Annotated in this window: 49 protein-coding genes and 2 pseudogenes; 26 read left to right on the top strand and 25 right to left on the bottom strand. The window is 73.4% G+C overall.

Annotated elements, in window-relative coordinates; all coding sequences use genetic code 11:
• Nucleotides 1-262, top strand: a 262-nt coding sequence (locus tag AB0P35_RS19360; protein WP_363512053.1) for a VCBS repeat-containing protein, incomplete at its 5' end; no start/stop codon positions are given.
• A gap of 313 nt (nucleotides 263-575) precedes the next feature.
• Here AB0P35_RS19360 and AB0P35_RS19355 read toward each other — a convergent pair.
• The 6 genes from AB0P35_RS19355 to AB0P35_RS19330 all read right to left on the bottom strand — a co-directional run bounded on the left by AB0P35_RS19355 (nucleotide 576) and on the right by AB0P35_RS19330 (nucleotide 6417).
• A complete protein-coding gene (locus tag AB0P35_RS19355; RefSeq protein ID WP_363512051.1) occupies nucleotides 576-1316 on the bottom strand; it encodes an alpha/beta hydrolase in 741 nt (246 codons plus the stop codon).
• 233 nt (nucleotides 1317-1549) lie between these two features.
• The gene (locus tag AB0P35_RS19350; RefSeq protein WP_363512049.1) at nucleotides 1550-2512 is read right to left on the bottom strand and encodes a sigma-70 family RNA polymerase sigma factor; all 963 of its coding nucleotides are present in this window, start codon (nucleotides 2510-2512) and stop codon (nucleotides 1550-1552) included.
• Nucleotides 2513-2522: 10 nt separating this feature from the next.
• Nucleotides 2523-3713, bottom strand: coding sequence for an FAD-dependent oxidoreductase (locus tag AB0P35_RS19345; RefSeq protein ID WP_363512047.1), 1191 nt, complete (start codon nucleotides 3711-3713; stop codon nucleotides 2523-2525).
• Nucleotides 3714-3853: 140 nt separating this feature from the next.
• Nucleotides 3854-4957 carry a HAMP domain-containing sensor histidine kinase gene (locus AB0P35_RS19340; protein WP_363512045.1) on the bottom strand — a complete coding sequence of 368 codons (1104 nt, stop codon included), beginning with the start codon at nucleotides 4955-4957 and terminating at the stop codon, nucleotides 3854-3856.
• Complete coding sequence (locus AB0P35_RS19335; RefSeq protein ID WP_363512043.1) at nucleotides 4950-5645, bottom strand: response regulator transcription factor; 696 nt, start codon at nucleotides 5643-5645, stop codon at nucleotides 4950-4952. Before AB0P35_RS19335 ends, AB0P35_RS19340 begins: the two co-directional genes overlap by 8 nt.
• Nucleotides 5646-5712: 67 nt before the next feature.
• On the bottom strand, nucleotides 5713-6417 hold the full coding sequence (locus AB0P35_RS19330; RefSeq protein WP_363512041.1) for a VanZ family protein: 705 nt from the start codon (nucleotides 6415-6417) through the stop codon (nucleotides 5713-5715).
• A 223-nt stretch (nucleotides 6418-6640) separates the two neighbouring features.
• Here AB0P35_RS19330 and AB0P35_RS19325 point away from each other — a divergent pair, with 223 nt between their 5' ends.
• On the top strand, nucleotides 6641-7300 hold the full coding sequence (locus AB0P35_RS19325; protein WP_363512039.1) for a TetR/AcrR family transcriptional regulator: 660 nt from the start codon (nucleotides 6641-6643) through the stop codon (nucleotides 7298-7300).
• Nucleotides 7301-7366: 66 nt separating this feature from the next.
• On the opposite strand, the gene AB0P35_RS19320 is transcribed toward AB0P35_RS19325, so the two are convergent.
• Nucleotides 7367-9757: a discoidin domain-containing protein gene (locus AB0P35_RS19320; RefSeq protein ID WP_363512037.1), complete on the bottom strand. Its 2391-nt coding sequence runs from the start codon at nucleotides 9755-9757 to the stop codon at nucleotides 7367-7369.
• 334 nt (nucleotides 9758-10091) lie between these two features.
• Between AB0P35_RS19320 and AB0P35_RS19315 the strand changes: the two genes are divergently transcribed.
• Nucleotides 10092-10286: a DUF1918 domain-containing protein gene (locus tag AB0P35_RS19315; protein WP_095877200.1), complete on the top strand. Its 195-nt coding sequence runs from the start codon at nucleotides 10092-10094 to the stop codon at nucleotides 10284-10286.
• Between the two features lie 3 nt (nucleotides 10287-10289).
• On the top strand, nucleotides 10290-11189 hold the full coding sequence (locus AB0P35_RS19310; protein WP_363512035.1) for a DedA family protein: 900 nt from the start codon (nucleotides 10290-10292) through the stop codon (nucleotides 11187-11189).
• On the opposite strand, the gene AB0P35_RS19305 is transcribed toward AB0P35_RS19310, so the two are convergent.
• From AB0P35_RS19305 to AB0P35_RS19290, 4 genes are read right to left on the bottom strand one after another with little or no spacing between them, the layout of a single operon-like run.
• Nucleotides 11153-11893 carry a PIG-L deacetylase family protein gene (locus AB0P35_RS19305; RefSeq protein ID WP_363512033.1) on the bottom strand — a complete coding sequence of 247 codons (741 nt, stop codon included), beginning with the start codon at nucleotides 11891-11893 and terminating at the stop codon, nucleotides 11153-11155. The genes AB0P35_RS19310 and AB0P35_RS19305 overlap by 37 nt on opposite strands.
• Before the next feature lie 2 nt (nucleotides 11894-11895).
• Nucleotides 11896-12552, bottom strand: coding sequence for an NAD(P)-binding domain-containing protein (locus tag AB0P35_RS19300; protein ID WP_363512031.1), 657 nt, complete (start codon nucleotides 12550-12552; stop codon nucleotides 11896-11898).
• 28 nt (nucleotides 12553-12580) lie between these two features.
• Nucleotides 12581-12937, bottom strand: a complete 357-nt coding sequence (locus AB0P35_RS19295) for a VOC family protein (RefSeq protein WP_363512029.1) — start codon at nucleotides 12935-12937, stop codon at nucleotides 12581-12583.
• 34 nt (nucleotides 12938-12971) lie between these two features.
• Nucleotides 12972-13910 (bottom strand): LysR substrate-binding domain-containing protein, encoded by a 939-nt coding sequence (locus AB0P35_RS19290; RefSeq protein WP_363512027.1) that lies wholly within the window; start codon nucleotides 13908-13910, stop codon nucleotides 12972-12974.
• A 123-nt stretch (nucleotides 13911-14033) separates the two neighbouring features.
• Between AB0P35_RS19290 and AB0P35_RS19285 the strand changes: the two genes are divergently transcribed.
• Nucleotides 14034-15533 carry an amino acid decarboxylase gene (locus AB0P35_RS19285; protein WP_363512025.1) on the top strand — a complete coding sequence of 500 codons (1500 nt, stop codon included), beginning with the start codon at nucleotides 14034-14036 and terminating at the stop codon, nucleotides 15531-15533.
• 69 nt (nucleotides 15534-15602) lie between these two features.
• Here AB0P35_RS19285 and AB0P35_RS19280 read toward each other — a convergent pair whose 3' ends face one another.
• Entirely contained in the window at nucleotides 15603-16586 is a 984-nt protein-coding gene (locus tag AB0P35_RS19280) for a LysR family transcriptional regulator (protein ID WP_363512023.1), read from the bottom strand.
• 104 nt (nucleotides 16587-16690) lie between these two features.
• Between AB0P35_RS19280 and AB0P35_RS19275 the strand changes: the two are divergent.
• A pseudogene (locus AB0P35_RS19275) lies at nucleotides 16691-17032 on the top strand (NAD(P)H-binding protein); the annotation flags it as partial.
• Nucleotides 17033-17043: 11 nt separating this feature from the next.
• Nucleotides 17044-17325 (top strand): annotated as a pseudogene (locus AB0P35_RS19270) (darcynin family protein); the annotation flags it as partial.
• Between the two features lie 90 nt (nucleotides 17326-17415).
• On the opposite strand, the gene AB0P35_RS19265 reads toward AB0P35_RS19270, so the two are convergent.
• Entirely contained in the window at nucleotides 17416-18690 is a 1275-nt protein-coding gene (locus tag AB0P35_RS19265) for an MFS transporter (protein WP_363512021.1), read from the bottom strand.
• Nucleotides 18691-18796: 106 nt separating this feature from the next.
• Between AB0P35_RS19265 and AB0P35_RS19260 the strand changes: the two genes are divergently transcribed.
• Nucleotides 18797-19783: a DUF5937 family protein gene (locus tag AB0P35_RS19260; RefSeq protein ID WP_363512019.1), complete on the top strand. Its 987-nt coding sequence runs from the start codon at nucleotides 18797-18799 to the stop codon at nucleotides 19781-19783.
• A 58-nt stretch (nucleotides 19784-19841) separates the two neighbouring features.
• On the opposite strand, the gene glmS is transcribed toward AB0P35_RS19260, so the two are convergent.
• Together glmS and AB0P35_RS19250 are read right to left on the bottom strand one after the other, a co-directional pair.
• Nucleotides 19842-21668 carry a glutamine--fructose-6-phosphate transaminase (isomerizing) gene (gene glmS / locus AB0P35_RS19255; RefSeq protein WP_363512017.1) on the bottom strand — a complete coding sequence of 609 codons (1827 nt, stop codon included), beginning with the start codon at nucleotides 21666-21668 and terminating at the stop codon, nucleotides 19842-19844.
• 33 nt (nucleotides 21669-21701) lie between these two features.
• Entirely contained in the window at nucleotides 21702-21977 is a 276-nt protein-coding gene (locus AB0P35_RS19250) for a hypothetical protein (RefSeq protein ID WP_095876273.1), read from the bottom strand.
• Nucleotides 21978-22137: 160 nt separating this feature from the next.
• Here AB0P35_RS19250 and asnB point away from each other — a divergent pair, with 160 nt between their 5' ends.
• The 12 genes from asnB (at nucleotide 22138) to AB0P35_RS19190 (ending at nucleotide 36967) form a co-directional block, all read left to right on the top strand.
• The gene (gene asnB, locus AB0P35_RS19245; RefSeq protein ID WP_363512015.1) at nucleotides 22138-23988 is read left to right on the top strand and encodes an asparagine synthase (glutamine-hydrolyzing); all 1851 of its coding nucleotides are present in this window, start codon (nucleotides 22138-22140) and stop codon (nucleotides 23986-23988) included.
• Between the two features lie 175 nt (nucleotides 23989-24163).
• Entirely contained in the window at nucleotides 24164-25270 is a 1107-nt protein-coding gene (locus AB0P35_RS19240; protein WP_363512013.1) for a hypothetical protein, read from the top strand.
• 96 nt (nucleotides 25271-25366) lie between these two features.
• Nucleotides 25367-26815: an aminotransferase class V-fold PLP-dependent enzyme gene (locus AB0P35_RS19235; RefSeq protein ID WP_363512011.1), complete on the top strand. Its 1449-nt coding sequence runs from the start codon at nucleotides 25367-25369 to the stop codon at nucleotides 26813-26815.
• A gap of 98 nt (nucleotides 26816-26913) precedes the next feature.
• The gene (locus AB0P35_RS19230) at nucleotides 26914-28299 is read left to right on the top strand and encodes a GNAT family N-acetyltransferase (RefSeq protein ID WP_363512009.1); all 1386 of its coding nucleotides are present in this window, start codon (nucleotides 26914-26916) and stop codon (nucleotides 28297-28299) included.
• A gap of 225 nt (nucleotides 28300-28524) precedes the next feature.
• Nucleotides 28525-28752 carry a hypothetical protein gene (locus AB0P35_RS19225; protein ID WP_363512007.1) on the top strand — a complete coding sequence of 76 codons (228 nt, stop codon included), beginning with the start codon at nucleotides 28525-28527 and terminating at the stop codon, nucleotides 28750-28752.
• Between the two features lie 386 nt (nucleotides 28753-29138).
• Nucleotides 29139-30401 carry a MurT ligase domain-containing protein gene (locus tag AB0P35_RS19220; protein ID WP_095876278.1) on the top strand — a complete coding sequence of 421 codons (1263 nt, stop codon included), beginning with the start codon at nucleotides 29139-29141 and terminating at the stop codon, nucleotides 30399-30401.
• A gap of 65 nt (nucleotides 30402-30466) precedes the next feature.
• On the top strand, nucleotides 30467-31195 hold the full coding sequence (locus AB0P35_RS19215; protein ID WP_363512131.1) for a glutamine amidotransferase: 729 nt from the start codon (nucleotides 30467-30469) through the stop codon (nucleotides 31193-31195).
• A 329-nt stretch (nucleotides 31196-31524) separates the two neighbouring features.
• Nucleotides 31525-32550 (top strand): 6-phosphofructokinase, encoded by a 1026-nt coding sequence (locus tag AB0P35_RS19210; protein ID WP_095876280.1) that lies wholly within the window; start codon nucleotides 31525-31527, stop codon nucleotides 32548-32550.
• A 100-nt stretch (nucleotides 32551-32650) separates the two neighbouring features.
• A complete protein-coding gene (locus AB0P35_RS19205) occupies nucleotides 32651-33232 on the top strand; it encodes a TetR family transcriptional regulator (RefSeq protein WP_363512005.1) in 582 nt (193 codons plus the stop codon).
• Between the two features lie 81 nt (nucleotides 33233-33313).
• Entirely contained in the window at nucleotides 33314-34657 is a 1344-nt protein-coding gene (locus tag AB0P35_RS19200) for an MFS transporter (protein WP_363512003.1), read from the top strand.
• Between the two features lie 162 nt (nucleotides 34658-34819).
• Nucleotides 34820-35827 (top strand): 2-hydroxyacid dehydrogenase, encoded by a 1008-nt coding sequence (locus tag AB0P35_RS19195; RefSeq protein WP_363512001.1) that lies wholly within the window; start codon nucleotides 34820-34822, stop codon nucleotides 35825-35827.
• A 177-nt stretch (nucleotides 35828-36004) separates the two neighbouring features.
• Complete coding sequence (locus AB0P35_RS19190; protein ID WP_363512129.1) at nucleotides 36005-36967, top strand: cytochrome c oxidase assembly protein; 963 nt, start codon at nucleotides 36005-36007, stop codon at nucleotides 36965-36967.
• Nucleotides 36968-37058: 91 nt separating this feature from the next.
• Here AB0P35_RS19190 and sigJ read toward each other — a convergent pair whose 3' ends face one another.
• The 8 genes from sigJ to AB0P35_RS19150 all read right to left on the bottom strand — a co-directional run bounded on the left by sigJ (nucleotide 37059) and on the right by AB0P35_RS19150 (nucleotide 43607).
• Nucleotides 37059-37937: an RNA polymerase sigma factor SigJ gene (gene sigJ / locus AB0P35_RS19185; protein ID WP_363511998.1), complete on the bottom strand. Its 879-nt coding sequence runs from the start codon at nucleotides 37935-37937 to the stop codon at nucleotides 37059-37061.
• Between the two features lie 15 nt (nucleotides 37938-37952).
• Nucleotides 37953-38801, bottom strand: coding sequence for an urease accessory protein UreD (locus AB0P35_RS19180; protein ID WP_363511996.1), 849 nt, complete (start codon nucleotides 38799-38801; stop codon nucleotides 37953-37955).
• Complete coding sequence (gene ureG / locus AB0P35_RS19175) at nucleotides 38798-39475, bottom strand: urease accessory protein UreG (protein WP_095876286.1); 678 nt, start codon at nucleotides 39473-39475, stop codon at nucleotides 38798-38800. Before ureG ends, AB0P35_RS19180 begins: the two co-directional genes overlap by 4 nt.
• Nucleotides 39465-40121 (bottom strand): urease accessory UreF family protein, encoded by a 657-nt coding sequence (locus AB0P35_RS19170; protein WP_363511993.1) that lies wholly within the window; start codon nucleotides 40119-40121, stop codon nucleotides 39465-39467. The genes ureG and AB0P35_RS19170 overlap by 11 nt, the downstream gene beginning before the upstream one ends.
• 10 nt (nucleotides 40122-40131) lie before the next feature.
• Nucleotides 40132-41886, bottom strand: a complete 1755-nt coding sequence (locus AB0P35_RS19165) for an urease subunit alpha (protein ID WP_363511991.1) — start codon at nucleotides 41884-41886, stop codon at nucleotides 40132-40134.
• The gene (locus AB0P35_RS19160; protein ID WP_363511989.1) at nucleotides 41879-42232 is read right to left on the bottom strand and encodes an urease subunit beta; all 354 of its coding nucleotides are present in this window, start codon (nucleotides 42230-42232) and stop codon (nucleotides 41879-41881) included. The genes AB0P35_RS19165 and AB0P35_RS19160 overlap by 8 nt, the downstream gene beginning before the upstream one ends.
• Nucleotides 42229-42531: an urease subunit gamma gene (locus AB0P35_RS19155; protein ID WP_095876290.1), complete on the bottom strand. Its 303-nt coding sequence runs from the start codon at nucleotides 42529-42531 to the stop codon at nucleotides 42229-42231. Before AB0P35_RS19155 ends, AB0P35_RS19160 begins: the two co-directional genes overlap by 4 nt.
• Before the next feature lie 167 nt (nucleotides 42532-42698).
• Nucleotides 42699-43607: an endonuclease/exonuclease/phosphatase family protein gene (locus tag AB0P35_RS19150; RefSeq protein WP_363511987.1), complete on the bottom strand. Its 909-nt coding sequence runs from the start codon at nucleotides 43605-43607 to the stop codon at nucleotides 42699-42701.
• A gap of 199 nt (nucleotides 43608-43806) precedes the next feature.
• On the opposite strand from AB0P35_RS19150, the gene AB0P35_RS19145 reads away from it, so the two are divergent.
• The 4 genes from AB0P35_RS19145 (at nucleotide 43807) to AB0P35_RS19130 (ending at nucleotide 48036) form a co-directional block, all read left to right on the top strand.
• Nucleotides 43807-43995 carry a hypothetical protein gene (locus AB0P35_RS19145; protein WP_363511985.1) on the top strand — a complete coding sequence of 63 codons (189 nt, stop codon included), beginning with the start codon at nucleotides 43807-43809 and terminating at the stop codon, nucleotides 43993-43995.
• A gap of 40 nt (nucleotides 43996-44035) precedes the next feature.
• Nucleotides 44036-45268, top strand: a complete 1233-nt coding sequence (locus AB0P35_RS19140; RefSeq protein WP_363511983.1) for a glycerophosphodiester phosphodiesterase — start codon at nucleotides 44036-44038, stop codon at nucleotides 45266-45268.
• A 212-nt stretch (nucleotides 45269-45480) separates the two neighbouring features.
• The gene (gene sph / locus AB0P35_RS19135) at nucleotides 45481-46488 is read left to right on the top strand and encodes a sphingomyelin phosphodiesterase (protein ID WP_363511981.1); all 1008 of its coding nucleotides are present in this window, start codon (nucleotides 45481-45483) and stop codon (nucleotides 46486-46488) included.
• Nucleotides 46489-46632: 144 nt separating this feature from the next.
• Nucleotides 46633-48036 (top strand): NADP-dependent succinic semialdehyde dehydrogenase, encoded by a 1404-nt coding sequence (locus tag AB0P35_RS19130; protein WP_363511979.1) that lies wholly within the window; start codon nucleotides 46633-46635, stop codon nucleotides 48034-48036.
• Between the two features lie 83 nt (nucleotides 48037-48119).
• Here AB0P35_RS19130 and AB0P35_RS19125 read toward each other — a convergent pair whose 3' ends face one another.
• The gene (locus AB0P35_RS19125; RefSeq protein WP_095876296.1) at nucleotides 48120-48464 is read right to left on the bottom strand and encodes a hypothetical protein; all 345 of its coding nucleotides are present in this window, start codon (nucleotides 48462-48464) and stop codon (nucleotides 48120-48122) included.
• A 116-nt stretch (nucleotides 48465-48580) separates the two neighbouring features.
• Between AB0P35_RS19125 and ligD the strand changes: the two genes are divergently transcribed.
• Both ligD and AB0P35_RS19115 read left to right on the top strand, forming a co-directional pair.
• On the top strand, nucleotides 48581-49543 hold the full coding sequence (ligD, locus tag AB0P35_RS19120; RefSeq protein ID WP_363511976.1) for a non-homologous end-joining DNA ligase: 963 nt from the start codon (nucleotides 48581-48583) through the stop codon (nucleotides 49541-49543).
• 237 nt (nucleotides 49544-49780) lie between these two features.
• Nucleotides 49781-51952 (top strand): M4 family metallopeptidase, encoded by a 2172-nt coding sequence (locus AB0P35_RS19115; RefSeq protein WP_363511974.1) that lies wholly within the window; start codon nucleotides 49781-49783, stop codon nucleotides 51950-51952.
• Nucleotides 51953-52097: 145 nt separating this feature from the next.
• Here the strand turns inward: AB0P35_RS19115 and AB0P35_RS19110 are convergent.
• A partial coding sequence (locus AB0P35_RS19110) for a hemopexin repeat-containing protein (RefSeq protein WP_363511972.1) occupies nucleotides 52098-52500 on the bottom strand: 403 nt, incomplete at its 5' end.

The following is a 52500-nucleotide window of genomic DNA, read 5'->3' as shown; positions in this document are numbered from 1 at the left end:
AATGGTCCGCCGCAAGTCCGACGGCCACGCCCTCATCTACTGGGGCAAGGGCGACGGCACCTACACCAACCCCACCGACGCCGGCGGCGGCTGGGACGCCTACGACGCGATCACCGGCATCGGCGACATCAACAACAACGGCGTCGCCGACCTCATGGTCCGCCGCAAGTCCGACGGCCACGCCCTCATCTACTGGGGCAAGGGCGACGGCACCTACACCAACCCCACCGACGCCGGCGGCGGCTGGGACATCTACGCCTGACCTCGATTCCTCATGACGGCCCGTCGGTTCCTTCGGCGGGCCGTTCGGGCTGGTCCAGGCAAGTGGTGGGCGGGCTGGCGCCCCGGCTGTCGCGTCGGGTGGCCGACACTCCCACCGCACATCGACGAACGCCCGTCATCGCTCGGCGGGCGCCGCCCCGACCGGCCGGTACCGCCGATGGCCGGTACCGCCGCGACCGGGGCGGTTGTGCATCTGCCGGCCGCCGCCATCGAGGAGGGCTGCGACCTCTCTTCGATGAGCGGCATCCCGGCCCGCACCGCTTACCGTCCGCTGCCGGCCTGACGGCCCGGCCTCACTTCAGGTGCCGGGCGAAGAACCGGGCCGCGTCGTCCCCCGCGAACTGCGGGACGCCGGTGTGCCCGCCCATGTTGGCGTGCAGCGTCTTCTCCCTGGAGCCGAAGGCGTCGAACAGATCAAGGGCCGCCTGCCGGTCGTTCCCTTCGTCGTCCCACTGCAGCAGGACGTGCAGCGGAATGGTGACCTGGCGGGCCTCCTCGAACATGGCGCGAGGGACGAAACTCCCGGCGAACAGAACGGCGGCCGAGATGCGCGGCTCGACCACCGCCAGCCGGGTCCCGATGGAGATCACTCCCCCCGAGTACCCGACCGGGCCGCCGATCTCGGGCAGCGAGAGGAGGGCGTCCAGGGCGGTCTGCCATTCCGGGACGGCCCTTTCGACCAGCGGGAGGACGAGGGCGTCGACGATCTCGTCGCCGACCGGCTCGCCGGCCTCCATGGCCCGGCGCAGGTCTGCGCGGGCCTGCTCGGCGGCGGCCCAGCGGGGCCGGTCACCGCTCCCGGGGAGCTCGATGGTGGCCGCGGCGAAGCCGTCCGCCGCGGCGTGCCGGGCCCGCCCCGCCAGCCGGGGGTACATCTTGTGCAGTCCGAGCGGGGGGTGGCCGAGCAGGATCAGCGGCGCCGGTGCGGACGCGGATGCCGATCCGGGCGTCCACAGGATGCCGGGGATCTCACCGAGGGTGAATTCGCGTTCGAGGACGCCGTCGTCGAGGCGCTGTTCAGACGTGAATCGCATGGTCGTGCCTTTCGGGAGTGCTCGTGAACGGCGCTCCCGGACGACCTACCGCCCGACCGTGACCCCGGAGAGGAGCACCCATGTCGATACTGCGTTCACGGGTACCACCTCCTCGTTCTCTCGCACGGCCTCCGGAAAGCTAGCAGTGGTCGCCGTGGTTCGCCAACGGGTTTGTGCGTGGCTCCGTGGCGCGACGAGTGGCCAGGGGCGCCCGGATCCCGCTCCGACCCAGGTCACCGGATTCCGGTGGCTCCGGCCACCCATGCGGCGATGACCGGCGCGTCGGGCTCGTGCTGCCGCCAGGCCTCGTTGAGGCGCACGAGCCGGTCCGCGGCGGCGATGCCGCGCAGCGAGGCGACCTTGCCGTCGCTGACTTCGAACGCCACGACGCCCACGACCCGGTCGTCGACCACGGCGAGGACGGCCGGGGAGCCGTTGACCGGCGCGATGTGGAACGCGGGGGTGCCGCCGGCCAGCCGAAGCTTCGCCGGAGTGGGCTTGAAGCCGGCCCGCACGAAGGAGGCGACGCGCTCGCGCGTCCGGTACCGCAGCAGCCGCCTGGCCAGTCCGGCGCCGTCCGAGACCGCGGTCGCGTCGGCGGTGAGCAGCTCTACCAGCCGTTCGGTGCGCCCCGACGTGGCGGCGGCGAGGAACTCCTCGACGATCCGGCGCGCGGAGGCGGGGTCGACCTCGTCGCCGCTGCGGCGCTCGGCGGCGACCCGGCGTCGGGCCCGGTGGACGTGCTGCTGGCTGGCGGACTCGGTGATGTCGAGGATTCCGGCGATTTCGGCGTGGGGGTAGGAGAAGGCCTCGCGCAGGACGTACGCGGCGCGCTCGACCGGTGAGAGGCGCTCCATGAGGGTCAGGACGGCCAAGGACACCGATTCGCGCTGCTCGAAGGTGTCGGCAGGGCCGAGCATCGGGTCGCCTTCGAGGAGTGGCTCGGGCATCCGGTCTCCGACGGCGCGCTCATGGCGCGCCTGCGCCGAGCGGAGCCGGTCGAGGCAGAGGTTGGTGACGACCTTGGTCAGCCACGCCTCGGGCACCTCGATGCGTTCCCGGTCGGCGGCCTGCCAGCGCAGGAACGCGTCCTGTACGGCGTCCTCGGCGTCGGCCGCCGATCCGAGCAGACGGTACGCGAGCGAGGCCAGCCGGCCCCGGCCGGCCTCGAACCGATCGATGGCTGCGCTGTCCATGCGGAGCAGCCTATGCGGCGACCCTCGCACCGGCCCGGTCGGGCGCGGTGGCCAGGCGGCGCTTGCGCTTCGGCATGCCGAAGGTCGGGTGGGCGATGCCCCACCCGGCCCCCTTGAGCACGCCCGACTTGAGCCGCGCGGCGGTCCGGCCGCCCAGGTACCAGGACTTCGACCGGACGTCCCCGTCCACCATCTGGAAGATCGCGTCCCGCCGCCCGAGGCTGATGTGGTTGCCGTGGTACTTCAGCCCGGTGGTCGGGACCTTGCTGTCCGTCAGGCGCGCGATGATCGCGGCGGTCGCCTGCAGGGTGGTGGATCCGGCCGAGGCGCAGGACATCGGCAGCGGCCGCCCGTTCTCGCCGATCGCGTAGGCGCAGTCGCCGGCGGCGTAGACGTCCGGGTGCGAGACCGAGCGCATGGTGCGGTCGACGACGATCTGGCCGGTCTCGGCGACCTCCAGGCCGCCGGCGGCCGCGATGGGGTGCACGGCGAACCCGGCCGACCACACCGTCACGTCGGCCGGGATGGACGTACCGTCGGCGGCGATCGCCCGTGTCGGCTCGACGGCTTCGATGCCGGTGTGCTCGTGGACGGTGATGCCGAGCCGGTCGAAGGCCTGGCGCAGGTGACGGCGGGCCTTCGGGGAGAGCCAGGCGCCCGGCTCGCCGCGGGCGGCGAGCGCGACCGAGAGGTCGGGCCGGGACTCCGCGAACTCGGTGGCGGCCTCGATGCCGGTCAGCCCCTCACCGACGACCAGCACGGTGCCGCCCTCGCCCAGGCCGGCCAGGCGCTCGCGCAGACGCAGCGCCGAGGACAGGCCGGTCACGTCGAAGGCGTGCTCGGCCACGCCGGGGACGCCATGGTGGGCCACGGAGCTGCCGAGCGTGTAGAGAAGCGTGTCGTACGCGATCTCGCCGTCGCCGTCCTTGCCGGTCACGGCGACGGTCCTGCGCTCGGGGTCGACGCCGGTGACGCGCGCCAGGCGCAGCCGCACCCCGGTGCCCGCGAACACGTCGGCGAGCTTGCGGAACGCGAGGTCCCGGCCGGTCGCGAGCTGGTGGAGCCGCATGCGCTCGACGAAGTCGGGTACGGCGTTGACGACGGTGATCTCCGCGTCGGCGGGCGAGAGCCGACGGGCCAGGTTCCCGGCGGCGAAGGCCCCGGCGTATCCGGCGCCGAGTACGACGATGCGGTGCTTCATGGCGTTGCTCCTGTCTCGTTCGCGTGCCCCTTGAACGAGACGGCGCCCCGATTGCTGACAGGAGCCGGGTGTGACGCGGGTCACTGATTCACAGGTCCGACCGTTCGCTCCGCATGGCCTCTCGGGGGTGGGAACGATGCCTACGGCGTGCCGGGAAGACGGACCGTCACAAGGAGACCGCCGGCGGGGCGGGGGACGAGGTCGAGGGTGCCGTCGTGGGCGCGGACGATGCTGTGCACGATGGCCAGGCCGAGGCCGACGCCGGCGTGCTCGTCGGTGCGCACGCGTTCCGTTCCGCGGTGGAAGGGTTCGGTGAGGGTCGGTACCAGGTCCGGTGGGAGCCGACGGCCCGTGTTCTCGACCCGCAGCACGCTCGTGTCGCCGTCCGCCTCGGTGTGGACCGTCACGGTGCCGCCGGCGGGGAGGTTGTGGACGATGGCGTTCTGGACGAGGTTCGTCACCATCCGCAGCATGAGCTCCGCGGAGCCGCTGGTCCGGGCCGCCCCGCCGGTGACGTCGAGCGTGATCCGGCGCCGTTCGGCGAGGGGAAGCAGCGTTTCGGCGGCTTCTTCGGCGATGAGGGAGAGGTCGACGCTCTCGCGGGTGAGGTTTCCGCGGTCGCCGCGGCTGAGCAGCAGGAGGGCCTCGGTGAGGTCGATCGCCCGCGTGTTGACGGCGTGCAGGCGTTCGATGAGTTCATCCCGGTCCCGCGTGGGGTCCTTGCGGGCGACGTCGAGGAGCGTCCGCGAGATCGCCAGCGGGGTGCGCAGTTCGTGGGAGGCGTTCGCTGCGAACCTCTGCTGCTCGGCGACGTGGGACTCGAGTTGCTCGAGCATCGAGTCGAACGCGTCGGAGAGTTCGCGGAACTCGTCCTGGCGGCCCTTCATGCGGATCCGGTGGGACAGCGACCCGGTCCCGGCCGTCCGTGCCGCATCCGTGATCCGGGTGAGTGGTGCGAGCATCCGGCCGGCGAGGACCCACCCTCCCACGAGGCCGAGCACCAGCAGGAACACCAGCACTGCGGCCGCCCTCGGAGCGAAGACGTGCAGGAGGTTGGACCGGATGGGAAAGACGCCGGGGGTGAGGGTGCCGGTGGAGCCGGGGACGATGAGCGCACGATCGGGGACGTACCGCAGGAGGAACACCCACACCGCCGCGAGCAGCACGACGCCGGCGAGCATGAGGAAGCCGGCGTAGCTGAGAGTGAGCTTGAGGCGAACGCTCAACCCGGGCGCTCTATCCACGGTCTCCTCCCTCGGGTCCGGCCTCCGGTTGCGTGTCGATGCGGTAGCCGACGCCGGGCACCGTGGCGATGATCCATGGTTCGCCGAGCCGTTTGCGCAGGGCGGAGACGGTGATGCGCACGGCGTTGGTGAGGGGGTCGGCGTTCTCGTCCCAGGCCCGTTCCAGCAGCTCCTCGGCGCTGACGACACCGCCCTCGGCGGCGACGAGGACGTCCAGCACGGCGAACTGTTTGCGGGTGAGCGCGACGTAGCGTCCGTCGCGGAAGACCTCCCGGCGGAAGGGGTCGAGCCGCAGGCCCGCGATCTCGCGGACCGGGGGCCGGGCGTACGCGCGTCTGCGGTCGAGCGCCCTCAGCCGCAGGACGAGCTCGCGCAGGTCGAACGGTTTGGTGAGGTAGTCGTCGGCGCCGAGTTCGAACCCGGAGGCCTTGTCGTCGATCCGGTCGGCAGCGGTGAGCATGAGGATCGGGATGCCGCTGCCGGAGGCGACGATGCGCCGGGCGATCTCGTCGCCGGAGGGGCCGGGGATGTCGCGGTCGAGGACCGCGAGGTCGTAGGAGTGGACGCTGAGCAGTTCCAGGGCGGAGTCGCCGTCGCCGGCGATGTCGGCGGCGATCGCCTCCAGCCGCAGCCCGTCACGGACGGCTTCGGCCAGGTAGGGCTCGTCCTCCACGATCAGTACGCGCATGTCGGAAGCCTAAGCAGCAGGCCGTATCGCCGACGTATGCAGGGACGTGTGCACCACCGGACGCGACTCAGCCTGCCGGTGCCGGCACGGGGCGAGACTCGTCCGACGGCGCTTGCGCCGTGGTGCACCACCAGCGGCGCGACGCCAGCGCGGCCAGCACGGCGCCGGCGGCGTTGACCAGGACGTCGTCCACGGAGGACACCCGGTCCAGCCGCAGGACGTACTGCGCGGTTTCGACCAGGATGGAGCAGCCCGCCCCGAGTGCCAGGATCCGCGGCACGGACGCCAGCGCCGCGAAACGCATCGGGGCGAAGAACCCCAGCGCCGCGAAGACGAGCAGGTTGCCGGCGATCCCGAGCGGCCCCATCGTGACCAGGTCCCGCAGCGGTACCAGGCTCACCCGGGCGGGGGCGGTCCCGGCCCCGGCGCCCGGCATCATGGTCAGCCACAGGAACGGCACCGTCCCGTGGACCATGCCCACCTCGGCCAGCGACGTCCGCCAGGCGGATGCGAGGCCGGCGGCACGCCGACGGCGCGCCAGCGCCCACACCACCAGCGCGGCCAACGGCACCGTGACCAGCGTCATGAGCACCACGCCGTTGAACGTGTCGAAGCAGCCGTGCCACCGCCCGGCCATGCACCTCGGAGCGGACATCATGAGCGGCCGCCGCACGACGAACGCGGCGCTCGCCATGGCGAGGACCGCCAGGCCGAGGAGCACGATCCTGCGCGCGCGGCGGGGCGGTGCCGACAGGGCTGCGTTCTGAGTCATGCCCCCATGGGAGCCGAAGGGCCGTTGTGGTGGCGTATGCGATTTTCGATACGCGCGCGATACACGGAGTCCCCGGCATCAAGGAACGGGCGCAAGCCGGCAGTCGACCGGGTTCGGTCCGGCGAGCCTCCGCACGGTAGGCGTGGTGCGGCGGGAACGCCCGGTCGTTGTGCGGCGAATTCGTGATTCGCGCCTGGAACACCCGATGCGGCACAGTGATCCCATGAAGGCGCAGACGGGGACAGACCATCGCCCGCCGTCCGGGGCGGTCCGCCGGCGGCCCGTCCAGCAGCGCAGCCAGGAACGGTACGAGCGACTCTTGGACGCCTGCGCGGGCCTGCTGGACGAGGTCGGCCCGACCGCGCTGACGACCAAGGAGGTCGCCCACCGGGCGCAGGTGCCGATCGGCACGCTGTACCAGTTCTTCTCGGGCAAGGAGAGCCTGTTGGGCGCGCTCGCCGAGCGGAACCTGGAGAGCTTCCTCGCCCGGCTGGCCGTCCGGATCGAGGCGGCGGAACCGGTCGGCATCCCCGGTTTCGTCGACCTGGCGGTGGACGAGTTCGTCGCCATGAAGCGCAGCGTGGCCGGGTTCGGGCACCTGGATTTCGGGCTGGTCGGCTCCGTGCCCGGCGATCTGCGGGACGACCAGCACCTGCTCGACCGCGACCTGGACAACAACGCGGCGGTGGCGGAGCGGATCGGTGCCCTCGGTGGCGAGTTGTTCGCCTACCCGGGCTTCGCGCTGGCCCTGCGGGTGGCGCTGGAGTGCGCGGACGCCGTCCTCAAGTTGGCGTTCCGGCTGGACCCGCAGGGCGATCCGGCGCTGATCGCCGAGTGCAAGCGGTTGCTGCGCGGCTACCTGGCGGAGCGCCCGGCGGCCTGAAGTCCCGGACGGAAAGGCGGATGCCCACCTCCGGTGAGGTGGGCATCCGCTGCCAGGTCTTCGCCGTCAGGAGGCGAAGGCCTGGAGTTCGGAGACCTGGCCGGCGGGCCAGGCGGTGTTGCCGGTGACGGTGATCCGCAGGTAGCGGGTCGAGTTGGCCGGCAGGTTGATGGTCACCGTGTTGCCGGTGGCCGGGTCGAAGGTGTAGCCGGCCGAGCCCACCAGGGTGGTGAACGAGGAGCCGTCGGTGGACCCGGAGGCCGACAGCGTCTGCGTCCGGGCGTTCCACGCCGAGGCCGGCGGCAGCTTCAGCACCGCCTTGCCGAGGCTCACCGCACAGCCCAGGTCGACCTGCACCCACTGCGGGAAGGCGTTGTTGGCACTCTCCCAGTACGAGTTCGCGTCGCCGTCCACCGCGTTGCCCGCACCGTAGGACTGGTTGGTGCCGGAGGCGGTGGCCGGGCGGCCCTGGGCGATGTTGCCCGTGCCGGTCGGGCAGGTCGGCGACGGCGAGGAGGAGGGGCTGGGCGACGGCGAGGAGGAGGACTGCGACGGGCTGGGCGAGGGGCTGGAGGTGCCCGGGTCGGAGGGCACGCCGTTGTACGTCCAGACCGGGTTCGGCCAGGTGCCGGTGCAGGTGGAGCCGGTGAGGCCGGAGTTGCCGCCGCCGTCGGTGATGACGAAGCCGGTGCCCACGCAGTTGTGGATCGGTGTGGCGGACTGCGCGATGTTGGTGGCCTTCACGTTGGTGAACGTCAGGGTGGCGTTGGCCTGCGCCTGGACGGCGTAGGTGCCGGCGCCGTTGATGTTCACATTGGTGAAGTTGATGCCGTTGGCCGCGCCCTCGATGGTCTGGATGGCCTCGTACGAGCTGTCCAGGATGTCGGTGTCGGTGATGTTGATCGTCGCGCCGCTGATCGGCTCGTTGAGTCCGCTGAACCAGACCGCGCCGACGCCGAAGTTCCAGTTGTAGTCGCTGTTGCCGGTGCGGATCAGGGTGTTGCGCGCTGCGGTGATGGTGCCCGCGACGGCGGTGCCGCTGCCGGAGTTCACGCCCGGGTAGCGGTTGGCGATGTGCAGGCCGCCGCCGTTGGTGATGGTGTCCGACATGACGTTGTCGGAGATGGTGAAGTCGCGGCCGCCGTAGGTGACGATGTTGTTGGCCAGGATCGGCAGCACCACGGTGTTGTGGGTGAAGCTGTCGTTGGTGTTCGGCTTGTCCTGCGGCCAGGACGCGAGGCCGTCGTCGCCGGTGTTGCGGACGAAGGTGTTGGTGACGGTCGAGTTGGTGACGCCGGTGTGGAAGTTCACGCCGTCGGCGGTCTGGTCGAGGATGCGGCTGTTCTTGATGGTGAGGCGGTCCATCGGACCGTCCATCCAGGCGCCCACCTTGGCGTGCTGCAGCCACAGGTTGTCGACGGTGGAGTTGGACATCGCGCCGCCGAGGGCGTTGACCTGGTCCTCGTCGACCCGCTCGCGGATGTCGCCGATGATCGCGAAGTCCTTGAGGGTGACGTCGGAGCTGCCGCCCTGGTTGGCCCACTTGCCGTAGATGCCCGCCGCGTTGGCACGGTTGATCGGGTCGCGTCCGCCGAGCACCGAGTACCACGGCCCGGCGCCGACCAGGGTCACCTTGTCGACGATCACGTGGCTGTACAGGGTGAAGGTGCCCTGCGGGATGTAGACGGTCCTGCCCTGCGCCGCGCCCGCGTTGACCGCGGCCTGGAACTTGGCGGTGGAGTCGGTGGCGCCGGTCGGGTCGGCCCCGAAGTCGGCGACCACGTCGAGGGCGCCGGCCGGCCTGGCGATCGGCGCGGCGACGTTCTCGAAGTCCGCCAGATCGATGGTGAAGGTGGGCGACTGCGCGGTGGAGGCGACCTGCAGACGGATCTTGGTGCCGGCCGGGTAGCTCTGGCCGAGCAGGGTGCGGGTCTCGTCGTAGAAGTGGTGCGGGTTGGTGTCGCCCGGGTTGTTGTTGAACGGGTAACCACCGTAGTACCAGCTGTACCTCGAGGTGACGGGGACGCTCTTCAGCTTCGCGCCGTCGACCAGCAGGTCGATCGAGGCGTCGCGGCCCTTGCCGTCCGGGGAGTCCGGCAGGCTGTACCGGAAGTCGATCGAGTTGGCCGCCTGCGGCAGCGTGAACTCGACGTACTGGCCGGTCCCACTGAGGGTGACGGCCTGGCGGCCGGACGCCTCGGACGGCAGCGCGCCGTACTTGCGGTCCGGGCCGATCACGGTGCCGTTGGTGGCGGCGTACTCCGCCTCCTGCTCGACGAACGGCACGGTCGCTCCGCGGCCCGGGACGTTCAGCGGGGAGAGGGCGGGCACGCCCGCGGCGTGCGCGGCGCCCGCGTTCGCCAGGACGGCGGTCAGCAGGCCGACGGTGCCGAGGGCGGTCGCTGTCAGGGCGGCGACGGTGCGCTTTCCGTGCCGGGTGGGGAGTGGTTGCTGCATCTGCGGCTGCACATCCTTGCCGATGGTGGGGGTGCTCCGGATGGAGGGCAAGTGCCCGACTGCCGCACCGCACTGACGCCGCGTCGAACCCGCGCCGGGGCGGCCCGCGACTTCCGCCGGGCGTGGCGAGACTACGAGCAGCGGATGCACGAAGTCCATACCAGTGCGCAAAAACCCGATCGAAGTCTGCAATTTAAATGCTGTAGATCGGCAAGGATGCGATCAGTGCCCGGACGTGGGGAGTTGGGACCGGGCCGCCCCCATTGCGGGCGGTGAAACCGCGCCGCAGAGTGGAAGCACAGTTCAGTGCCGAGAGTCACCGAGGAGCATGATCATGCAAGCCACCGTAGGCGACCAGCTCCACATCCACAGCCGGTCCGTCGGCATGGTGGACCGCAAGGGCGAGATCATCGAGGTCCGCGGCACCGACGGCGAGCCCCCGTACCTGGTCCGCTTCGAGGACGGCCACGACGGGCTGGTGTACCCCGGGCCCGACTGCGTCATCGAGCACCAGCAGGAACGCCGCTGACGGTTGCCCGCGCCGCCGCTGCCGGGCCCGCTGGCCCACCTGGCCCCACTGCTGGACGACTACGGCTATCTGGCAGTGGGCCTGCTCGTGCTGCTCGACAACTGCGGCATCCCGGTGCCCGGCCAGACCGTCCTGGTGCTGGCCGCCGTCTACGCGGGCACCGGCCGGATGTCCATCGCGGTCGTGGTCGCGGTGGCGTTCACCGCCGCTGTGGTCGGCAACTCCCTCGGCTACCTGATCGGCCGCACCGGCGGCCACGCCTTCGTCCACCGCTGGGGCCGGTACGTCGCGCTCACCCCGGCCCGGATGGCCAAAGCCGACGGCTTCTTCCGGCGCAACGGCGTCAAGGTCGTCGTCGTCGCCCGGTTCATCGACGTACTGCGCCAGACCAACGGCATCATCGCCGGCACCACCGACATGGCCTGGCGGCGCTTCCTGCCCGCCAACATCGTCGGCGCCGCGCTCTGGGTCGGCGTCTGGGCCGCCCTCGGCTACGCCCTCGGCACCGACATCGGCGCCCTCTACGAACGGGCGGTGCGCTACCAGGTCTACCTGCTGGTCGCGGCCGGCCTGCTGGCGGCCGGATTCGGCCTGCGGGCCTACCTGCGGCGGCGTCGGAAGCGCCGGACCGATGGCGGCGGTGACACCGGGGCACCCACGGAGAACGGCCCGGCGAGGAGCGGACCGGCGGGCAACGGCCCCGCGATGGACGGCCCGGCGAAGAGCGGCCTTGCGGTGGACGGCCCGGCGAAGAGCGGCGCGGCCGAGGAGGCGCCCGGTGAGGAGGCTCCCGCGGAGGACCGGGACCCGCCCCCGCGCGACACGCGAGGGGGCGGGTCCGGCGCGGGCGGGCCGGGGCCGGACGGTCAGCCGAGCAGGATGACCTCGAACGGCGAGGCGTAGCGGGTGCCGAGCCGCTCGCCGGCCATCGCCCCGAAGGTTTCGAGGGTGCCGCGGGCGTCGGCCATGTCGCCGCCCAGCCCGTCCAGGTAGGCCCGGTGGGCCTCCAGCGAGGCCACGCCGCGTTCGAAGTGGTCGGTGGTGTCGACGGCGTGGCCGGAGTCCGGGGAGGCCGCGGCCCACAGCTGCCGGACGCCGTTCCACGGCTCGTGGCCCTCGTCCAGCAGGTCGCGGAAGACCCAGCGGTTACCGGCGTCCCGGACGGCGTCCAGGGTGGCCCGGCCGACCGCGATGTGGTCCGCCTGGTTGGGCCACGTCCCGCCGTACGTCTCGCGGAAGTTGGTGGTGATCACGATGTCCGGGCGGTGCCGGCGGATCGTCCGGGCGATGTCCTTGCGCAGCGGCAGCCCGTACTCGACGACGCCGTCGGGGTGGCCGAGGAACTCCACCACGTCGACGCCGACGAGTTCGGCGGAGGCGATCTGCTCCTCCTCGCGGACACGGCGGCAGGTCTCCGGGTCCATCGAGTCGATGCCGGCCTCGCCGCTGGTGGCCATCACGTAGACGACCTTCTTGCCCTGGGAGGTCCAGCGGGCGACGGCCGCGGCCGCGCCGTACTCCATGTCGTCGGGGTGCGCGACGACGGCGAGGGCGGTGCGCCAGTCCTCGGTGACCGGCCGGTACGGGGGTGGTGCCTGGTCCGTCATGGTCAGTCGGCGCTCCTGATCGAGTAGTTGAAGTCGGTGTGACCGAAGTGGCCCATCAGCCTGAGCCAGAACGGCATCAGCATCTCGGTGCCACGGGCCGCACTGATCCCGCCGAGGTCGATGATCTGCTCCCCGGGCCAGCCGAACTGCTCCAACACGCCGCGGACCAGGGTCTTCGCCTCCGAGTCCTCGCCGGCGATGAAGAGCTGGTGCGGCCCGGGCACCCGGCCCGGGTCCACCATCAGCGGGGCGGACAGCGTGTTCAGCGCCTTCACCACCCGCGTCTCGGGGAACTCGCGCTGGATCTGCTCGCCGACGCTGTCGGTGTTGACCGGCTCCAGGCTGACCTCGCCGGTGGCCGAGAACACCAGCGCGTTGGAGACGTCGATCAGCACCTTGCCGGCGAGCCGTTCGGCGCCGGCCAGGCGCAGCGCCCGGAGCGAGACCGTGCCCGCCGTGGCGTTGACCAGTACCTCACCGAATTCGGCGGCGTCGGCGAAGGTGCCGGCGTGGCCGCTCGGGCCGGACTGCTCGGCCCAGGAGACGGCCGCCGGATTGTCCTTGGTGCGCGAGCCGAGGGTGACCTCGTGGCCCAGCGCGACGAGTTTGGCCGCCAGGGTGCGGCCGACAGTGCCCGTGCCGATGATCCCGAATCGCATCGCAAGTCTCCCGTGTGAGGGGTCCCGTTCAGGGGTCGCTTCGTTGGCTGAGGACGCAGAACTCATTGCCTTCCGGGTCTGCGAGGACGACCCAGGACGCCCCGTCCTGGCCGACGTCGGCGCGGCGGGCGCCGTGGGCGATCAGGCGGTCGACCTCGGCCGCCTGGTCGTCCGGCCGGAAGTCCAGGTGGAGGCGGTTCTTGATCTGCTTGCGCTCGGGCACCGGGACGAAGAGCAGACCGGGCAGCCGGTCCGCGGACAGGCGGATCTCGAACTCGTCCGGTGCGTCGTGGACCACCGTCCAGCCGAGGGCGGACGCCCACCAGCGGCCGAGCGCCACCGGGTCGGCGGAGTCGACGACGACCTGCTCCCACTCCAGTGCCATGCCCGCACCATAGTCCACCCGAGCTGACGGGGCATCACCACCCGCCGTCCGCCGGGTGAGGCTGCGACCAGCGGTGACGCAGCCGGTCCGCCTCGTCACGCAGAGCCTCCAACAGGGCCCGGGCGTTGGCCGATCCGCCGGCGCGCAGGACGGCGACGCCGATCCGCCGGACCAGCTGCGGGCCGTCGACGGCCCGCACCGCGAGGTCCTCGCGGTGCGGGCCGAGGCCGAGCCGCGGCAGCAGCGCCACGCCGACGCCGGCCGCGACGAAGCCCTGCAGCACGCCGTAGTCGTCGGTGCGCAGCACCGGGACGGGTTCGAAGCCCTGGTCCGCGCAGGCCCGGAAGAGCACCCGGTCGACCTGGTCGGACTCGCTGAGGCCGAGGATCCAGCCCTCGCCGCGCAGCGCCGCCAGCGGGACGCGCTCGCGGGCCGCCTGCGGGTGGTCGGCGGGCAGCACCAGCAGCAGCGGGTCCTCCAGCAGCGGGTGGACGACGAACTCCTCGCCGAGGTCGAGGCCGCCGTCCGGCCGGGAGTAGACCAGGGCGACCTGCAGCTGCCGGCTGCGCAGCCCGGCCAGCAGGGCGGGCAGCTCGCCCTCGGTCAGCGCGATGTGCACGCCGGCGCGGTGCAGGGTGCGGACCGCCGGGGGCAGCAGCAGGGCGCCCGCGGTCGGGAAGGTGCCGACCCGGAGGGTGGCGGCGCCGTGCTCGACCAGGTCGGCGATCTCCCGATCGGCGACCTTGATCCGGTCGAGCACGGCCTCGGCGTGCGGGAGGAGGGCGAGGCCGGCCTCGGTGAGGACGGCGCCGCGGGCGCCGCGGTGGACCAGCGGGGTGCGGAAGTGCGCCTCCAGGGTGGCCAGGTGGTGGCTGACCGTGGGCTGGCTGTGCCGCAGGGCGCGGCCGGCGGCGGCCAGCGATCCCTCGCGGGCGATGGCGCGGAGCACCTGGAGGTGCCGGAGATCGAGCACGGGTGGGGCCTCGGCTGTCGGTGGTCCGGTCGACGGCCCGGGGCGGCGGCCATCGATGTTTTCTGGAGATGTCCAGAAAAGTACCGGGTTCCTCGATGGGCGGCGCGGTGCGACGGTCGGGGGGTGAGCACCACGACCCTCTCCTCCCCCGTCCCCGCCCTCGCCGACCCGGCCCAGCTGCGCGCCCCGTACGCCGAGGCGGTGCGCGCGAGCGCGGACCGCGACTGGCTGCGGCTCAACGTGCCCGGGCACGCCGCCGACCCGGACCGGTTCGCCGGACTGGCCGGCCATGTCGGCGAGGACGTCCTGCGGCGCGACCTGCCGCCGCTGCTGGAGGGCATCGACCTGGGCCCGGACAGCCCGATGGAGCAGGCCCTGCGGCTCGCGGCCCACGCCTGGGGCGCCCGGCGGACCTGGTTCCTCACCAACGGCGCCTCGCAGGGCAACCGGATCGCCGCCCTGGTCGCGCAGGCCCTCGGGCGGACCCTGGTCGTCCAGCGCAGCGTGCACTCCAGCGTGGTGGACGGCCTGGTGCTGTCCGGCCTGGGCGCGGCCTTCGTCCGGCCCACCGTGGACGGGCGGACGGGCATCGCGCACGGCGTCACGGCCGGCGACCTGGCGGTCGCACTCGCCCGGCACCCGGAGGCCGCGGCCGCGTACGTGGTCACCCCCAGCTACTTCGGCGCGGTCGCCGACGTGGCCGCGCTCGCCCGGGTCGCGCACGCCGCCGGGGTGCCGCTGATCGTCGACGAGGCCTGGGGCTCGCACTTCGGCTTCCACCCGGAGCTGCCCGCGAACGCGCTCGCGCACGGCGCCGACCTGGTGGTCTCCAGCACGCACAAGCTCGGCGGGGCGCTGACCCAGGCCGCCATGCTGCACCTCGGCGAGGGCCCGTTCGCGGACCGGCTGGAGCCGCTCGTCGAGCGGGTCTTCCACCTCACCCAGTCGACCAGTGCCAGCGCCCTGCTGCTCGCCTCGCTGGACGAGGCCCGGCGGACGCTGGTCGGCGGGCAGCGGCAGATCGCGGAGTCGCTGGCGGCGGCGGACGCGGTGCGGGCCGCGGTGCGGGCCGGCGGGCGGTTCGCCGTGGTCAGCGACGGCTTCGCCCGGTTCCGGGACATCGTCGCGGCGGACCCGCTGCGGGTGTCGGTGGACGTCCGGGCGGGTGGCATCACCGGGCACGAGGCCCGGCGGCGGCTGATGCAGGAGCACGGGGTGCTGGTGGAGGTCGCCACCGACGCGGCCGTGGTCGCGGTGGTCGGGGCCGGTGCCGGTCCGGAGGCGGAGCGGTTCGCGGCGGCCCTGCACGCGCTGCCGGTGGTGCCCGGGGTCTCGGCGGACTCCCTCGCGCTGGAGCTCCCCGCGCCGGGGCAGGTCCGGATGACCCCGCGGGAGGCGTTCCTGGCGCCCGGGCGGCTCGTCCCCGCGGCGCGGGCCGTCGGCCGGGTGTCCGCCGACACGCTCTCCGCCTACCCGCCGGGCATACCGAACGTGCTGCCCGGCGAGGAGATCACCGCCGAACTGGTCGACTTCCTCCAGCGGGTCGCCGCCGCCCCGACCGGCCACGTCCGCGGAGCCGCCGACCCGGCCGTCGCAACCCTGCGGGTCGTCGCGGACCGGTAGGACCTGTCCGGCGGATCCCGACGGCCCGCATCGCACGAGCCCGCGTCCGCACGGGCCTGGGCGGTCGTCCTACTCGGGGCCGATGGCGTCCGCCACGGTGGTCTCGGACGCTGCCGTCGGTGTGCGGAGGGTCCGGCGGACGGCGTCGCGGAGCCAGCGGTGGGCGCCGTCGGCCGTGTGTCGGGGGTGCCAGGCCATGCCGATGGTCAGTGGTGGCAGTGCCAGGGGGATGTCGAGGAGGTGGAGTCCGAGGGCGCCGGCGTCGTGGGTGAGGGGCGAGGGGGCGGCGCCGGGGGGTGCGGCGGGTACGAGGCAGACGATGTCGCTGCGGGCGGCGAGGGTCATCGCGGCCAGGTGGCTGGGGAGGACGACGCTGACCCGCCGGTGGAGGTTCTGCTCGGCCAGGGCGGTGTCGAGGGGGCCGCTGAACCGGCCGCGGCGGCTGACCGCGACGTGCGGGGCGGCAGCGAGCCGGGCCGGGGTCAGCGGCCCTTCGGTGAGCGGATGGCCGGGCCGGACGGCCGCGACCATGCGGAGGCTGACCAGTTCTTCGATCTGGGTCTCGGGGTCCGCGTGGTCGATGGATCCGATCTCCAGATCGATCCGGCCGTCGCGCAGCGCCGGTCCGGCCTCCAGTTCTTCGGCCCGGATCCGGAACGAGACCCCCGGCGCCTCCCGCTGGGCCAAGTGCAGCAGGCCGGGGGCCAGTGCCGCGCCGACCAGGTCGGCGGCTTGGAGGGTGAAGGTGCCGCTGAGGCGGGCGGGGTCGACGCTCGCGCCGGGGCTGAGCAGCGCCGAGAGGCTGCGTACCACCGTGGCGGCTTCCTCGCGCAGGGCCTGCGCGCGCGGGGTGGGAACCATGGTCTGTCCGGCCCGGACCAGGAGGGGGTCCTGGAGGATGCGGCGCAGACGAGCGAGGGTGCGGCTCATGGCGGCGGGCGAGGTGTGCAGACGTGCGGCGGCGCGGGTCACGCTGTGCTCGGCCAGCAGCGCGTCCAGCGCGATGGCGAGGTTGGCGTCGACGACCGGATCGGGGCTGTTCACCAGCATCATTCCATTTCGAGCAATGATTCCGTGCTGAGGTTCCCATTGTGGCAGCACGGAGGTCCTCCGCAGGATGAGGGACGTACCGAACCAGTACGACCTGCGAGGTTTTCATGATCGTCCTCACCGCTCCCACCGGGAACATCGGCCGGCACCTGCTCCCCCGGCTCCTGGAGTCCGCTCCCGCCGCGGGCGAGGAGCTGCGCGTGATCGTGCGCGATCCCGCCCGGCTCCCGGACGCGGCGCGCGGCCGCGTCGAGGTGGTCACCGGCTCGCACGCGGAAGCCGAGGTCCTCGACCGGGCCTTCGAGGGTGCGGACGCCGTCTTCTGGCTCGTCCCCCCGGACGCCTCCCTGACCCCGTACGACACGTACAGCGGTTTCACCCTCCCCGCCGTCAGGGCGCTCGCCGCCCACGGCGTCGGCCATGTCGTCGGCGTCTCCGCGCTCGGCCGGACGGCCGCCGGGAACGCGTGGACGCCTTCACGACCCGGGTCCTGCCGGCCATCCAGGCCAGGACCACCGGCGTCCGGTCACGCTTCTACGACACGGAGTTCTACTCCGCGCGCGTCACCGACGTCTGGGTGTGGGAGGCCGACGACCACCACGCCTACCGGCTCCTCATCGACGCACTGCGCGAAACCCCGTTCTGGGACCGCTACTTCGACGTCGTCGACCTCCTCGTCGGCACCGAGAACGGCTACGCGCGAACCTACGGCCTCGACACCGTCGCCACCATCACCACCTGACACACCGCCCACGCGCGCAACCGGGCCGATGCCTTCCGGCCGGTGACGGCCGGAAGGCATCGGCTTCGGCTCCCGTCAGGTCCTGGCGCCTCACGTGCCCGGGAGGTCGCGGGCGGTGCGCAGGGGTGACCGGCAGATCGGCAGCCAGACCAGCGCCAGTCCGGTCGCACCGACCCAGAGGCCGGCCCGTTCGGAGAGGAGGGAGCCCAGCAGGCCCGCCAGGGCGCCGCCGACGGTGAGGGCGCCGGTGAGGATGACCCGCATGGTGGCGTTCATCCGGCCGAGCAGCTCGTCGGGGGTGACGTGCTGGCGGAAGCTGACCTTGATCACGTTGTCGATGCCGACCTTGAGCGTGGTCACCAGCCAGGCCCCGGCCGCCCACCAGAGCGCCGGCCCCCGGTCGACCAGCGCGACGCCGATGCCGACCGGCGCCACCGCGAGCCCCATCAGCCAGAGCAGTCGGCCGGCCCCGAGCCGGCGGGCCAGCGGGCGGGCGAGCAGGGAGCCGAGGAGGACGCCGACGCCGCCGACCGCGAAGAAGAGGCCGGTGGCGGCGTCCGGCAGCCCCAGTGTCCGGGCGAAGACCAGCGGCAGCACGGTCTGGCAGAGCTGGATGGACACGTTGGTGAGGGCGCCGGCGAAGGCGATCGGCCGCAGGACGGGGTGGGCGAGCACGAAGCGCAGTCCGTCCCGGATCTCCCCGGCGAGCCGGCGGCCCCGGGGGCCCGTCCGGGCGGGGGCAGGTTCGGGGCGCGGGATCCGCCGCAGCAGCCAGGCGGATCCGAGGCAGCCGGCCGCGTCCACGAGCAGCGTCACGGGGGCGGTGAGCAGGCCGACCAGGAGGCCGCCGGCGCTCCGTCCGCCGATCTGGGCGACGGCATCGACGGTCACCAGGTGGGCGTTGGCCCGGGTGAGGCCGGCGCGGCCGACCACGGCCGGCAGGTGGCTCTGTGCCGCGATGTCGAAGAACACGGTGGCCGTGCCCGCCAGCAGTGACACCGCGCAGAGCTGGGCGAAGGTCAGGCATCCGAGCGTCCAGGCCGCCGGGACGGAGACGTACAGCAGCGCCCGCGCGACATCCGCGGCGATCATGACGGGCCGCTTGCGGAGCCGGTCCACCCAGGCCCCGGCGGGCAGGCCGACGAACAGGAAGGCGGCCGTCTGCAGTGCGGCCAGCAGTCCGACCTGCCAGGCGGGGCTGTGCAGGGCGAGGACGGCGGTGAGCGGCACGGCCAGGCTGCCGACCGCACTGCCGGCCTTGCCGGCGGCGGCCGCGGCGAGCAGCAACCGGTAGGCGCGGTCGGGCCCTTCGGCGGCATACGGGGCGGGAACGGGCGGCGACGCCGATGTGTGAGTGGTGGTCATGGCGTCAGACCATGGCGGCCGGCGGTCCGTCGCGGCCATGGATTCAGCGTGGGCTAAATTCGGGACGGCCCCGAGCGGCCGCCGGCGGACGACTGCGGAGGGCGAAGTGCCGATACTGGACCTGGAGTTCACCACCCGCGACCTGGCGCGGACCCGGTTCGCGATCTCCCCGCTGTGGGAGGTGGTGGCCGCCGTCCGCGTCCTGAAGCGACCCGAGGGGCATCCGCTGTACCTGCCGTGGAGCGGGCCGGCGCGGGAGCGGCTGACCGCCGCCGGGCTGGACTGGGGGCTGCTCGCCGACCTCGTCCCGGAGCTGCCACGAACCATCCCGGTCTTCGTCGCGCCGCCGCCGACCACCTCGGTGCCCGATCTGCGGGTGGAACTCGACGCGCTGCGGGCCACCGCGCCGGAGTCGGTCCGGGCCGGTCTGAGCGGCCCCCGCGCACCGCATTCCGAGCGGGTCGCCGCCCTGTGGGCGGACCCGGTCCGCGGGCTGGCCGAACTCGCCGACACCGTCGAGGCGTTCTGGGCCGTCGCGCTCGCACCGCTGTGGCCCCGGCTGCGGGCGCTGCTGGAGGGGGACGTGCTGCACCGGGCCCGGACGCTGGCCCGGTCGGGCGCCCAGGCCCTTCTCAACGACCTGGGCTCCCAGGTCGGTTGGGAGGGCGAGACGCTCAGCATCGGGCACCGGTACGCGCGCGGCGGCCGGCGACTGGGCGGGCAGGGGCTGCTGTTGGTGCCCTCGGCGTTCGTCTGGCCCACGGTGTTCTCGGTGACCGGCCCGGGTTGGCAGCCGACGCTGCGGTATCCGCCGCGCGGGGTCGCCACCTTGTGGGAGCGGCGCGAGCGGGAGCCGTCGCGCGCGCTGGCGGCCGTCCTCGGACGGACCCGGGCGCTGCTGCTGGCCGAACTGGACGAGCCGGCCTCGACCGGTGAACTCGCCCGCCGTACGGGGGTCACGCCGGGCGGTGTCTCGCAGCACCTGGGCGCGCTGCGCGAGGCCGGGCTGCTCGACGCGCACCGGGTCGGGCGCCAGGTGCTGTACGTCCGGACGGAGGCCGCCGAGGTCCTCCTCAGGGCGGCGGGCTCGTAAGGGAGCCGGCCGGCGGACCCGTGGGGGCTCCGCCGGCCGGCCGGCCGTTCGCGTCCGGCTACTCGACGGTGACGGACTTGGCGAGGTTGCGCGGCTTGTCGACGTCGCGGCCGAGGGCGACGGCGGCGTGGTAGGCCAGCAGCTGCAGCGGGATGTTGAGGAGCAGCGGGTCGAGTTCGGGCTCGCTCTTGGGGACCAGGATGCAGTGGTCGGCGAGCCTGGTCTCGGGGGTGCGGTGGGCGATCGCGAGGACGCGGCCGGAGCGGGCCTTGATCTCGCCGAGGGTGGTGAGGTTCTTGTCGAGGAGCTCGTCGTCGGGGACGAGGGCGACGGTGGGGATTTCGGGGCTGATCAGCGCGAGCGGGCCGTGCTTGAGCTCGCTGGCGGGGTACGCCTCGGCGTGGACGTAGCTGATCTCCTTGAGCTTCTGGGCGCCCTCGCGGGCGACCGGGTAGCCGCGGACCCGGCCGATGAACATCATCCCGGCATTGTTGGCGTACTCGGCGGCGAGCTTGGCGATCTCGTCCTGCTGGTCGAGGATCTGCCGGATGTGGTCGGGCAGGGCCTTGAGGGCGCTGACGATGCGGCGGCCGTCGGCGGGCGAGAGGTCGTGGATGCGGCCGAAGTTCAGGGCGAGCAGTGCGAAGGCGATCACCGTGGAGGTGAAGGCCTTGGTGGAGGCGACCGAGATCTCCGGGCCGGCGTGCAGGTAGATGCCGCCGTCGCACTCGCGGGCGATGGCGCTGCCGACGGTGTTGACGACGCCGAGGACGCGGCCGCCCTTGCGCTTGATCTCCTGGACGGCGGCGAGGGTGTCGTAGGTCTCGCCGGACTGGCTGACCGCGACGTACAGGGTGTCGGCCTCGATGACGGGGTTGCGGTAGCGGAACTCGGAGGCGGGCTCGCTGTGGGCGGGGATGCGGGCCAGTTCCTCGATCAGCTGGGCGCCCATCTCGCCCGCGTAGTAGGCGGATCCGCAGCCGAGGATCTTCACCCGGCGGATCTCGCGGAGCTCGCGGGCGTCGAGGTTGAGGCCGCCGAGGTGGGCGGTGGCGAAGCGCTCGTCGAGCCGGCCGGAGAGGGTGCGCTCGACGGCGCCGGGCTGCTCGTGGATCTCCTTGAGCAGGTAGTGCTCGTAGCCGCCGGTGTCGTAGGAGCCGACCTCCCAGTCGACGGTGGACGGCTGGCGGGTGACGGTGCGGGCGTCCTCGGTGAAGGTGCGGAAGCCGTCGGCGCGGACGACGGCGAGCTCGCCGTCCTCGAGGTGGACGACCTGGCGGGTGTAGCGGACGAGGGCGGCGACGTCGGAGGCGGCGAACATCTCCTTCTCGCCGAGGCCGAGCACGATCGGGCTGCCGTTGCGGGCGACGACGATGCGGTCGGGCTGGCGGGCGTCGACGACGGCGATGCCGTAGGTGCCGACGACGTGCTTGAGGGCGGCGCGGACGGCGTCCTCAAGCTCGGTCTCCTCGCCGGTGTGCGCGGCGATCAGGTGGGAGAGGACCTCGGTGTCGGTCTCCGAGGAGAAGACGGCGCCCTCGGCGGTGAGCTTGGCGCGCAGTTCGTCGGCGTTCTCGATGATGCCGTTGTGCACGACGGCGATGTGCTCGGCGTTGTCGACGTGCGGGTGGGCGTTGGCGTCGCTGGGGATGCCGTGGGTGGCCCAGCGGGTGTGGCCGATGCCGGTGGTCCCCTTGAAGCGGGCGGGGACGGCGGCGGCGAGGTCGGCGACCCGGCCCTTCGTCTTGCAGACCTTGAGCGTGCCGGTCTTGCCGGTGACGGCGACGCCGGCCGAGTCGTAGCCGCGGTACTCCAGTCGCTGCAGGCCCTCCAGCAGGAAGGCGGTGGCGTCCTTGGGGCCGATGTAGGCCACGATTCCGCACATGGTGGGACTCCTTCGGTTCGGCGGTCGGGCGGCTCACCCGTACACGATGCGACGCAGCTGCCGGGTGGACAGCTCAGGCGCCGCGACACGCCGGGACGCCAGTTCGGCGCCGAGGCGGGCGAAGATCATTTCGTTGGTCAGGCCGCGTGCCTGCAGCTCACCGTGGCGGCGGCGGACGTACTCCTCGGTGGTCTCGGAGAAGTACGCGACCACCTCGGCGACGACTCGCGCGGCCTCGCCCGGCCCCAGCGGGGTGGTGCGGGTGAGGTGGGCGAGGAGGTCCTCATGAGGGTGGGGTGAGGCGGGCACGGTCGAGGAGCCTATGCGCCCGACCGCCGAATACCCAAGAATCCTGCCCGAAATCGGGCAGGCATTCCGACGTTCGACGCCCTCGAACACTCTTGCGGCGTCCGAACCCGACCGCGTAGCGTCATGGTCCGCATACGCAAAGACATCGTCGGAGGCCGGCATGTGCGGGATCGCGGGATGGGTGGCGTTCGACCGGGACCTCACCCGGGAGCGTGCGGTACTGGAGGCGATGACCGCCACCATGGTCTGCCGCGGCCCGGACGGCGGGGGGCTGCACCTCGCCCGGCACGCCGCGCTCGGCCACCGACGGCTCGCCGTGATCGACCCGCCCGGCGGCGCGCAGCCGATGGCCGTCGAGGAGGACGGCCACGCCCCTGCCGTCCTCAGCTACAGCGGCGAGGTCTTCAACCACCGCGAGCTGCGCGCCGAACTGGAGCGGGCCGGCCACCGCTTCCGCACCCGCAGCGACACCGAGGTGGTGCTCCGCGCCTACCTGCAGTGGGGCGAGCGCTTCGCCGACCGGCTGAACGGCATGTACGCCTTCGCCCTCTGGGACGCCCGGAGCGAGGAGCTGCTGCTGGTCCGCGACCGGATGGGCGTCAAACCGCTGCACTACCACCGCACCGCCGACGGCGTGCTCTTCGGGTCCGAGCCCAAGGCGCTGTTCGCCCACCCGTCGCTGCGCCCCGAGGTCGACCTGGACGGGCTGCGCGAGCTGCTCAGCACCGCGCGGACACCCGGGCACGCCGTCTACCGGGGCCTCGCGGAGGTCCGGCCCGGCCATGTCGTCACCGTCGGCCGGGCCGGGCTCACCACCCGCCGGTACTGGGCGCTGGAGGCCCGCGAGCACACCGACGACGGCCCGGCCACCGCCGCGGCCGTCCGCGACCTGCTGGCGGACACCGTGCGGCGTCAGCTCGACGCCGACGTACCGCTCTGCGCCCTGCTCTCCGGCGGGCTCGACTCCAGTGCGATCACCGCGCTCGCCGCCGCCGAGCTGCACGCGCGCGACGACGGCCCGATCCGCAGCTTCGCGGTCGACTACACCGGGCAGAGCGAGCGATTCCGGCCGGACGCCATGCGCGGCACCCCCGACGGCCCGTACGCCCGGCTGGTCGCCGAGCACGTCGGCGCCGACCACCGCACGGTCGAGCTGGACAGCGACGCGCTCAGCGACCCGGCGCACCGGGCCGCCGTGCTGCGCGCCCGCGACCTGCCGTGGGAGTTCGGCGACATGGACACCTCGATGCTGCTGCTCTTCCGCGCGGTGCGCCGGGAGTCCACGGTGGCGCTCTCCGGCGAGGCCGCGGACGAGCTGTTCGGCGGCTATCCGTGGTTCCACGACCCGGCGCTGATCGCCGCCGAGACCTTCCCCTGGGCGGCCCTGCTGTCCCGGACGGCCGGCCTCGGCGCCGGCCCCCGGGAGGGGCTGCTCGGCCGGGACCTGCTCGCCAAGCTGGACCTGGACGCCTACCGGGCCGACCGCTACCGCGAGGCGCTGACCGCCGTGCCGCACCTGCCCGGCACCGACCCGGTGGAGCGCCGGATGCGCGAGCTCACCCACCTCAGCCTGACCCGCTTCGTCCGCATCCTGCTGGACCGCAAGGACCGCCTGTCGATGGCCTGCGGCCTGGAGGTGCGGGTGCCGTTCTGCGACCACCGGCTGGTCCAGTACGTCTTCAACACGCCGTGGCGGATCAAGTCCGCCGACGGCCGGGAGAAGAGCCTGCTGCGGGCCGCCGTCCGCGACCTGCTGCCGGCCGCGGTCGCCGACCGGGCGAAGAGCCCCTACCCGTCGATCCAGGACCTGCGCTACCCGCGCGCCCTGCAGGCCTCCCTCGGTCGGCTCGCCGCCGACCGGGACGCGCCCGCCGCGGCCCTGCTCGACCGCCGGGCCGTCGCCGACGCGCTCGCCCCCGGCGCCGACCCCCAGTACGCCCGGGCCGCCACCGAGGTGGTGCTCGGCATCGACGACTGGCTGCGAACGTACGCCGTGTCACTCGTGATGTGAGACGGTGGAGCTGAGGTGTCGGCAGGGGGGCCTGTTGCGCCGTCCGGGGGAATCGCCTCCCCCGACGGTGCCGACACTTCGCCGTTCGGCGGCGGCCGATCCGTGCAATCGGTGCCGCCGGAGCCAGGATGGGTGTGCCGCCCGTCCGTCGTCGACCACCGGGGGAATCAGCACCATGCATCCGCGGATCTTCGCGATCGTCACCGCAGTCCTGCTCGGCGTGCTCGGCATCGGCGCGGTCACGGTGACCCGCTGGACGCCCGACACGGCACCGGTCGCGGCCGGCGTGCCCGCCACCACCCAGGCCGCCCCCGGCGGGGCGGCCTCCGCCTCGGCGCCCCCGACCGGCGACCCGGCCGTGTGGACCCGCTCCACCCTGCGGAACAAGCTGATGGCGGAGATGGACGCCAGCGACCCCGGTGTGGCGCTCGCCGACCTCGACAAGATCAGCAAGGCGAAGCCGTACACCGTGCGGTTCTGCCACCCGATCGCGCACGAGCTCGGCCACGCCGCGGTGAAGCGGTACCACGAGGACTTCCAGAAGGTGATCTCCTTCCCGCACGAGACCTGCGCCGCGGGCTACCTGCACGGCGCGGTCGAGGAGATGCTCGCGGCGTCCAAGAACCCGCAGCAGGACATCCTCACGCTGTGCGCGCCCGCCAACACCGGGCCGTGCATCCACGGCGTCGGCCACGGGATCATGTTCGTCACCAAGCAGGACATCCCGTCCGCCCGCGACCTGTGCAACAAGTTCCCCACCACCAACCGGCGGATCACCTGCTCCGAGGGCGTGTTCATGCAGCTCTTCGCGCCCGACGAGGAGGACGAGAAGGCCAAGGCCAACCTGCCCGCCGACAAGCTCGCCGCCGACCCGCTCTACCCCTGCCCCGAGCAGCCCAGCCTCTTCCAGTCCGCCTGCTTCTTCTACGCGCCGACCTTCTACCTCAGCTCGCACGACTACGCCAACCATCCCGAGGCCTTCGCCGGCGCCCTCAAGTGGTGCCTGAACGCACAGGCCAGCGGCGGCGCCAACGACTGCAGCCGCGGGGTCGGCTCGCGCACCATGAAGTACAACCTGGACCGTGCCGACTGGGCCGCCCAGCAGTGCGCCACCGCCGCCGACGCCTGGCAGCGCAAGGCCTGCGCGCAGGGCCTGCTCAGCTACTGGACGGTCAACTACACCGAGTCCGGAGCCGCCGCCAAGCTCTGCTCGCAGATCACCGACAAGGAGATCGCCGGCTACTGCCGCTCCGCGGGCGGCCTGTCGAACACCCTGGACTAGACCCTTGCGGTAAGGAGCGTACGATCGGCACGCGGGTGCGCCGAGGAAGCCGCGCCATGGCTTCCCCCACCCACGTCCGCTGGAGCGCACCCCACCATGACCTCCGAAGACTTCCGCAGCGCGGCGCACGCCGCGGCCGACCTGGTCGCCGACTACCTGGAGGGCCTGCCCGGCCGGCCGGTCTGGCGGCCGATGGCCGACGCCGACCGGCAGGCCCTGCTCGACCTGCCGCTGCCCGAGGCCGGCACGGGGCTGGACGGGCTGCTCAAGACCGTCGCCGAGCAGGTCATGACGGCGCCCATGGGCAACGGCAACCCGCGGTTCTTCGGCTGGGTGAACTCCGCCCCGCAGCCGGCCGGCGTGCTCGCCACCCTGGCCGCCTCGGCGATGAACCCCAGCTCGGCCGGTGGCGACCACGCCGACGTCCACCTGGAGCGCACCGTGGTCCGCTGGATCGCCGAACTGGTCGGCTTCCCGCACCCGCCCGGCGGCGGCCTGCTCACCTCCGGCACCTCGATGGCCACCATCGTCTGCCTGGCCGCCGCCCGGAACCGGGCCGCGCTGCGCGCCGGCGTGGACGTCCGCGAGGACGGCCTGGCCGCGCTGCCCCCGCTGGTCGGCTACGTCACCGGCGAGACCCACTCCTGCGTGCGCAAGGCCGCCGAGCTGCTCGGCCTCGGCAGCCGCCACCTGCGCACCGTCGCCACCGATGCCGAGGGCCGGCTGGACACCGCCGCCCTGGAGCGCGCGATCGCCGACGACCGGGCCGCCGGACGGCTGCCGTTCCTGGTGGTCGCCTCGGCCGGGACCGTCGGCACCGGCGCGGTGGACGCCTTCGAGCCGATCGCCGACCTCGCCGAGCGCGAGGGCCTCTGGCTGCACGTCGACGGCGCGTACGGCGCCTTCGGCGTGCTCGACCCGGCCATCGCGCACCGCTACGCGGGCATGGACCGCGCCGACTCGCTCGCCCTCGACCCGCACAAGTGGCTCGGCGTGCCGGTGGACTGCGGCTGCGCGCTCGTCCGGGACACCGAGGCGCTGCGCGGCACCTTCAGCCTCGTCCCCTCCTACCTGCGCGACGAGGCGGCCGGTTCGCTCGGCTGGTTCTCCGAGTACGGCACCGAGCAGACCCGGCCGTTCCGCTCGCTCAAGGTGTGGGCGTCGATCGCGCACCGCGGCCGGGCCGGCGTCGCCGCGGACATCGCGCACACCACCGCGCTGGCCCGCCGGCTCGGCGAGCTCGTCGCGGCCCACCCGGAGCTGGAGCTGCTCGCCCCGGTGGAGACCTCGATCGTCGCCTTCCGGTACCGGCCGGCCGGGGCGGGCGAGGAGGACCTCGACCGGCTCAACCGCGAGCTGCCCGCGGCCGTCCAGCTGCGCGGCCGGGTGTTCGTCACCGGCGCCGTGCTCGGCGGCCGGGAGATGCTCCGCGCCTGCCTGCTCAACGCCACCACGACCGAGGACGACATCCGCCTGCTCGTGGACGAAGTACTGGCCGCGGGCGCCGGGCTGACGAGCCGTCCGGACACCGAGCGACCCGCCTGACGTGCCTCGATCATTCCGGCGCGGCGGCCGCGGAGACATTTACCGACAGGTCACGGGGGATTCGTGATCGTGAAACACCGACGCGACACGATACGTGCATGGACACTCGTGAACCCGTCACCGCACACGCCCCCTCGCGCGCCGAGCGGCGCGCCGTCCGGACCCACCGCTGGCGCAGAGAGACCGTCGAACTGGCAGCCGTCTTCCTCGCCGTGGCCACCGCCGACCTCGTCGCCAACGTGGTCGTGCACGGCCACGACGGGCCCGTGCTGCTCGCGGTGTCGGCCGTCGCCCTGCTCGCCACGGCCCTCTTCCACGGCTGGTGGGCGCACCGGCGGCCGCACGGGCCGCCCGTGCCGGACACCCATGCGCCGCCCGGGGAGGCCGCGGTGAGCGGCCCCCTGGACGAGCTGGAGGACACCGTGCTGTGGCGGGTCCGCACCACCGTCGAGGACGCCCCCGGCAGCCTGGCGCGGGTCTGCGCGGCGCTGGCCGCGCACCGGGTCAACATCGTGTCGATGCAGTCGCACCCACTGGCCGCCGGCGCCGTCGACGAGTTCTTCCTGCGCGCCCCGGCCGCGCTGGACCGGGCCGCGCTGACCGCCGCCGTCGCGGCGGCCGGCGGCACGGACATCTGGACCGACCGAGCCGACGCGCACGAGCTGGTCGACGCCCCCACGCACGTGCTCGCCCTGGCCACCCGGACGGCCCTGGACGCCGCCGAGCTGCCCGTCGCGCTGCGGCAGCTGTTCGGCCGGTGCACGATCCGGCAGTACCCGGACCGCGGCCGGTCCACCCCGGCCGGGGTGGACGGCCACACCATGCGGCTGCCCGTCCCCGGTGGCGACCTGATCGAGCTCACCCGGCCGCACCTGCCGTTCACCCCGACCGAGTTCGCCCGCGGCCAGGCCCTGGTCGAGCTCGACAGCCTGCTCGGGCCCCGGGTGCCCAAGGTCGAGGCGCGGCTCGCCCGTCCGACCGGCGCCGACCTCACCGTCCGCCGCGCCGAGCCCGGCGACAAGGAGGCCGCGCTGGAGATGCACCGGCGCTGCTCCCCCGACACCCTGCGCAAGCGCTACCACGGGCCGGTCAAGGACGCCGACCGCTACCTGGCCCACCTGCTCGACCCCCGGCACGGGCAGACCCTCGCGGTCGAGGCCGCCGACCGGCGGATCGTCGCCCTCGCCCACCTGATGTGGGACGACGAGGGCGCCGAGGTGGCCCTGCTCGTCGAGGACGACTGGCAGCGCCAGGGCCTGGGCGTGGACCTGCTGCGCCGGATGGCCGCACTCGCCCTGGAGGCCGGGGTGGCGACCGTCTACGCGGTCACCCACTCCTCCAACACCGGGCTGATCTCCACCATGCGCAAGCTGTCGGCGCCGCTCGACTACCAGGTCGAGGACGGCACCCTGGTGATCACCGCCCACCTGGCGGAGGCGGCCGACAAGCTGCCCACGCCCTGGCCGACCCGCCCGCGCCGCTGAGGCGCCGGCTCCCAGCGCGCACCCGCACCGCACCGCACACTCTCACCGCACACCCGCACCACGCTCCGGCCCGGCCGCACCTCGCGGCCGGGCCGGAGTGCCGTCCGCTGCGCCGAATGGAGGGGCGCAGACGGGACGAGACCCCGAGAGCCCCCCGACACCCCCTCAGGCCCGATATATCCCTTTCCAGTGACTTATCGTAATTTCCGGAAAGGGGATCGAGCCGTGGCACACGTCGATGCCGTCGTCACAGGCGCCGGAGGCTTCATCGCCACGCCGACCTCCCGGATCGGGCGTCTCCTGCGCTGCAACATGTACGCGAACCGGGTGGGCGCGATCGTCGACCGGGCCCTCGCGCTCGCCACCGCCTGGAACTACCGCTACCACCCCACGTCGGCCTGGCAGAAGCTCCGCCCGTCGTCGGTCTTCATCGTCGCCCAGCAGCCGGGATGACCACCGGGGTCCGGGGGCCGAAGGTCCGCCGGGCGGGCACGCGACGGCCCGCGCCCCGGGCGGACACCGCGCGCCGCTTCCGCCCTGCCGGACGGCCGATCGCACACGACCGTCCGGGGGCTCCGATGGTGCGCGGCCGCGGCCGCGGCATTGCGGCCCGTCGGTGACCGGTCATCACGTCCGGGTCGGCCAACAGTGCCGCTGCGCCGCCCTGCGCGGCCGGAACCGGACGGCTGCCGAGGCCCCTTCGGGGCCCGTCCCGGCAGGCCGCGCAGGGTCCTGGGCTCTGAGCCGGCCGCCGGAGTGGGTAGGCTGACCCACGTCCCCGCCGTCCGACGGTCCTCGCACGACCCGGGCGGCGCCGCAGCAAGGAGGAACCACTGAGCATGGCAGGCACCGGTTCGGAAGCCACAGCCGCACGCGACGCCTCGCTGCCCGCCCGCGCGAAGATCGCTGTGACGGCCGGCAAGATGGCTGCCGCCCTCTCGCAGAAGGCGGGCCGCGGCAGTGGTTCGGTGATCGGCGGCAAGATCGCCCTCAAGCTCGACCCCGATCTGCTCGCCACCCTCGCGGAGCACCTCGACGTGGTGCTGGTCAGCGCGACCAACGGCAAGACCACCACCACCCGGCTGATCGCCGAGGCGCTGCGCGCCGCCGGCCCGGTGGTCTCCAACGCGCTGGGCGCCAACATGCCGGCCGGTATCACCGCCGCGCTGGCGGGCGGCTCGGACGCGCGCTTCGGCGTGATCGAGGTGGACGAGAAGTACCTGGCCACGGTCGCCCGGGACACCCGTCCCAAGGCCATAGCGCTGCTGAACCTCTCCCGCGACCAGCTGGACCGCGCCGCCGAGACCCGCATGATGGCGGAGAAGTGGCGCGAGGGCCTCAAGGACTCCGACGCGGTCATCATCGCGAACGCCGACGACCCGCTGGTGACCTGGGCGGCTTCCTCCTGCAAGAAGGTGGTCTGGGTGGCCGCCGGGCAGGCGTGGAAGGAGGACGCCTGGTCGTGCCCGTCCTGCGGCGGTGTGATGCAGCGCCCCGGCGAGGACTGGTTCTGCTCGCAGTGCGGCTTCCGCCGCCCGAACCCGCACTGGGCGCTGCAGGGCACCCACGTGATCGACCCGCACCGCGGCGCCTGGCCGATCCAGCTCCAGCTGCCGGGCCGCGCCAACCTGGCCAACGCCACCAGCTCGGCCGCGGTGGCGGCGGTCTTCGGCGTCGCCCCGCAGGTCGCGCTGCAGCGGATGCAGACGGTCGCCGCGGTGGCCGGCCGCTACGACGTGGTGCAGTACCAGGGCCGGGACGTCCGGCTGCTGCTCGCGAAGAACCCCGCCGGCTGGCTGGAGACCTTCACGCTGATCGACCAGCCGCCGGCGCCGGTGGTGCTGTCGGTGAACGCCCTGGACGCGGACGGCACCGACACCTCCTGGCTGTGGGACGTGGACTACGAGCGCCTGGCCGGCCACCCGATCTTCGTGATGGGCCAGCGCAAGCTCGACCTGGCCGTCCGCCTGGAGGTCGCCGGCCTGCAGTTCCAGGTGGTGGACTCGCTGGAGCAGGCCGTCCGCCTGGCACCGCCCGGGCGGATCGAGGCGATCGCCAACTACACCGCCTTCCAGCAGCTGCGCAAGGCGGTGGCGGTCTGATGTCGTACCCCGCCGACCCGCAGTTCCAGCAGCCTCAGCAGCAGCAGTACGGAAGGCCTTCGAGGATGAACGAGAGCAGCCTGCGCCTGGTCTGGGTGTACCCGGACCTGCTCAGCACGTACGGGGACCGCGGCAACGCACTGGTCGTCGAGCGGCGGGCGCGGCAGCGCGGCCTCGGGGTGACCCGGATCGACGTCCGCTCGGACCAGGCGGTGCCGACCAGCGGCGACATCTACCTGATCGGCGGCGGTGAGGACCGCCCGCAGCGGCTCGCCGCGGAGCGGCTGCGCAACGACGGCGGTCTGGTCCGCGCCGCCGAGAACGGTGCGATCATCTTCTCGGTCTGCGCCGGCTACCAGATCCTCGGCCGCGAGTTCATCAACGACCTCGGCGAGCGCGAGCCGGGCCTCGGCCTGCTCGACGTGTGGACCACCCGCGGTGAGGGCGCCCGCTGCGTCGGCGACGTGCTCGCCGACGTGGACCCGCAGCTCGGCCTGCCGCAGCTCACCGGTTTCGAGAACCACCAGGGCGTCACGCACCTCGGCGAGGGCGTGAAGCCGCTGGCCTCGGTGCGCACCGGCCGTGGCAACGGCACCGGCGACGGCACCGAGGGCGCCTACCGGGACACCGTGTTCGGCACCTACCTGCACGGCCCCGTGATGGCCCGCAACCCCGCGGTCGCCGACATGCTGATCAAGCTGGCGCTGGACGTGAGCGCCCTGCCGCCGGCCGACACCACCTGGTACGACGCGCTGCGCGCGGAGCGCATCGCGGCGACCAGCCAGCCCGCCTGAGCGGTCGGGCTGAGCCCGGCGAGGGTGTCCGGTTGACCGCATTGCGGTCAACCCGTGCCCCGCGGGCGGGATGCATAAGAGAATAGGAAAGCTGGACGCAACCCTCCTCGGCGTCCGGCTGCAGATTGCGCGGACGCGTCGACGATGCCGCTCCCCGCTCGGCTCCTGCCCGGCCGGACGCAGGAACCGTATGCTGTGCCATGGTCGCCCCCGGTCGACGACGCACGGGAGCGACCAGTCCGCGGTGGCGACACCGAGGTGGTAGTCCGGCCTCCGGTTCTTCCCCCCAGCCCGGCGCTGGGAGGTGCCCCCAGGGGAGTTGCAAAGCAATGCGTATTGGTGTCCTGACCAGCGGCGGTGACTGCCCCGGCCTGAACGCCGTGATCCGTTCCGTGGTCCACCGGGGGGTGGTCGACCACGGCGACGAGATCATCGGTTTCCAGGACGGCTGGCGAGGTCTCCTCGAAGGCGTCCACCGTCCGCTCACCCTCGACTCGGTGAGCGGCATCCTGGCCCAGGGCGGCACGATCCTCGGGTCCTCCCGGGTGCAGCCCAGCCACCTGCGGGACGGCGTGGAGCGCGCCAAGAAGCACTGCCAGGACCTCGGGATCGACGCGGTCATCCCGATCGGCGGCGAGGGTACCCTGAAGGCCGCGAAGCTGATGAGCGACGCGGGCCTGCCGGTGATCGGCGTGCCGAAGACCATCGACAACGACATCGCGTGCACCGACGTCACCTTCGGCTTCGACACCGCCGTCTCGGTGGCCACCGACGCGCTGGACCGCCTGAAGACCACCGCCGAGTCGCACCAGCGGGTCATGGTCGTCGAGGTGATGGGCCGTCACACCGGCTGGATCGCCCTGAACGCGGGCATGGCGGCCGGCGCCCACGCCATCGTGGTGCCCGAGCGCCCCTTCCACATCGACAAGCTGACCGCCGTGGTGCGCGAGCGCTTCGACCGGCACAAGAAGTTCGCCATCGTGGTCTGCGCCGAGGGTGCCAAGCCCGAGCCCGGCACCATGCCGTGGGAGGAGGGCACCAAGGACATGTACGGCCACGAGCGGTTCACCGGCATCGCCACCCAGCTCTCCCGCGAGCTGGAGCACCGCCTGGGCAAGGAGGCCCGTCCGGTGATCCTCGGCCACACCCAGCGCGGCGGCACTCCGACCGCCTACGACCGGGTGCTCGCCACCCGCTTCGGCTGGCACGCGGTGGAGGCGGCGCACAAGGGCGCCTTCGGCCACATCACCGCGCTGCAGGGCACCGACATCAAGCTGGTGCCGCTCGGCGAGGCGGTGGCCGAGCTGAAGACCGTGCCGCAGGAGCGCTACACCGAGGCCGAGACGGTCATCTGACCCGGAGCTTCTCCCGGAGCCCTGCCCGCGGTGCCGCGGGCGGGGCTCTTTTCCCCGAACTTTCTTGACCGATCGATCCAGATAGCGCTATGGTCTTCCCATGGCAAGGACCAAGGAGTTCGACCCGGACGCGGCGCTGCAGTCGGCGCTGGAGCTGTTCTGGGAGCGCGGGTACGAGGCGACCTCGATGGCCGACCTCACCGGACACCTGGGCATCGGCCGCGCCAGCCTGTACGCCACCTTCGGCGGCAAGCACGAGCTGTTCATCAAGGCGCTCGACCGCTACCGGGAGAACACCGACGCCAAGCTGCTCGCCGAGCTCTCGCAGCCCGGCGCGGCCCTGCCCACGGTGCGCGCCGTGGTGCGGCGCTTCGCCGACGAGGCGGTGCTGGAATCGCGGCACCGCGGCTGCCTGATCACCAACACCGCCACTGAGCTCGCCGCCCGCGACCCGGACGCGGCCCGCCGCGTACGGGCCAGCTGGGACACCCTGGAGACACTCACCGCCGGCGCGCTGGCCCGGGCCCAGGCCCAGGGCGAGCTGGCGCCGGAGAAGGACCCGCGGGCGATCGCCCGCCTGCTGCTGACCGTGATGCAGGGGATGCGGGTGATCGGCAAGGCGGGCGACGACCCGCAGCGGATCACCGACGCGGCGCGGCTCGCACTGTCCCTGCTCGACTGAGCCCCACACCGGGCCGCCCCTGCGGCGGCCTTCAGCACGGCCTAATATTGGACCGAACGGTACAGAAAGAAGGGGGAGACCATGGCCGCCACCGCCATCACTCCGACGTCCACCGCACCGGCACCACGCACCGCACCCGGCTTCGCCCTGCTGGGCACCGTCCAGGCGATGCTGATCTTCACGCTGATGGCGATCTCCGTCCCGCTGCCCGACATCGGCCGCGAGTTCGGCCTCGACCACAGCCGGCTCGTCCTGCTCAACGCGGCCTACGGGCTCTCCTTCGCGGCGCTGCTGCTGCTCGGCGGCCGGCTCACCGACCGCTACGGCGGCCGCCGGATGCTCACCGTCGGCCTGGTGGTGCTCGGCCTCTCCGCCGCAGCCGCCCCGATCGCGCCCGACTACACCGCCCTGCTGCTGCTCCGCTTCGTCCAGGGCGGCGCCGCGGCCCTGGTCGCCCCCGCCGGCATGGCCGTGCTCAAGGCGCTGCTGCCCGGGCCGGAGGCCTACGGGCGGGCCATGGCCACCTGGGGCGGACTCTCCGTGCTCGGCGCCACCACCGGCAACCTGGCCTCCGGCGCGGTCGCCAGCTGGCTCTCCTGGCGCTGGATGTTCGCCGTCCCGGTGATCGTCGCGGCCGCCGCCCTCGCCCTCGCCCCGAAGCTGCTGCCCGGCGACGCCGCGCGTGACCGCCGCCCCGCACTCGACCTGCCCGGCGCCGTCCTCGCCACCGTCGGCACCGTCCTGGTCAGCTACGGACTCGTCCGCACCGAGACCGGTGGCTGGCAGCTGCCGCTCGCCCTCGGCGTCCTGGTGCTCGCCGGCTTCGTGCTCCGCGAGCGGCGCGCAGCCCAGCCGCTGCTGCCGCTCGGCTTCCTGCGCGGCGGCCGCCGCCTGCTCGGCCTCGCCGCCACCCTGCTCAGCGCCGGCGGCACCGCCACCCTCTTCCTGCTGCTGACCCTGCACCTCCAGCAGGACCTCGGCTGGACCCCGCTCGCCACCTCGGGCGCCTTCCTCCCCTACGCCACGGCGCTGCTCCTCGGCGGCCGGACGGCCGGTCCGCTGGTCGGCCGGGTCGGGCCGAAGGCCGTCACCGGGATCGGGCTCGCCGTCGGCGCGGCCGGCCTGTTCGCCCTCGCCCACCTCGGCGCCGGCTCCGGCTACCTGCCGCTCGTCCCCGGTCTGGTGCTGCTGCCCTTCGGCGCGGCCCTCGCCTTCGCCGGCGCCGCGGTGCTCGCCACCGACGGCGTCCCGGTGGAGCAGATCGGCCTGGCCGGCGGTGTGCTGAACACCGCGATGGAGCTCGGCCCGACCGTGCTGCTGACCGCGCTGCTCACGGTCGGCTCCGGCGGCGCCGCGCTGGCCGCGGCGGGCGCGCTCTTCGCCCTCACCGCGCTGGCCGGCGCGCTCACCGGCCGCCGCGGCTGACCCGCCGCACCGGCCCCGGGGCCGGCGGTGCGATCGGACGAACCCCGTCCGGGCGCCCCGCCGGCCCCGCGCGTTTCCCCCGCTCCCCCGGGCCCGCCCGGCTAGGTTGTGGAGGCGGCCGCCGGCCCGGCCGCCACCCGCGCGAGCAGGAGGAGCAACCCGATGGAGATCCTCGCCTACGGCGTGCAGACCGACGAACGGCCGCTGCTGAGCGCCGCGTTCGATGGCCGGCACCCGCTGCGCATGCTGGACGTCTTCCTCACCCGGGACACCGCGCCGCTCGCCGAGGGCTTCCCGGTGGTCTCCAGCAGCGTCAATGACGTCCTGGACGGCGAGGTCCTGGCCCGGCTGGCGAAGGGCGGCACCCGGCTCGTCACCCAGCGCTCCACCGGCTTCAACAACATCGACCTGGCCGCCGCGCGCGAGCTCGGCCTGACCGTCGCCCGGGTCTCCTACTACTCCCCCTACGCGGTCGCCGAGCACGCCTGGGCGATGGCGCTGGCGGTGAACCGGCGGCTGGTGCGGGCGGTCAGCCGGACCCGCGAGTTCGACTTCCGGCTGGACGGCCTGCTCGGCCGGGACGTCCACGGGATGACCGTCGGGGTGATCGGCACCGGCAAGATCGGCGAGTGCTTCGCGCGGATCGCGCACGGCTTCGGCACCGAGCTGCTCGGCTGGGACCTCGCACCGAACCCGGCCTGCGTCGAGCTCGGCATGGCCTACGTGGCCAAGGAGGAGCTGCTGGCCCGCAGCGACCTGGTCAGCCTGCACGTCCCGCTGGTGCCGGACACCCACCACCTGGTCGACGCGGCGGCGCTCGCCCTGATGAAGGACGACGCGATCCTGGTGAACTCCAGCCGCGGCGGGCTGATCGACAGCGCCGCCCTGGTCGAGGAGCTGAAGGCCGGCCGGTTCCACGGCGTCGCGCTGGACGTGTACGAGGAGGAGACCGGGGTCTTCTTCACCGACCGGTCCGTCCAGGGCGTGACCGACGACGTCCTGGCCCGGCTGATGACCCTCCCGCACGTGCTGGTGACCTCGCACCAGGCGTACTTCACCCGCACCGCCGTCGAGCAGATCGTCGCCGCCACCGTGCAGAACGTGGCGGACTTCGCGGCCGGGCGCACCGGCGACAACACCCTCGTCCCGGGAGTCGGCGCCACCGGCTGACCGGCCCGCGACCGCCGGCCGGCCGGCCCGCCGGGGCCGAGGGGGGCGGGTGCGGTCGGTTCGTAAGCGCCGCCTAGGCTGAGCCGGAAGCAAAACGGACGAACCGGACCGGCCCGCGGTGGGCCCGGCCGGCACTGGCGAAGGCAGGACGCGCCGATGGGCGACGGCATGGCAGGGATGCACCACCACGGAGGAATGGGGACACTCGGCCCGTACAGCCCGTCCACCGCGCTCGCGTGGTCGCCGGACTGGCCCTTCCTGATCGGCGCAGTGCTCGCCCTCGGCCTGTACACGGCGGCCGCGATCCGGCTGTGGCGGCGCGGCGACAAGTGGCCGGTCGGCCGGATGATCGCCTGGACGGCCGGCACCGGCACCATCGTCCTGGTCACCTGCACCGGGCTCAACGACTACGGCATGGTGCTGTTCAGCGCCCACATGATCCAGCACATGGTGCTGTCCATGCTCTCGCCCATCCTGCTGCTGCTCGGTGCCCCGATCACGCTGGCCCTGCGCGCCCTGCGCCCGGCCGGCAAGGGCCGCGGCCGCGGCCCGCGCGAGCTGCTGGTGGCACTGCTGCACAGCCGGTACGTGCGGGTGGTCTCGCATCCCGGGGCCACCATCCCGCTGTTCATCGCCAGCCTGTACGCGCTGTACTTCTCGCCGCTGTTCGACTTCCTGATGCAGTACCGGCTCGGGCACATCGCGATGATGGTCCACTTCCTGGCGGTCGGCCTGCTGTTCTTCTGGCCGATCATGGGCGTGGACCCGGGCCCGCACCGGCCGGGCTACATCATGCGCATCCTGGAGCTCTTCATGGGGATGCCGTTCCACGCCTTCTTCGGCGTGGCCGTGATGATGGCGACCCACCCGCTGGTGACCACCTTCACCGACGCCGCCGCCCCGCCCGGCACCAGGCTGCTGGACGACCAGGAGCTGGCCGGCGGCATCACCTGGGCGTTCGGCGAGATCCCGACCGCGATCGTGCTGATCGCCCTCACCCTGCAGTGGGCGCGCTCCGAGGAGCGGCAGGCCCGCCGCCGGGACCGCGCCGCGGACCGGGACGGCGACGCCGAGCTCGCCGCCTACAACGCCTACCTGGCCTCGCTGGACCGGCGCGGCCGGGCCGCCGACGCGGGCTGAGCCCGCCGCCCCACCGCCTGTCACGACGAGCCCCGTCCGGTACCGCACCGGACGGGGCTCTCCGCTGTTCCGCAGGCGCGCTCCGGGCGGCTCAGTCCTCCAGGAGTGCCAGGTCGAGCCGGGCCAGGCGCTCCGGGTCGGCGAGGATGTCGATCGCGACGATCAGGCCGTCGGCGACGACGAAGTCCATGACCGAGACCGGCCTGCCGTCGACCACGGTGACCGTGCCGGCCCCGCCGTTGACCAGTGCCGGCCGGGAGAACGGCGCGAGGTGCCGGAACCGGAGGGCCTGCGAGGCGACCGCCTCGGCGCCGCGCACCACCACCAGCGGTGCGGCCGGGCCGTCGTCGGCGCGGAGCACCACGTCCGGGTGGAGCACCGCGACCAGCGCCTCGAAGTCGCCGCCGCGGGAGGCGGCGAGGAAGGCGTCCACCACCTCGCGGCGGCGCACCGGGTCCGGGTCCGGCGCGGGCGAGGCGCCCTGCACCCGGCGCCGGGCCCGGCTGGCCAGCTGGCGGGCGGCGGCCGGGGTGCGGTCCACGATCGGGGCGATCTCGTCGAAGGGCAGTCCGAACATGTCGTGCAGCACGAAGGCGAGCCGTTCGGCCGGGGCGAGCTGCTCCAGCACCACCAGCAGCGCGAGGCCGACCGAGTCGGCGAGCAGCGCCTGCTGCTCGGGGTCGGCGCCGTCGGCGCCCGCCACCACCGGGTCGGGCAGCCGCTCGCCGATCGGTTCCTCCCGGCGGGTGCGGCGGGTGCGCAGCATGTCCAGGCAGACCCGGCCGACCACGGTGGTGAGCCAGCCGCCCAGGTTCTCCACCGCGTCGGCGTCGCTGCGGCTGAGCCGCAGCCAGGCCTCCTGCACGGCGTCCTCGGCCTCGCCGAGCGAGCCGAGCATCCGGTACGCCACCGCGCGCAGGTGGCTGCGGTGGCTCTCGAACTGCTCGGCCAGCCAGTCGTTGCGGTCCATCGGTGCCCTTCCTCGTCAGTCCGTTCCCACCTTCTCTGACGTTCCGGGCGCGGCGGATGTGACGAATGTGTCCGGGCGGATTCGGCGGTCCTCCGGGTGGAGGAGCCGGCGCAGCGCGAGGGCGTCCGGGGCGAGGGCGGTGAGCAGGGTGGCGGGCGGCGCGTCGGCGGGGCCGGGCAGGGTGAGCAGGGCCGCGTCGGCTTCGGCGGGGGGTGGCGGCGGGTCGGGCAGGCCGACGGTGAGCAGTTGTCCGGTGGTGCGGTGCGGGCCGAGGACCGCGGGGCCGTTCCAGCCGGGTGCGCCGGGGCCGAGGTCGGTCTGCTGGTCGAGCAGGGCGCGTCCGGCCCGGTGCACGGTGAGCCGGGCGGTGAGGCGGCCGGGGGGTGCGCCGCGGGCGTGGTCGTGCAGCCGGCCGAGGACCTGTTCCTCGCGCAGCCGCAGCCGGGCGCCGGCGGCGAGGTGGACGACGGTGGTGAGCAGCAGGTGGCTGCCGGTGGCGGCGATGACGGGTTCGGGGCGCCAGTCGAGTTCGGCGTCCTCGCCGACGGTGAGGTGGAGGTCGTAGCGGGCGGGTGCGGCGGTGGCGCCGGGGAGGCTGACGGTGGCGGCGGCGCTGGTGACGGTGAGGGCTGCGCCGGGCCGGACCTCGATGTGCAGGGCGAGCCGGTCGCCGCCGAGCGGGGCGGCCATCGAGCCGATGACGCAGACGTGGGCGGTGCCCGGGGCTCCGCGGGTGCGGCGCAGGGCGAGCGGTCCGGCGCCGGCGAGGACGGGCAGGGCGGTGCCGCCGCGCCCGTCGGGTGCCGCGGTGATCCGGGCGGTGGCGTCGAGGGCGGCGGTGTGCGCGGCGGCGGCGGCGGTCACCGTTCGGCGAGCCGGGCGCGGACCCAGGCGACGACCGGGGCGATGCCGTCGGGGGCGGTGAGGGCGGTGAAGACGGTGGGCAGGTCGCCGCGCTGGGCCTCGGCGTCGCGGGCCATCACGGCGAGGTCGGCGCCGACGAGTGGGGCGAGGTCGGTCTTGTTGACGACGAGCAGGTCGGAGGTGGAGACGCCGGGGCCGCCCTTCCGGGGGATCTTGTCGCCGCCGGAGACGTCGATGACGAAGATCTGGTGGTCGACCAGGCCGCGGCTGAAGGTGGCGGTGAGGTTGTCGCCGCCGGACTCGACGAGGACGAGGTCGAGCGGGCCGACGGCCTCCTCCAGGTCCTCGACGGCCTCCAGGTTGGCGGAGATGTCGTCGCGGATGGCGGTGTGCGGGCAGCAGCCGGTCTCGACGGCGGCGATCCGCTCGGGCGGCAGGACGGCGTTGCGCAGCAGGAACTCGGCGTCCTCGGTGGTGTAGATGTCGTTGGTGACGACGGCGAGGGAGATCTCCTCGCGCAGGGCGCGGCAGAGGGCGGCGACGGTGGCGGTCTTGCCGGAGCCGACGGGGCCGCCGAGGCCGATCCGCAGGGCGCGGCCGGGGCGTGTGCGGGTCTGTTCGGCGTAGCTGTGCCGGGTGGGGGCGTCGTGGGGGTCGACGTGGTCACGATGCAAAGAGACGCACCTTCCAGGAGCGGTGCTGTTCGGCGTGGATGTCGAGCAGCGGGGCGGAGGCTGCGGGCAGGGTGCCGCGGGCGGCGTCGGCCGCGGCGTCGGCGGCCACGGTGTCGAGCTGCGGGGCGAGCCGGGCGAGCACGGCGGCGACCTGGTAGGGGTCGAGGCCGAGCAGCCGGACGCAGGCGGTGGCGGGGCCGTTGACGCTCTCGTACGCGGCGAGAGAGGCGGCGTCGGCGGGGGTGAGGCCGGCGGCGCGGGCGGCGGTGCCGAGGGCGACGGGTTGGTGCGGGCCGCGGGGGTGGGCGGCCTGCAGCCGGTCGAGGGCGGGGTGCGGCCAGGCCGCGCGGGCGGCGCGCAGGAGTTGGCGGCCGAGGCGGCGACTGGTGTCGCGCTGGGCGGGCGAGGGGGTGCGGGCGTCGGCGGCCTCGTCGAGGGCTGCGGTGTCGGCGTCCTCGGCTGCGGCGGCCGCGGCGAGCGCGGCGGCGGTGCGGCCGGCGGTGTGCAGCCGTCCGGTGAGGAAGGCGGCGAGGCTGTCGGCGTCGTGGATCCGGCCGGCCCGGACGGCGGCCTCGGCGCCACCGGAGTGGGCGTGGCCGCCGGCCGGGAAGCGGCCGTCAGCGAGGAGCAGGGCGGCGGCGTCCATCGGCTGCCTGTCAGAAGAGGAAGTACCGCTGGGCGAGCGGGAGTTCGGTGGCGGGTGCGGGGGTGACCGGGTCGCCGTCGATGGTGACGGTGAAGGTGTCGGGGTCGACCCGGACGTCGGGGCGGGCGGTGTTGTTGACCATGTCGTCCTTGGTGACGCCGCGGGTGTTGCGGATCGCGGTGAACTGCTTGCGGACGCCGAGCTGTTCGGCGAGGCGGTCGGGCAGCCGGTCGTCGATCGCGGTCTGCGCGGTGAAGTTGAAGGAGTTCGCGGCGGGTGCGCCGCCGGTGGCACCGAACATCGGCCGGGGCAGCACCGGTTGCGGGGTGGGAATGGAGGCGTTGGCGTCGCCCATCTGTGCCCAGGCGATCTGGCCGCCCTTGACCACCAGGTCGGGTTTGACGCCGAAGAAGGCCGGGGTCCAGAGCACCAGGTCGGCGAGCTTGCCGGGTTCGACGGAGCCGATCTCGTGGTCGACGCCCTGGGCGGCGGCCGGGTTGACGGTGTACTTGGCGATGTAGCGGCGGGCCCGGTGGTTGTCGGCGCGGCCGTCGCCGGGGAGGGCGCCGCGGCGGAGCTTCATGACGTGGGCGGTCTGCCAGGTGCGCAGCACGACCTCGCCGATCCGGCCCATGGCCTGCGAGTCGGAGCTGATGATCGAGATCGCGCCGAGGTCGTGCAGGATGTCCTCGGCGGCGATGGTGGAGGGCCGGATCCGGGACTCGGCGAAGGCGAGGTCCTCGGGGACGTGCGGGCTCAGGTGGTGGCAGACCATCAGCATGTCGAGGTGCTCGTCGACGGTGTTGACGGTGTGCGGGCGGGTCGGATTGGTCGAGCTGGGCAGCACGTTGGGCTGGGAGACGACGGTGATGATGTCGGGGGCGTGGCCGCCGCCGGCGCCCTCGGTGTGGTAGGCGTGGATGCCGCGTCCGGCGATCGCGGCGAGGGTGTCGGCGACGAACCCTGCCTCGTTCAGGGTGTCGGTGTGGATGGCGAGTTGGGCGCCCGTCTGGTCGCAGACCCGCAGGCAGGCGTCGATCGCCGCGGGGGTGGCCCCCCAGTCCTCGTGGATCTTGAAGCCGAGCGCGCCGGCTCTCAACTGGTCGTGCATGGCGGCGGTGTTGACGGTGTTGCCCTTGCCCAGCAGGCCGATGTTGAGCGGCAGCCCGTCCATCGCCGCGAACATCCGGGCCAGGTGCCAGCCGCCGGGAGTGATGGTGGTGGCCTTGGTGCCCTCGGCGGGGCCGGTGCCGCCGCCGATCAGCGTGGTGATGCCGGAGGCGAGGGCCTCGTCGGCGAGTTGGGGGCAGATGAAGTGCACGTGGGCGTCGATGGCGCCGGCGGTGAGGATCTTCCCGTTGCCGGCGATCACCTCGGTCTCCGGGCCGATCACCAGCTCCGGGTGGACGCCGTCCATGGTCTCGGGGTTGCCGGCCTTGCCGAGGGCGGTGATCCGGCCGTCGCGGATGCCGACGTCGGCCTTGACGACACCCCAGTGGTCGAGCACCACGGCGCCGGTGATCACGGTGTCGGGGGCGCCCTCGGCCCGGCTGGTGCGGGCCTGGCCCATCGACTCGCGGATGACCTTGCCGCCGCCGAAGACCGCCTCGTCGCCGCCGCGGCAGCGGTCCTCCTCGACCTCGATCAGCAGCGCGGTGTCGGCCAGCCGGATCCGGTCGCCGGTGGTCGGGCCGTACAGGTCGGCGTAGCGCTCGCGGCTCAGCCGCAGGGCGTGGCCGGCCGCGGACCGGTCCTGGTCAGTCATCGAGGGCTCCTCCGGTCTCGCCGCGCAGTCCGTGCACCTCGCGGCGGCCGCCGATCGGCACGAGTTCGATCTCCACCGGGATGCCCGGCTCGAAGCGGACGGCGGTGCCGGCCGGGATGTTGAGCCGCTGCCCGCGGGCCACCGCCCGGTCGAACTCCAGGCCGGGGTTGGCCTCGGCGAAGTGGTAGTGCGAGCCGACCTGGATCGGCCGGTCGGCGGCGTTCACGGCGGTCAGCCGGGTGACGGCTCGGCCGGCGTTCAGGCCGATCTCCCCCTCGCCGTACAGGACTTCGCCGGGGACGAGGCCGGTGCCCGCACCGCTGCCGGGCGTCGGGGCGGCGCTCACTGGATCGGCCCGTGCACGGTGACGAGCTTGGTGCCGTCCGGGAAGGTGCACTCCACCTGGACGTCCGGGATCATCTCGGCGATCCCCTCCATCACGTCCTTGCGGGTGAGCACCTGCCGGCCGGACTCCATCAGCTCGGCGACACTGCGGCCGTCCCGGGCGCCCTCCAGCACGTGCGAGGTGATCAGCGCCACCGCCTCCGGGTGGTTGAGCCGCAGGCCGCGGGCCCGGCGCGAGCGGGCGACGTCGGCGGCGACATGGACGAGCAGGCGTTCCTGCTCACGGGGGGTCAGCTTCATCTGTACGCACCTCGGGGTGGGAGGTCGGACGGTGAGGAGGAACCCATTCGATCCGCCCTTTGTTGTGCACCGGTTACGCCGGACTTTCCGAGGCGTAACCGCCCTGGCCCGCCGCTGGTTACGCGCGTCAACCCGATCGGGGCGCGGGGACCGGGTTGGCCGGCGGCTCAGAACCGGATCCGGGCAGCCACCGGCAGGTGGTCGCTGCCGGTCGCCGCGAGGGTCCAGGTGTCGACCGGGGTCAGGCCGCGGCACAACACCTGGTCGATCCTGGCCAGCGGAAGGCCCGCCGGCCAGCTGAAGTCGAAGCCGGCCCGTGCCGGGGTCAGCCGGGAGGTGACGGGGGCGAGGCCGCGGTCGTCCAGGGTGCTGTTGAAGTCGCCCATGACGAGCAGCCGCTGCAGCGGCTCGGCGTCGACGGCCGCGGCCAGCAGCCGGGCGCTCTCGTCCCGCCGGGCCGAGGTGAACCCCGCCGTCGGCGAGATCCGCACCGACGGCAGGTGCGCCACGTACACGGCCAGATCCCCCTGCGGGGTGCGGGCCGTGGCCCGCACCCCGCGCTTCCAGTCCCGGTCGTGGACCTCTGCGGGCTTGAGGTCCACCGGCCGGACGTCCGCCAGCGGGAAGCGGGACCACAGGCCGACCGTTCCGGAGCGCGCCCGGTACGGGTAGACGCCGCCGAGGACCCGCTCGTACACCCCGGCGGCGGGCTCCGTCAGCTCCTCGACGGCCAGCAGGTCGGCGCCGGTGCCGGCCAAGCGTTGCGCCGTGCCCTCCGGATCGGTGTTGTCGTCCGCCACGTTGTGCTGGACCACCGTCAGGTCGTACCGCCCGCCGTCGCCGCCCGGCAGCAGCCGTCCGCCGAACAGCCCGGCCCAGGCGACGGCGGGCAGCAGCACCGCGGCCAGGGCGAGCCGCGAGCGGCGCAGCAGCGCGGCGGCCAGCAGCACCGGCACCGCCAGGCCGACCCACGGCAGGAACGCCTCCAGCAGGCTGCCGAGCCGCCCGACCCGGTTGGGCACCAGCCGGTGGCCGGCGAGCAGCAGCGCCGTCAGCACCGCGAGCCCCGCCGTCACCCGGCCCCGACCGTGACGCCAACCCCGACGCCGCGTCCCGGGCCGGACCGGCCCCGCCGTGCCCGCCCGCTCCCCGACCGCCGCGCCCTGCGCCCGTGCCACTCGCCGCCCTTCCGCCGCACCGATACCGTCCGCCCCGAGGACGCCGTACCCCTGCGGACGGGTTCCGCACCGGCGCCCACCCGAAGGGAGCAGCACCGTGCGCGCCGATCCGCCGACCCGGGCCGACCCGGTGCCGGAGCCGAAGACCGTGAAGCACCGGGTGCACCTGGACGTCGTCGGCGACACCGCCGAACTCCTCGCGCCGAGCTGCCCCGGCCGGGCGTTCGACGGCGGTTGGGGGGTGGTTCGTCCGCGGTTCACCGCGTGGTGCGCACCTGCCGCCTAGGGTGCCGGTCAGTGACCGAAACCCTTGGCAGGGAGACCAGATGACGCAGCGTCCGATCGGCGGAGCATCCTCGCGGCGCACGTTCCTGCGGGCGACCGGGGCGGCCGGCCTCGGTGCGGCCGCGCTGACGGCGGCGGGTGGAGCGGCGACCCCCGCGGCCGCCGCCGACCATCAGGAGAGCGGGCAGGCGGACGAGCAGCGGGCCGCGGGCACCCGTCCGCCCGTGCGGACCGGTACCGGCCTGGACCGGCTGCCGCACCCGCTGGTGGTGGCGCACCGCGGTGCCAGCGGATACCGCCCGGAGCACACCCTCGGCAGCTACGAGCTGGCGCTGGAGCTCGGCGCGGACGTCATCGAGCAGGATCTGGTGCCGACGAAGGACGGCCACCTGGTCGTCCGCCACGAGAACAACATCGCCGAGACGACGGACGTCGCGAACCACCCGGAGTTCGCCGCCCGGAGGACCACGAAGACGATCGACGGCACGCCGCTGACCGGCTGGTTCACCGAGGACTTCACCCTGGCGGAGCTGCGCACCCTGCGCGCCGTGGAGCGGTTGCCGCAGCAGCGCCAGCGCAACACGCCGTACGACGGCCGCTGGCCGGTGCCGACCTTCCGCGAGGTGGTGGAGTTCGCCGAGAAGCGCTCGCGCAGCCTGGGCCGCCCGGTCCGGCTGTACGTGGAGACCAAGCACCCCAGCTACTTCCGGTCGATCGGCCTGCCGCTGGAGGAGCGGCTGGCGGACGAGCTGCGCCGCGGCGGCCTGGCCGGGCAGAACGGCCGGGCGATCCTGCAGTCCTTCGAGCCGAGCAGCCTGCAGCGCCTGGCGAAGCTGGTCGGCAACCCGCGGATACAGCTGCTGAGCGGCCCGACCACGCAGCCGTACGACTTCGTGCTGGCCGGCGACAGGCGGACGGTCGCGGACCTGGTGACCCCGGGCGGGCTGCGCTGGCTGGCCTCGTTCTCGCACGGCATCGGCCCGACCACGCAGCTGATCGCGCCGGTGGACGCGGCGGGCAGGCTGCTGCCGCCGACCACGCTGGTGGCGGACGCGCACGCGGCGGGCCTGGTGCTGCACCCGTGGACGGTGCGCAACGAGAACTCCTTCCTGCCGGCGGACTTCCGCCGGGGCACCGATCCGAACGCGTACGGCGACGCGATCGGCTGGGCCCGCCGCCTGTACGACCTGGGCGTGGACGGCTTCTTCACCGACAACACCGACACCTCGGTGCTGGCCCGGGGCGACTTCTGGGCGGCCCGCGGCGTGAACTGATGGATCCTCAGCCATGACGGCCGGGCCGGGTGCAGAGCACCGGGCCCGGCCGCTGCGCGCCCTGGAGCGCGTCGGACTACCGATCGGTAGCACTGTTCCGGACGAGTTCACCGAATGCTCGCCCGATGTCTTGCACGGCGTGCCGGCTCCCAAGTTGGATACACAACATCCCGCAACTCGACGGGTTCACGACACACCCTCACGGAGCTTCCATGCCCCTGTCGTCCGTCCGCCGCGCCACCCGCTCGGCCGCCGCGGCCTGCGCGGCCGCCGCCGTGCTCGGCGCGCTCGCCGCCGGCCCCGCGGCGGCCGCCACGAGCGTCGCGGCCGAGAGCGCGCCGGTGACCGCGCCCGCGCTCGACGTCCTCACGTACAACGTGTTCCTGATGAGCAAGTCGCTCTACCCGAACTGGGGCCAGGACCAGCGCGCGCAGGCGATCGCCTCGGCGGACTTCTTCCAGGGCCACGACGTGGTGGTCCTCCAGGAGGCCTTCGACAACGCCGCCTCCGACGCGCTAACCGCCAGAGCCTCGGCCGCGTACCCGTACCACACCCCGGTGGTGGGCCGCTCCACCGGCGGCTGGGACGCCACCTCCGGCAGCTACAGCTCCACCACCCCCGAGGACGGCGGGGTGACGCTGCTCAGCAAGTGGCCGATCCTGCGCAAGGAGCAGTACGTCTTCAAGGACGCCTGCGGCGCCGACTGGTGGTCCAACAAGGGCTTCGTCTACGCGGTGCTGAACGTCAACGGGCTGCGCACCCACGTGGTCGGCACCCACCTGCAGTCCACCGACACCGGCTGCTCCAGCGGCGAGCCGGCCGCCGTCCGGGCCAAGCAGCTGATCGCCATGCGCGCCTTCCTGGACGCCAAGCAGATCCCGGCGAACGAGCCGATCGTGCTGGCGGGCGACCTCAACGTCGACTCGCACGGCTCCGAGTACCAGGCACTTCTCGACAACGGCAACCTCGCCCCGGCCTCGGCGCGCACCGGCTGGCCGTACTCCTTCGACACCGTCGACAACTCCATCGCCGCCTACCGCTACCCGGGCGAGCCCAAGGAGGACCTCGACTACGTGCTGTACCGGGCCGACCACGCCCGGCCGCAGCAGTACACCAACCAGGTCGTGCGTTTCCACAGCACGCCGTGGACGGTCAGCAGCTGGGGTAAGAGCTACACGTACACCGACCTCTCCGACCACTACCCGCTCGCCGCGCACTGAGTCCTTCCGCACGGTGAGCATGCCGCGGCGGCCCGCCCGCACCCGGGCAGCCGCCGCGGCAAGCGCCCCGCCCCGATCGGGGGGAGGGTGGATCCGACCGGGGTCCGAACGGCACCCGTGTGCCCGAACCGAGGAGTGAGCCGCATGCCCATCGCCACCGTCAACCCGGCCACCGGCGAGACCGTCGAGACCTTCACCCCGTACGACGCCGCCGCCGTCGAACAGCGGCTGGCCCTGGCGGCGTCGGCCTACGCCGCCTGGCGGACGACCGGCTTCGACGAGCGGGCCGCGCTGCTGCGACGCGCCGCGGACCTGCTCGACGCCGAGCGCGAGGACCTCGGCCGGACGATGACGGTGGAGATGGGCAAGCCGGTCGCCGCGGCCCGCGCCGAGGTCGCCAAGTGCGCCAAGGCGATGCGCTGGTACGCCGACCGGGCGCCCGAACTGCTCGCCGACGAGCACCCGGTGGCCGCCGACGTCGCGGACTCCGGCGCCGGCTCGGTGCACGTGCGCTACCGCCCGATCGGCGTGGTGCTGGCCGTGATGCCGTGGAACTTCCCGCTCTGGCAGGTGGTCCGGTTCGCCGCGCCCGCGCTGATGGCGGGCAATGTGGGCCTGCTGAAGCACGCCTCGAACGTGCCGCGCACCGCGCTCGCCCTGGAGCGGGTCCTGCTGGAGGCAGGCTTCCCGCAGGGCTGCTTCCAGACCCTGCTGATCGGGTCCGCCGCGGTGGAGGGCGTCATCCGCGACCCGCGGGTCGCCGCGGTGACCCTGACCGGCAGCGAGCTCGCCGGCCGCTCGGTCGCCTCGATCGCCGGCGACGAGGTGAAGAAGTCGGTGCTGGAGCTCGGCGGCAGCGACCCGTTCCTGGTGCTGCCCTCCGCCGACCTGGCCGGCGCCGTGCAGTGGGCCGTCACCGCGCGCACCCAGAACAACGGGCAGTCCTGCATCGCCGCCAAGCGCTTCATCGTGCACGCCGAGGTCTACGAGGCCTTCACCGCGGCGTTCACCGACCGGATGAAGGCGCTGAAGGTCGGCGACCCGCTGGCCGAGGAGACCGAGATCGGCCCGCTCGCCACCCGCCAGGGCCGGGCCGACCTGGAGGAGCTCGTCGACGACGCGGTGGCCGCCGGCGCGGTCGCGGAGTGCGGCGGCGCCCGCCCGGACGGCCTGCCGAAGGAGCTGGACGGCGGCTGGTACTACCTGCCGACCGTGCTCACCGGCATCACCCCGAAGATGCGCATCCACCACGAGGAGGCCTTCGGCCCCGTCGCCACCGTGTACCGGGTGGAGAGCCTGGACGAGGCGATCGCGGTGGCCAACGACAGCCCGTTCGGGCTGAGCTCCAACGTGTGGACGACCGACCCCGCCGAGCAGGAGCGCTGCGCCCGCGACATCGAGGCGGGCGGGGTGTTCTTCAACGGCATGACGGCCTCGCACCCGGCCTTCCCGTTCGGCGGCGTCAAGCGCTCCGGCTACGGCCGGGAGCTGTCCGGCCACGGCATCCGCGAGTTCTGCAACATCACCACCGTCTGGCGCGGCCGCTGACCGCACCCGTCCCGCCGACGGCGAGCGGGGGCACGCGAACCGCGTGCCCCCGCTCCGTGCCGTTCCTCTCGGGGAGCGTGCCCTCAGGCCGTCTGCATCCGTCCGACCGGGGCCTGGTCACCGCCGCGGTGGCCGAGGAACCAGCCGATCAGCGCGAGGAAGGTGATCGCCCAGACCAGTGCGCAGAACGCCGTCATCCAGTTGGAGTCCACCTGCACCTCGACCATGATCAGGCCGGTGGTCAGCGAGAGCAGGAAGACCACGGCCGAGCTGCTCACTCCCAGGAAGATCTCGCGGATCCGGTCCATCGGCTTCGGCTTCTGCCGGAAGCGCGGCTCCATCGGCCAGTGCGGCTCGCCCGCGGCCGCGACCGCGCCCTTTGCGGGGACTGCGGGCTGCGTACCGCCCGACATGGCGTGCTGGTCCATCGGCGTACTCCTTCCGGCGGCCGGACCCCCGGAGTCCACTCTCCCACTGGGCCGTCCCGGCGGCAGGGCGGCCGGAACGGTTTCCGCCCGACCGACCAGCGGGTACCTGCGCTGACGTGCTGATCCGCCCGATGCTCGCCACCCCCAGCGAGCGCCGCGTCCTCGACGACGGCTGGCTGCTGGAACGCAAGCTGGACGGCGTCCGGGCGATCGCCGAACGGGACGGCCCGCACGTGCGGCTGGTCTCCCGCACCGGCAAGCCGATGGCCGACGGCTACCCGGAGCTGGTGGCCGCGCTCGCCGCCCAGCCCGTCCCCCGGTTCACCGTGGACGGCGAGATCGTCGCCTTCGACGAGCACGGCCGCACCAGCTTCGCCCGGCTGCAGCGGCGGATGCAGCTGCGGGACCCGGTCCGGGCCGTGGCGGCCGGGGTGCGGGTCTCGTACTTCCTGTTCGACCTGCCGGCCCTGCTGGGGCACGACACCACCGGGCTGCCGCTCCTGAACCGCAAACAACTGCTGCGCGAGACGGTGGAGTTCGCCGATCCGCTGTACTTCACCGAGCACGTCGCGGCGGACGGCCCGGTACCGCTCGCCGAGGCCTGCGCCCGCGGCTGGGAGGGTCTGGTCGCCAAGCGCGCCGACAGCCGGTACGTGCCGCGCCGCTCCCCGGACTGGCTGAAGCTGCCGTGCACCGTCGGACAGGAACTCGTGATCGGCGGCTTCACCGAACCGGCCGGCCGCCGCACCGGCTTCGGCGCCCTGCTGGTCGGCCACTACGAGGGCGGCGCGCTGCGCTACGCGGGCAAGGTCGGCACCGGCTTCGACACCGCCCTGCTGCACCGCCTGCGGGCCGAACTCGACGCCCTCGTCCGCCCCGACCCGCCGTTCGCCGACCCGCCCGCCACCGAACGTCGGGTGCACTGGGTCGAGCCCCGCCTGGTCGCCCGGGTCGCCTTCACCGAGTGGACCCGCGAGGGCCGGCTGCGCGCACCCCGGTTCGAGGGGCTGCGGACCGACAAGCGGCCCGAGGACGTGGTGCGCGAACGCCCGTCCGACGGGCCTGAACAGCACGATTGATCCTTACCGACGGATTCTCACCGAGCCGATCCGCACGGTGAGATGGATCACAGTCGGGTACGGGCGGACATCACGCCCGAGCGGGCGCCGGACACGTACTCCCAGGTAGCAGGGGTCTCTCCCAGGGAACGCCCAGCCTTCAGTCGTTCACATCAACAGACACCGTGAAGTCTGTTAATTTTTACAGAATTGCTATGCGTTGACTGGTATTCATATAAACCAGCACGCTTCGGCGCCATGAAGAGACCCCTTCTGAGCGGCTCGCTCACCCTCGCGGTCAGCAGCCTCGTCATAGCCGGCGCCGGTGTCCCCGCCGTGGCCGCCGCCCCCCAGCCCCAGGCCTCCCACAGCAAGGCCGTGCAGGACGCCACCGCCCAGGTCGCCGCCCACCCGGACGCGGTGAAGGCCGGCGCCAACGACCAGTTCCAGGTCACCAACGTGCAGGTGGACGCCGACGGCACCCGCCACGTCCACTTCAACCGCACCTACCGCGGCCTCCCGGTCCGCGGCGGCGACGTCGTGGTCCACTCCGCGCCGAACGGCACCCTCGACTCCGCCAGCCTCACCCAGGCCGCCCCGCTCTCGCTCTCGGTGACCCCCTCCGTCACCGATCGGCAGGCGATCGCCAAGGCCTCGCAGCTGTTCCGCGGCACCCGCGGCACCAGCACCGCCACCCTGAAGGTGGACGTGACGGGCGCCTCCCCCCAGCTGGTCTGGGAGGTCGTGGTCAACGGCACCGGCGAGGACCGCTCCCCCAGCCACCTCCACGTCCTGGTCGACGCCGTCACCGGTGCCACCGGCACGAGCTGGGACAGCTTCTCCGCGTTCCTGCCGGACGGCGTGAAGCGCGCGAAGACCAAGGCGGCCCCCACCGCGCCGACCGCCCAGTCCGCCCCCGCCGCCCTGGCCGCCGCGGCCTCCACCGGCACCGGCAAGGGCTACCAGGTCGGCAACGTGAGCGTGAGCACCACGCAGAACTCCGCCACCAGCTACACCCTCAAGGACCCGGCCCGCGGCAACGGCGAGACCCGCGACGCGCAGAACCAGACCGCCACCAACGACTCCCCGCCGGCCGGCTGGGGCGTCGCCTTCAACGACACCGACAACGTCTGGGGCAACAACGCCCTGACCGACCGCGCCACCGTCGCGGTCGACGCCCACTACGGCATCCAGGCCACCTGGGACTTCTACAAGAACGTCCTCGGCCGCAACGGCATCAAGAACGACGGCGTCGGCGCGCGTTCCTTCGTCCACTACGGCACCAACTACGACAACGCCGGCTGGGACGACGCCAGCTTCGCGATGATCTACGGCGACGGCGCGGCCGGTTCCAAGCCGTTCACCGAGATCGACGTCGCGGGCCACGAGATGAGCCACGGCGTCACGGCCGCCACCGCCGGCCTGGTCTACAGCGGCGACGCGGGCGGCCTGAACGAGGCCACCTCCGACATCATGGGCACGATGGTCGAGTTCAACGCCAACAGTGCCGCGGACGCGCCGGACTACCTCATCGGCGAGAAGATCGACATCAACGGCAACGGCACCCCGCTGCGGTGGATGGACGACCCGAGCAAGGACGGGAAGTCGGTCAAGTGCTGGTCCACCAGCACCAAGAACCTCAACCCGCACTACTCCTCCGGCGTCGGCAACCACTTCTTCTACCTGCTCGCCGTCGGCTCCGGCCAGTCCCAGTGGGGCAACAGCCCGACCTGTGACGGCTCCTCGGTCACCGGCATCGGCAACGACGCGTCCACCAAGATCTGGTACCGCGCCCTGTCGGTCTACATGACCTCCAACACCGACTACCCGGGCGCCCGCACCGCCACCGTCAAGGCGGCCAAGGACCTGTACGGCGCGGGCAGCACCGAGTGCGCCGCCGTGGAGAAGGCGTGGGGCGCGGTCTCCGTCGCCCCGACCGCCACCACCTGCGGCGGGACCACCCCGCCGCCCACCGGCAACCTGCTGCTCAACCCCGGCTTCGAGTCCGGCGCCACCTCCTGGACCGGCACCTCCGGCGTGATCACCACCGACGCCGGCGCCGCCCCGCGCACCGGCTCGTACTACGCCTGGCTGGACGGCTACGGCTCGACGCACACCGACACGCTCTCCCAGTCGGTGAGCATCCCGTCGACCGCGACCGCGCCCAAGCTGACCTTCTGGAACCGGATCACCACCGCGGAGACCGGCACCACGGCGTACGACACGCTGAAGGTCCAGGTCGTCAACGGCACCACGACGACCACCCTGGCCACGTACTCGAACGTCGACGCCACCTCCGGCTACGTCCAGCGGACGCTCGACCTGTCGGCCTTCAAGGGCAAGACCGTCACGATCAAGTTCACCGGCGCGGAGGACTCCTCCCTCCAGACCAGCTTCCTGATCGACGACACCTCGGTGACCGCCGGCTGATCCCGGCACCCTGACCGGTGGACCCGGGCGGTCGACACACGACGTCCCGCCCGGGTCCACCGCACAGCCCGACCCCGTCCGCCGGGCGCACAGCCTGCGCCCGGCGGACGGGGTTCCTGGTTTCGGGCGGCCCGCCCGGCCCCGATCAGGGAAGTCCGGGCCAGTACGGATTGACCGGCAGCGGATAGCCGGGGTCGACGCTGTCCGCCGCGATGTCGTAGCGCACGTACTCGGTGCCGCGGAAGAAGTACGCCTTGCCGTTGTTCCAGACCACTCCGCCGGTGAGGTCAGCCGGCCACAGGCCGGGCCAGTACGGCGAGATCGGCAGCGGATAGCCCGGATCGACCGAGTCGGACGCGATGTCGTACCGCATGTACTCCGAGCCGCGGAAGAAGTACGCCTTGCCGTTCGGCCACACCACGGCCGCGTCGATGCCGTCCGGCCACAGGCCCGGCCAGTACGGCGAGATCGGCAGCGGATAGCCCGGATCGACCGAGTCGGACGCGATGTCGTACCGCATGTACTCCGAGCCGCGGAAGAAGTACGCC

Source organism: Kitasatospora sp. NPDC085879, assembly GCF_040686255.1.
Classification (GTDB): domain Bacteria; phylum Actinomycetota; class Actinomycetes; order Streptomycetales; family Streptomycetaceae; genus Kitasatospora.
This window is presented reverse-complemented; position numbering and strand designations above follow the sequence as displayed.

Excerpts from the sequence above, each read along its gene's own strand:
- AB0P35_RS19220 (WP_095876278.1), top strand. The coding sequence starts at position 29,139 with ATGGCAGGCACCGGTTCGGAAGCCACAGCCGCACGCGACGCCTCGCTG.
- AB0P35_RS19315 (WP_095877200.1), top strand. The coding sequence starts at position 10,092 with ATGCAAGCCACCGTAGGCGACCAGCTCCACATCCACAGCCGGTCCGTC.
- AB0P35_RS19300 (WP_363512031.1), bottom strand. The coding sequence starts at position 12,552 with ATGCGATTCGGGATCATCGGCACGGGCACTGTCGGCCGCACCCTGGCG.
- AB0P35_RS19155 (WP_095876290.1), bottom strand. The coding sequence starts at position 42,531 with ATGAAGCTGACCCCCCGTGAGCAGGAACGCCTGCTCGTCCATGTCGCC.
- AB0P35_RS19350 (WP_363512049.1), bottom strand. The coding sequence starts at position 2,512 with ATGGACAGCGCAGCCATCGATCGGTTCGAGGCCGGCCGGGGCCGGCTG.
- sigJ (WP_363511998.1), bottom strand. The coding sequence starts at position 37,937 with ATGGACCGCAACGACTGGCTGGCCGAGCAGTTCGAGAGCCACCGCAGC.
- AB0P35_RS19165 (WP_363511991.1), bottom strand. The coding sequence starts at position 41,886 with ATGACTGACCAGGACCGGTCCGCGGCCGGCCACGCCCTGCGGCTGAGC.
- AB0P35_RS19170 (WP_363511993.1), bottom strand. The coding sequence starts at position 40,121 with ATGGACGCCGCCGCCCTGCTCCTCGCTGACGGCCGCTTCCCGGCCGGC.
- AB0P35_RS19355 (WP_363512051.1), bottom strand. The coding sequence starts at position 1,316 with ATGCGATTCACGTCTGAACAGCGCCTCGACGACGGCGTCCTCGAACGC.
- AB0P35_RS19295 (WP_363512029.1), bottom strand. The coding sequence starts at position 12,937 with ATGGCACTGGAGTGGGAGCAGGTCGTCGTCGACTCCGCCGACCCGGTG.
- AB0P35_RS19195 (WP_363512001.1), top strand. The coding sequence starts at position 34,820 with ATGGAGATCCTCGCCTACGGCGTGCAGACCGACGAACGGCCGCTGCTG.
- AB0P35_RS19235 (WP_363512011.1), top strand. The coding sequence starts at position 25,367 with ATGACCTCCGAAGACTTCCGCAGCGCGGCGCACGCCGCGGCCGACCTG.
- AB0P35_RS19335 (WP_363512043.1), bottom strand. The coding sequence starts at position 5,645 with ATGCGCGTACTGATCGTGGAGGACGAGCCCTACCTGGCCGAAGCCGTC.
- AB0P35_RS19210 (WP_095876280.1), top strand. The coding sequence starts at position 31,525 with ATGCGTATTGGTGTCCTGACCAGCGGCGGTGACTGCCCCGGCCTGAAC.
- sph (WP_363511981.1), top strand. The coding sequence starts at position 45,481 with ATGCCCCTGTCGTCCGTCCGCCGCGCCACCCGCTCGGCCGCCGCGGCC.
- AB0P35_RS19325 (WP_363512039.1), top strand. The coding sequence starts at position 6,641 with ATGAAGGCGCAGACGGGGACAGACCATCGCCCGCCGTCCGGGGCGGTC.
- asnB (WP_363512015.1), top strand. The coding sequence starts at position 22,138 with ATGTGCGGGATCGCGGGATGGGTGGCGTTCGACCGGGACCTCACCCGG.
- AB0P35_RS19230 (WP_363512009.1), top strand. The coding sequence starts at position 26,914 with ATGGACACTCGTGAACCCGTCACCGCACACGCCCCCTCGCGCGCCGAG.
- AB0P35_RS19125 (WP_095876296.1), bottom strand. The coding sequence starts at position 48,464 with ATGGACCAGCACGCCATGTCGGGCGGTACGCAGCCCGCAGTCCCCGCA.
- AB0P35_RS19190 (WP_363512129.1), top strand. The coding sequence starts at position 36,005 with ATGCACCACCACGGAGGAATGGGGACACTCGGCCCGTACAGCCCGTCC.
- AB0P35_RS19345 (WP_363512047.1), bottom strand. The coding sequence starts at position 3,713 with ATGAAGCACCGCATCGTCGTACTCGGCGCCGGATACGCCGGGGCCTTC.
- AB0P35_RS19215 (WP_363512131.1), top strand. The coding sequence starts at position 30,467 with ATGAACGAGAGCAGCCTGCGCCTGGTCTGGGTGTACCCGGACCTGCTC.
- AB0P35_RS19115 (WP_363511974.1), top strand. The coding sequence starts at position 49,781 with ATGAAGAGACCCCTTCTGAGCGGCTCGCTCACCCTCGCGGTCAGCAGC.
- AB0P35_RS19200 (WP_363512003.1), top strand. The coding sequence starts at position 33,314 with ATGGCCGCCACCGCCATCACTCCGACGTCCACCGCACCGGCACCACGC.
- glmS (WP_363512017.1), bottom strand. The coding sequence starts at position 21,668 with ATGTGCGGAATCGTGGCCTACATCGGCCCCAAGGACGCCACCGCCTTC.
- AB0P35_RS19140 (WP_363511983.1), top strand. The coding sequence starts at position 44,036 with ATGACGCAGCGTCCGATCGGCGGAGCATCCTCGCGGCGCACGTTCCTG.
- AB0P35_RS19240 (WP_363512013.1), top strand. The coding sequence starts at position 24,164 with ATGCATCCGCGGATCTTCGCGATCGTCACCGCAGTCCTGCTCGGCGTG.
- AB0P35_RS19205 (WP_363512005.1), top strand. The coding sequence starts at position 32,651 with ATGGCAAGGACCAAGGAGTTCGACCCGGACGCGGCGCTGCAGTCGGCG.
- AB0P35_RS19305 (WP_363512033.1), bottom strand. The coding sequence starts at position 11,893 with ATGACGGACCAGGCACCACCCCCGTACCGGCCGGTCACCGAGGACTGG.
- AB0P35_RS19280 (WP_363512023.1), bottom strand. The coding sequence starts at position 16,586 with ATGATGCTGGTGAACAGCCCCGATCCGGTCGTCGACGCCAACCTCGCC.
- AB0P35_RS19265 (WP_363512021.1), bottom strand. The coding sequence starts at position 18,690 with ATGACCACCACTCACACATCGGCGTCGCCGCCCGTTCCCGCCCCGTAT.
- AB0P35_RS19130 (WP_363511979.1), top strand. The coding sequence starts at position 46,633 with ATGCCCATCGCCACCGTCAACCCGGCCACCGGCGAGACCGTCGAGACC.
- AB0P35_RS19330 (WP_363512041.1), bottom strand. The coding sequence starts at position 6,417 with ATGACTCAGAACGCAGCCCTGTCGGCACCGCCCCGCCGCGCGCGCAGG.
- AB0P35_RS19320 (WP_363512037.1), bottom strand. The coding sequence starts at position 9,757 with ATGCAGCAACCACTCCCCACCCGGCACGGAAAGCGCACCGTCGCCGCC.